Here is a 56,084-nt window from a genome sequence, read left to right on the forward strand (position 1 = left end):
TCGGGTCGGCGCGCCGCATGCTGCTCGACCATGCCGACGAGCGTCGTGCTGACGTCGGCTGGTGGCATTACTTCTCCGCTCATCGAAAAATCCCTGGCTCCCCGGATTCGGTCAAGCCAAGGTTAGTCGCCCTGTCCACGACGAGTTTCGGGAGAGTGGTACCAGCGAATGATCACCCCGGTGTTTCGGTGGCTACGCCGTCAATGCTGGTCGATGCGCACGGAGCGGGAAGCTGCGCGGAATCCGGCCATGCGGCGCATCCGAACGCATCGGCTCCGCTGGATGAGCCGCATATCACACGGTTGCCAGGGTGATTCGCGACCGGTAAGGATCGGTGAAGGGCAGCCAGGCCTCGTCCAGATCGGGTACTTCCGCTTCGGCTGTCAGCGCGTCGATCACCCCGCGCACCGTCTCGCGGTTCTCGATGCGTCGCCACACCAGCGACCACGTCCAATAGGGTGCGGCCGCGGCGATCGGGCGGTGCACGAGATCTGACGGCAGCGGCGCGGTTTGCGCCTTGGGCGAGGCGAGCACCGGTCGGCCCAGCCGCCGGACATGCTCGAAAAACATTGGGGCAGCGAGCCCCCCGTCGCTGATCCGCACCGTGCGAGCGCCGGTCTCCCTGGCGAACTGCTCCCCGTACCGGTTCCAGGAAAACCAGCTGCCGGAGTCGGCATCGAGCAGCACCACCGCGTCGGGTGCCTGGACCGGTGAGGCGTCCGAGCCGACGCTGACGGCGTAAAGCTGTTCGGCACCAATGAGATGCGCGTTCAGGCCGTGCCGGTCCAGGTCGGCGGAGCGCACCCCGCAGATCGCCAAATCGACGCCGCCCTCGGCCACTCGGGCGACCTGCGCGTGCGAGGGCAGCACCCACGTGTCGATGTGCACCTTCGCGACCGCGGAAGTCCGATCGGCCAGGTCCGGGGGAAGCCACTGCGCGTAGCCGATCCGCACGGGTTCGGCCAGCGACAGCCCGATTGCCGACCGGCGCAACTGATCTGCCTGATCCAGCAGCGTGCGGGCCGACGGAAGCAAGGCCGCTCCCGTTGCGGTGAGGGTGACCGAGCGCCGGTCGCGATCGAACAGTCGCACCCGCAGATCCCGCTCGAGGACCTTGATTTGCTGCGAAAGTGACGGTCCGGCAATGCATAAGCGCTTCGCGGCCCGACCGAAATTTAGCTCTTCAGCGACCGCTACGAAATAACGAAGATGACGCAACTCCACACGGAAAATGTTAGTGCGACACTGGGAGTCATGGCCTAGCAGAATCGCGATGACAACATATGTAACCATTGCTGGGCAAACCCTCGGATGAAGGATTCAGCACATGGTCAATGTTGATCGCGCTCGTCATCGCACTGTGGTCGTGACGGGTGCGGCGTCGGGCATCGGCCTGGCTACCGCACGGCGCCTGCTAGCCGAAGGCGGCACCGTGATCGGAGCCGACCTGGAATCCCCGCCCGACTTGGGACCCGACTTCCACTTCGTCACGGCCGACGTGACCGACGAAACAGCCATCCAGGCCGTGTTCGCCGCGGTGCCCGGACGCCTCGACGGCGTCTTCCACGCGGCGGGTGTTGCCGGCGGCGGCCCGGTCCACCTGCTCGACCGCGCGGAGTGGGATCGGGTCATCGGTATCAACCTCACCGGCACCTTCCTGGTCGCCAAGGCGGCCCTGGCCAAGATGATCGAGCAGGACCGGGTCGACGGCGAACGCGGCTCGATCGTGACCGTCGCCAGCATCGAGGGACTGGAGGGCACCGCGGGCGGCAGCTCCTACAACGCGGCCAAGGGTGGGGTGGTGCTGCTCACCAAGAACATTGCGCTCGATTACGGCCCTAGCGGCATCCGGGCAAACGTGATCTGCCCCGGCTTCATCGATACACCGATGGCCCAAAGCGTTTTCGGGCTGCCGGGGATGGAGGGCCCGCTGGCCTCGATCACCGACGAGCACGCGCTGCAACGGCTCGGCCGGCCCGACGAGGTCGCGGCCGTGGCAGCGTTCCTGCTATCGCTCGACGGGTCATTCGTCAGCGGACAGGCCATCGCCGTCGACGGCGGCTACACCGCGGGTCGCGATCACGGTGTCGTCAAACTCTTCGGCTTTCCCCAGTAGGGCCTTAAGATTCGCGCATGGTCACTCCTGACGATGCGATCGAGGCGATTCGAGGTACCGGCGGAGCCCAACCCGGCGCCCGGGCGCTGCACGCGAAAGGCACGCTATACCGCGGCACCTTCACCGCTACCCGGGATGGGGCGACCCTGTCCCGGGCAAAGCATCTCGACGGCAGCGAAGTTCCGGCGCTGATCCGGTTCTCGAACGGATCGGGCAACCCAAAGCAGCCCGACGGCTTGCCGGGGGTGCGCGGGATGGCGGTGAAGTTCACCCTGCCCGACGGATCCACCACCGACGTGTCGACCCAGACGGCCCGGTTGTTCGTCTCCAGCAAGCCGGAGGGTTTCGTCGATCTGCTCAGGGCGATGCGGCCCAGCCTGACGACACCGCTGCGGATGGCCAAGTATTTCATCACGCATCCGCGACTGCTCGGCGCGTTGCCGGTGGTGCGCGACGCCAACAAGGTACCGGCCAGCTACGCCACCATCGAGTACCACGGCCTGCACGCATTCCGGTGGATCAGCGCCGACGGCAACGCCAGATTTGTTCGCTACCACCTGATTCCGGCCGCGGGCGAGAGCTACCTCTCCGGCGCTGATGCCCGCGGTGCGGCCCCGGACTTCCTAACCGACGAGCTGAATACGCGTCTGGCACAAGGCCCGATCCGATTTGACTATCGCGTGCAGATCGCCGGACCGCGGGACTCGACGATCGACCCGTCGGCGCCGTGGCGAAGCGCCGAGACGGTCACCGTCGGCACCCTGGAAATCACCGGACTCGATACCGAGCGCGAACACGACGGCGACATCGTCGTTTTCGACCCGGTGCGAGTCACCGACGGCATCGAACCGTCCGATGACCCGGTGCTGCATTTCCGAAGCCTCGCGTACTCGGCGTCGGTCAAGCTGCGCACCGGTGTGGGGCGCGGCTCCGAAGCGCCGCCGGCCTGACGGAAACGCGCCGGGCGGCCCGATTGCCGGCGCATTGCGTTGTGCGGCTAGTGTTTTTGGAAGTGTTGGCTTCGCATGTCCTGTTGATCGGTCTGGCCGGGTTCGCCGCCGGCGCGATCAATGCGCTCGTCGGATCGGGGACCTTGATCACGTTCCCGACGCTCGTCGCCCTCGGCTATCCGCCGGTCACCTCCACGATGTCGAACGCCGTCGGTCTGGTCGCCGGCGGTGTCTCGGCCACCTGGGGTTACCGCGCCGAGCTGGATGGTCAGTGGGATCGATTGCGTTGGCAGATCCCGGCGTCGCTGGCCGGTGCGGCGCTGGGCGCATACTTGCTACTGCACCTGCCCGAGCAGGTATTCATCGCAGTGGTGCCGGCGCTGCTGGTGCTGGCCCTGCTGCTGGTGGTATCCGGGCCGCGGATTCAATCCTGGGCGCGCCGTAAGGCCGAGGCCCAGGGCCGGTCCGCCGAACACGTCTCGCCGGTGCGGATGGCGCTGCTGGTGCTCGGCACGTTTGCCGTCGGGGTCTACGGCGGCTACTTCACCGCCGCGCAAGGCATCTTGCTGGTCGGCGTAATGGGCGCACTCTTGCCGGAGTCGATGCAGCGCATGAACGCGGCGAAGAACCTGTTGGCTCTCGTCGTGAATGTCGTTGCGGCCTTGGGTTATACGTTGGTGGCATCGGAGCGCATCAGTTGGTCGGTGGCCGCAATCATCGCGGCGAGTTCGCTGGTCGGTGGATTGATCGGCGCGAGATACGGCCGCCGCTTGTCGCCGAACGCATTGCGCTCCACGATCGTGGTGGTGGGCCTGATCGGGCTGTATCGCCTGTTAGCGGCGTAGGCCGTCAGCCCGCAGTGGCAGCGGCGGCATGGTCGATGACGTCCATCATGTCGCCGCGCTGTTGCCAGACCATGCGTTGCCGCATCGCCCCGTTGCCCTGCGCCATGATGCGGTCGAGTTCGGCGGTGGCACGGTCGAATTCGCCGAGTTCGTCGAGCGCCGGACGCACCCATTGCACCAGCGCATCGAGCTGCTGACGAGCCGGCACCGCGCGGTGCTGGTTGGCCGAGTCGAGCAAGTCTCCCGATAGTCCGTCGTGGGCGGCCTTCCAATACGCCGCCCGCAGTACTGCCGGGGGCAATCGGCCACCATCGTCGCCGCGGCCGTCGACGTCCAACGCCGTCATCACGGCGGCCCGGATCAGGGTGGCCAGCAGCACCGTCTCCTCGACCGTCGCCGGTACATCGGCCACTCGCACCTCGACCGTCGGGAACTTTGCCGACGGGCGCACGTCCCAATAGATCATCTTGGAATCCAGGATCACCCCGCTGTCGAGCAGCATCCGCACAGTGCGGTCGTACTGCTCCGGTGAGGCGAAGAACGGTGGCGGACCGGCGGCCGGCCAGCGTCGCCATAGGATGCTGCGCCAGCTGGCATAGCCGGTGTCGGTATTGCGGTACAGCGCCGAATTCGCCGACAGCGCAAGCAAAGACGGCAGCCACGGCCGCAGCCAGTTGCTGACCTTGATGGCGGCGGCCCGGCTGGGCACCTCGACGTGCACGTGGCAGCCGCAGATGCCTTGCTCGTGCGCGATCATCCCGAACTTTTCCCCGATCCGCTGATAACGCTCGGTATCGGTGATCGGGAACTCGTGGGGCGTGACCGGAGGAAGCCCCAGCGCCAGCAGCCGCACGCCACTGGCCTCGGCCGCCTGCGCCGCGGTGCGCCGCAGCAGTGCGAGTTCGGCACGCAGTTCCGCGCTGCTGGCGGCCACACTGGACGCGGTTTCGACTTGGCAACTGCTCAATTCCCGCTGCAGCGCGATCCCCCGGCGCTGGGCCTGAGCGGCCACCTCGCTATTGGCTGGGGCCGGTTCGCCCGTTTCAGGATCAACGAGGAGAAATTCCTCCTCCACACCAAAGCTGGGTAGGTGACGCATCCAGCCCCGGACGCTAACGAGCCAGCGCTGAGTCCACGGTCGGGTAAACGGGCAACATGCCGCTAAGCCCGCACGCCTCGACGATTCGGGAAACGATTCGCTGGGGGCTGACCAGCCGCAGTTCGATTGCTCGCCGACGCAGGGCTGCTGCCGCATCGGCCAGCACCTCAACCGCGCAGCAGGCCATGAAATCCAGTCCGGTGACATCGACGATCAGGGGACCGGGGGACGTGACGACGCCGGCTGCTTCGTTGACCAGATGGCGCCAAGTTTGCTCGTTACAGGCGTCGATCTCGCCGCCCGCATAGATGAGCACGGCCGAGCCCCGGCGATCCGTGGTCGCCCGCAGCGTGCTGTGCGGGTCGCCGAGCTCGTAGACCAGTCGCGTGCTGAGCATCAGCCGCGGGCCCGACGTGGGGGGAGCATGATCTGCAGTTGTCTTCATTGGGGACTCCTAATCGACGGGCGCCGCCGGCGCCGCGATGGATGTCCGTCCTAGTGTCTGAAGACAGACTTTCCGCGAAGTGCGCGGATCTCCTTTGTATAACGAGACAGAGCGGTCTGTCTACATGTGGCGGTTAAGAGTATCGTAAGCCTAAATATGGAAAATTCCGACATCGTGCCGGCCGCTCCGTCTGCCCGTGAACGGATCTTGCATGCGGCATATGAGCTGTTCAGCCGGCGTGGAATTCGTGCGGTCGGCACCGACGAGGTGATCGAGCGCGCCGGTGTCGCCAAGGCGACGTTGTACCGGCATTTCGCGACGAAGAACGACCTCGTGCTGGCCGTCCTGGAGCGCCGCGAAGAGATCTGGACGCACGGGTTGATCGAGGCCCAGTCGGAGCAGCGCGGCACGACGCCCGAGGAACAGCTGCTTGCCATCTTCGACGTGATGCACGAGTGGTTTCAGCTTCGGGACGGCTTTGAAGGCTGCTCGTTCATCAACGTGCTACTCGAGCTGGGTGCCGATCACCCCGCCGGGCAGGCCAGCATCGCGCACATCGACCACGTCCGCGACATCGTGCGCCGCCGTGCGCAGGCCGCCGGTCTCACCGATGTCGAGGACTTCGCTTCGTCATGGCACATCCTGATGAAGGGGGCCATCGTTCTCGCGGCCGTGGGCGATCTGGAGGCTGCTCGGCGCGCGCAGAAGATGGCCGTCGCCCTGATTCGGCAACACCGGCCGGCGGCCGTGATCGGGATGGGGGAGGCGACCGGCTAGCTCGCCCGCACTGTCAGGCAGCGTCGGCGGCCGTGCTTCCGGTCTTTTGCGCGTGTTCGGCTTCGAGTTCGGCGATCGCGCGAGATGTGCGTTCGCGCAGCAGTATTGCGGCGATCAGGCCGACAACGATCGCGATGACGAGGGCGATCCAGGAGAACCGCTCCAGCCATCGTTCGGCGGCCATTCCCGCGAAATAGACCAGCGCGGTCGTGCCGCCCGCCCAGCAGATGGCGCCCGACACGTTGGCGGCCAGAAAGCGCTTGTAGTGCATTTTCAGCGCGCCGGCCAGCGGCCCGGCAAAGATCCGGAGCAGGGCGATGAAGCGCCCGAAGAACACCGCGCGGATTCCCCAGCGATCGAACAACCGCTCGGCCAGCATGACGTGCCCCGGGCCGAAGTGCTTCGGGAAGCGCTGGCCCAGCCTGTCGAAGAGCCCCATGCCGAATCGGCGCCCGATCGAGTAGCCGATCGAGTCGCCGATCACCGCCCCGATCACGGCGGCGACGCCCACACCGATCGGGTTGACGGCAAGGTTGTGATGGGACGACATCAGCGCCGCGCTGACCAGAACGATCTCGCCCGGAAGCGGGATACCCAGGCTTTCCACCCCGACCACACCCCCGACCACGAGGTAGACCGCGAGCGGCGGGATGGACTGCAGCAAAGCCTCGACGTTCATGGATCAAGGATGCCTGACGGACGTCCGCCCCGTGCCGCAATGTCGCCCCTGGGCGCGCCGTCGTGCGGGACGCTGACCGGTTCCAGCTCGGGCCGTTTAGGGAATCGGCCGTCGGCCGCGGACAGGCCGCGCATCCGTCGCCACAACCAGGGGAAGAAATTGTCTTGCGTCCAGCGCAGTTTGCCGTAGGCGCCGTCAGCGATGGACAGCTGCGTGGGATTGGGGTGCGCTGCGGCCCAATCATGGCTGCTGTCAGGCAAATTGAGGGCCTCGGCGGCTGCGGCGGCGAACAGGATATGGCCCTTGGGGGACGCGTGCACGCGGTCGTAGCTCCAGGTGTCCCAATCGCGCATCGAGGCCGCGTTGTACAGGTCGATGAGCTTGAATCCGTAGCGGGCGGAGGCGACGGTGATCGCGTTGTTCATTCGGGTCAGCCGTTTGGACACGATGCGGCCGAACGGCAGGAATTGAGCGACGTTCGGGAAGGTCGTGGTTACCACCGTCGCGCCCGATCTGGCCAGCGCCGCATAGACGTAGTCGAGCTCGGCCAGCGCTCGCGGGAATTGTCGCCCGGGCTGGATGACGTCGTTCATCCCGGCGCAGATGGTGATCAAATCCGGCTTCATCGCCAGCGCGGGTGGAATTTGCTCCGTGAGTACGTCGCCAAGCTTCTTGCCGCGGACCGCGAGGTTGGCGTATTGCAACCCGGGGTAGAGCGTATCGAGCATCACGGCGAGTCGATCGGCAAAGCCTAAGAGGCCGGTGGTTTCGTCGCCGTCCCAAAGGCCTTCGGTTTGGCTGTCGCCGAGGGCGACGAACCTGGAGTATCCGGCCCGCATAGCTCCGTACACGATGCCGAGACTAAACCCGTTGCTATTTCCAGTGCGTGACATCCGCCGCGAAACGCTGTTGTAGCGTGGCTCTCGCCGGACCGCACGGCGTGAGGAGAGTTAGTGGAATTCAATCTCGCCCAAGTGTTCTCGGCTGTGGCTGCCGCCAATCCCGATCGCGACTGCATTGTATTTGGTCACCGACGATTCACCTTCTCGCAAACTAACGAACGTGCCCGTCGCCTGGCTCGGGCGCTGAACTCGTGGGGCCTGGGCGTGCGGCGGGAACGCCACGAGCTGGCGCCGCACGAATCCGGTCAGAGCCATCTCGGCCTGTACCTGGCCAACGGCAACGAGTACCTCGAGGGCATGCTCGGCGCCTACCAGGCGCGGGTCGCGCCGTTCAACGTCAACTATCGCTACGTCGCCGAGGAATTGGTCTATCTGCTGGGCAATGCCTCCGCGGAGGCGGTCATGTACCAGGCGCGGTTCGCCCCGACCCTGGCCTTGGCGTTGGATCAGGCGCGGGATCGGCTGCCGTCGATGCGGCTGATCCACGTCGACGACGAGTCCGGGAACGATCCGTTGCCCTCGGCGGTCCGATACGAGGACCTGCTGGCCGCCCATGCCGGTGGGGTGACCGACGAGCCGCTGGACCTGGCGTTGTCGCCCGACGACCTCTACGTCCTCTACACCGGCGGCACCACCGGGATGCCCAAGGCGGTGCTGTGGCGGCAGCACGACATCTACATGAACGCCATGGGCGGGCGACCGCCGTTCGGCGGCGACCCGGTGACCAGCCTCGACGACATCGTCGAACGCTCGCGCCTCGGCGGACCCGGGTCGATGACGTGCGCGCCACTGATGCACGGCGCGGCCCAGTGGGCGGCGTTCATCAACCTCTGTGGGGGGCGGCCATTTGTGATGGCCCCGACGACCACCCACTTCGATCCGGCCGAAGCGTGGGCGCTGGCCAGCCGGGAGCGCGTGATGTCGCTGTCCTTCGTCGGCGACGCCTTCGGGCGGCCCCTGATCGACGCGCTCGAGTCCGGGGACTACGACCTGTCCGGGTTGCTGATTCTGGTCACCGGCGGAGCGGCGCTGAGCGCTCCGCTCAAGCAGCGATTCCTCGATCTGCTGCCGCAGTTGACGATCCTGGACGCGGGAGGGTCGTCGGAGTCCGGGAACCAGATGGGGCAGGTGTCCAGCCGGCAGCAGGGTGGCAGCGGCCGGTTCGCCCCGAACCCGGGCGCGGTGGTGGTCAGCGAGGACATGACCCGGATCCTGTCGCCCGGCGACGACGAAATCGGCTGGCTGGCCCAGCAGGGCCTGATACCGCTGGGCTACCTCGGGGACCCGGAGAAGACCGCGCGGACCTTCCCGGTGATCGACGGGATCCGGCATTCGGTTCCCGGGGATCGGGCCCGCTGGTTCGCCGACGGCGAGATCGAGCTGCTGGGCCGCGATTCGGTGACGATCAACTCCGGCGGCGAGAAGATCTTCGCCGAAGAGGTCGAAGCCGCGATCGCCGAGCACCCGTCGGTGTACGACGTGGTCGTGACGGGCCGGCCCAGCACCCGGTGGGGAAACGAAGTCGTCGCGATCGTCGCGCTGGCCGGCGGTGAACAGGCCTCGCGACAAGAAATGGCCGACAGCATCATCGCCGAGGCGGCCCGCCATATCGCGCGCTACAAGCTGCCGAAGGCGATTGTCTTCCGCGACCGTCTGCAACGGTCGCCGTCCGGCAAGGCCGACTACCGGTGGGCGAAAGCTCAAGCAGCACAAGATGTCTGACCGGACCGGGGCGCCCCGGCTAATCCAGGGCCGCGCGGGCATCACGATTGGTGTCTTCGTCACGGTGGCTGTGTTCGTCGTAGGGCTGCTCTGGGCGAAGTGGACGCCATACCTCGCCAAAGCGTTGCGGGCGCAGCGGACTCATCACTGGTCGGGGTCGAACATCCTCGCGGTCGGCGGCGTGCGTGCCGGGGATGCCCCGACCTGGCATGCCGGCACGACCTTCTTTCATGCGTACTTTGCCTCGATTTGGCCGGCGTTAGTGGTGGCAATGCTGATCAGCGCGTCGGTTCAGGCGTTGGTGCCGCGAGCGTGGTTGCCGCGTGTGTTGAACCGGCGCGGGCTGATCTCGAGTGCGCTGGCCGGGGGAGTCGCGAGCATGCCATCGATGATGTGTACGTGCTGTGCTGCGCCGGTCGCTGTCACGTTGCGGCGCACCGGCGTCACGCGCGCCGCCGCCATCGCCTACTGGCTGGGAAACCCATTACTGAATCCCGCGGTACTCGTCTTCTTGTTCTTCGTCGCGCCCTGGCAATGGACGTTGACCAGGGCGCTCGTCGGTATCGCGACGGTAATCTGCGTGGCTGTGTCGGTGGGTTTGGTCACCGGCGCGCGGGGCGCTGGACCGCCCGCGGCCGAGGCGGTCACGTTTCCTGACGACGAGTCTGGCAGCCCTGCAAGCAGATTCGTGCGCTCCCTGCTCTGCCTGTGCCTGGTCCTGTTGCCGGAGTACGCGATCATGGTGCTGGTCGTCGGGGCGTGTCGGGGCTGGCTGGTGACGTTGACTCAACCGTCGCACCACGGTCTGCTGATCGTTGTGCTCGCGGCGATTGTCGGCACACTGCTCGTCATTCCGACGGCGGGCGAGATACCGATCCTGCAGAGCCTGGCGCTGCTGGGGGTTTCGTCGGGTCCGCTTGGTGCGCTCCTGATCACACTTCCCGCGGTCAGTGTCCCCGGCGTCGCGATGGTCGCCCGCAGCTTCGGATGGCGGGCCATCGCGACGGCCACGGGTGTGGTCGTCGCGATGGGGTTACTGGGCGCGGGTGTGCTGAGCGTGTTGTGAGGCATGACCTCAGTGGGCCTCCCTGGCCGCCGGGGGTGGCGGTACCCAATGTGCCTGTCGGGTCCAGGCGAGAGGGCGTCGCCTCGGTCGCGGTGCCCATTCCGACTCGTATGCCCGGCCTGCTCGCCCTCGATGCAGCCGCAGCAACGGCTCGACGGTGCGCAGCACGGGTCGGTGGCGGCCGCACTTGTCAAAGCGGCCAAGGAGATTGGCGACCTGCTCGGCTGAGACGGCCGCTTAGCTAGCGAAACTTGGTGTCCGGTATGGGATTTCCGGTCGCAGGAAAACGTCGTTGAGGGTGACGGTGCGCAACCGGCGGGCCCGGATGATCTCCACCAGGTGCCCGTACACACGGGTGACGGGTGCGTGGTTGAGATGGCCGATCACGATGCTCTCTCGCGTGAAGTACTGGTCGGCCATCTTGACGATCTGGTCCTCGGAAAGCACGGCGGAATCCCGCAAGTCGCCATTCCAGAGCGTGGGTACCTGGTAACCGAGGTCGGCGGCCACCGCGTCGACCACGGCGCTGTGATGGCCGTACGGCGGCCGGAAGTACGGTGCGGCGTCCACGCCGTAGGTATTGCGCAAGAACACGTCCGTGCTGTTGAGCTCGTCGGCGATCTGCTTGGGCGACAGCTTCGTCAGGTCCGGATGCGTCCAGGTGTGGTTGGCCAGCTGAATCTGCCCGGATTCGACGAGCGGTCGAAGCAGCCGCGCGTTCTCCGTCCAGGACCTGAAGACGCCGGTGACGAAATAGGTGAGGCGCACGCCGGTGTCCTTGGCGAACTGTGTGTAGAGCCTTACCACATCGGTGTCGACCCCGTCATCGACCGTCCAGGCCAACAGATCTCCGTTGTTACCGGGTAGCTTGCTAAGAGCCGCGCCACCGGGCAGCGTCACCCGCGACGCCGGGTCGGGCGGGGGCAACAACTTGGGCGGCGGCGGGGCGACCGGGCTCGGTGCGGATCCGAGAACATCGGCGCGCGCGACCGTGTCCTTGGGGCCGTTGGCCGACGACCACGAAATCCCCGTCACCGCAACGGTTGCCGCCACCGCGACCAAGAACCGCCGCCGGTCCAATTCGGTCACGTGTGCACTCCTTGATCCAGTTCAGACCTTTGCAAGGCTAAGCTGGCCGGCCCGGCAATCCCGCTCTTAATTGTCGAGTGTCGCCGGCAGATATGAACTTGTGACCTTCGGGGTTAGTCGGCTCGCAGCCGGGCGACCTCATGGCGCCAGGTGGCGTGGTGGTGAAGGCCGGCCCTAAATCGGGCAGGCCGTCCCCGGTCGGCGTCGTCGATGTCGTGCGGCGTGCCTCCGGCTGAGAGCCGCGATCGCGGGCTCCCAGTGCGGCGAGTTGCCGGCCGGGAAGCCGCCGTCGCCAAGCTATTTCGGCGCCGTCGACCGATTGATCGACGAGCGCCTAGGACGAGAGCCTAGGTCGCGCCGAGCGGGTAGTCGGCAAACGGAGTGGTGGCCCGTAGTGCCAGGGCGGCGTGCCCGGCAGTGGCGATGCCGTCTTCGTAAATGCTGGCCAGCCAGATGTGCACCAGCGTGTCGATCACCCGGTCTTCGGGGATCGCCGGTTCTTCGGAGGTGAACGTCGCGGCCATCACCCGCTCGCTCAACATGTTGAGCGCGATGGACAGATCCTCGGCCGAGACGGTGTCCGGCGCGGCGCCGCGCTCACGTTCGGCCTTGATCGCGTTGGTGGTGAACGAGATCCACGTCTGCATCAGTGTCGACCACAACGCCCGGACCTCGGGGTTGGTGGACTTCGCCGAAGCGCCGGCCACGGCGACCGCCCGGTGCGATCCCGACACCTCGAAGAACGCCTCGATTCGGTCGCGCCACCGCGTCGCCGGGTCGCCGGTCAGTTTGGCGCGCAGCGCCTTGAGGGCCGCATGCGCCTTGGTGTTCATCTGGTCCAGCAACGACAACAGCACCGCATTTTTGGACGGGAAATAAAAGTAGAAGGTGGGCCGGGAGATGCCCGCGCCTTTCGCCAGATCGTCGACGGAGAAGTCGGCTAATGGCCGCTCTTCCAAAAGCCGCTCTGCGGTGGCCAGAATCGCCTTCTCGCGGTCGTCTCCCGAGTGATGCGACGCACGACGGCCACGTGAGGCATGCGCATACCCGCTGTAGGCCGAGGGGTCGGACACGGCACATACCCTAGGGCTACATCGATATATGCCAGGGAAATTGTTGATTAAAACCAACAATAATGTCGATTAAGTTCAACACTTCTGCTCTATCGATTCATTCGTCGTCCGGCGAAAGGCGCAACAGCAAGGCGACGCAAACTACAAACTACCTCGCGACTCGGGACTTCCGCCCCTACTTCACACCTGACCGGCGATGGTCGCATCTATACATCGATCAACGGGACAGGACGACTGATGATGACGCAAAGCAGCGACGACACCAAGAAGAGTTGCCGCATCGATGTGCTGATCGAAGAACACGAAGAGCGGACCCGGGCGAAGGCGCGATTGTCCTGGGCGGGCCGGAATTTCGTCGGGATTGGACTGGCGCGACTCGATCCCGCCGACGAGCCGGTGGCCCGGATCGGTGACGAACTCGCGATTGCGCGCGCCGTGTCCGACTTGGCGAATCAGCTGCTCGCCGTGACCTCAAGCGATATTCAAGCCAGCACCCACGAGCCGGTCACGGGCTTGCACCACTGAACGAGGCCTGTCGCCGCGTTGAAGCCGCGGCGGTCCCGGACTCCTCCTACCCCTACCGGGACCGCCGCTTTCAAAAACTCTGGGGCGCCGCCGGATCGAGGTGACCCAGAAACCAGTCGCGGGCCAGGGCCGCGACCTGTTCGAGCGTGCCCGGTTCCTCGAACAGATGGGTGGCGCCGGGAACCACGGCGACGTCACACTCGACTGGGATCGCGGCCTGCGCCTGTCGATTCAGCTCGAGGACCTTTTCGTCGTGTCCGCCGACGATCAACAGGGTCGGAGCCTCCACTTTGCGAAGCAACCCGTTCGCCAGGTCGGGCCGACCGCCCCGCGACACCACCGCGGCGACCTTTATACCGGGATGCGCTGCGGCAGCCAGGGCCGCGCCCGCTCCGGTGCTGGCACCGAAGTACCCCACCGGCAATGACGCGGTATCGGGTTGGGCGGCCAGCCAGGCCGTGACGAGGATCAACCGGTGCGCGAGCAACCCGATGTCGAAGACGTTGGACCGGTTGAGTTCTTCTTCGGGTGTCAGCAGGTCGAAAAGCACCGTGGCGAACCCGGCCATGTTGAGTACTTCGGCGACATAGCGATTGCGAGGGCTGTGCCTGCTACTACCGCTGCCATGTGCGAACACGATGACACCCTTGGGGTGCGCGGGGATGGTGAGCTGGCCGGCCACGGATGCCGGCCCAACGGCCACCCGAATTTCCTTGTCTATCACGGTGATCGACCGATCCTAGGGTTGTGGGGTGGCAAGGCGGTCGGTCGCGGCATAGCGCAACAACGCGGCAACTCCGTCGGCCGGTGCGATCCGGTTGTCGGCCCGGACCACCGAGGCGCCAACGGCGAGCGCGCTGAACGGCAACGCCTCGTCCGCCCGAGCGATGCGCTCGACCGGTTCGCCCAGGTCCGACAGCGCGTCGGCATCGGGCGCGACGGTGGTGAGCGCTTGGCCGGTGACCACGACGGCATCGGCCAGTTCGCCGACGATCAGTGTGTCGATGTCGCCGTCTCGCAGCGCCGTGCAGACGGCGGCGAGTCCCTGCGCCGCTAAGCCGGACCCGCGTCCGAGTTCTGCTTCGAATCGGCCTGCGATGGCTGTCATTTCGAGACCGTGACGCCGAGCGAACTCCGCCGAGATCGCCTCGTCGATCTCGGCTACGTCGGCGCGGCCTTGCTGAGCGCCGCCGTGCAGCTGCGCGACGCGTTCGGCAACTCGTTCCGGCAATTCGGCAAGCAGATCTGCGCGTGCCGGAACCGGGCCGCTGACGAACACCACCTCGGCGTTGGCTTCGTCCACCAGCCGGGTCAACTGCTCAGCGATTGCGCGGCAGTTCATCCGAACAGCTTCATCGGTCCTGTGTTGGAAATCGCCGTAGCCATTCCAGCCGGCCGTGGCCGGCTTGTGCACGGGGTATCCGGCGCCGTCGACACGAGTCGAGGTGACGGTAGTGCCGTCGTAGAGGCTGATGTCGGCGCCGGTGTGGTGGACGGTGGCGAACACGTACACCGGTCGCCGCATCTCGCCCTCGATCAGCGGCAGGAGGTACGGGTAGTCGGAGAAGCGAACCACCGTGCTCGGGGGTGGGCTGCTGAGTGGTTCGTCGATCAGCACGTGGTCGCTGGTCGCGATCAACGCCCTGCCGCGCCGACCCACCGCGGGGCGATGGTTGCGCACCGCGTCCCCGAGCGTGGCGATGAGTTCCGTTCCCGCACCCGTGTTTTCGAGGTGCTTGCGAATTTCGTGCCACTTCGCGTCGAGTTGCTCGACCGCGCCTGCCGTGTCGTGCGAGTCGTCGAAATAGACCGACGCGAACGGACCTTCCGCCTTGACCAGCCCCCTGAGACGTTCGGATCGCATGTCGCACCTTTGCTGTTGTGGTTCGTTTACTGTTGGTCAACGTATGAAGGGCAACTGCGAGCCCGCCAGAGCCATTAGCCCTCTGATGTGGGCCTTAAGTCCCGTGATCGACTACGGTGACCTGGGCTACCGCAAGCCGATGCGGAAAATGCTCGAAGCAAAGGGTTTTGACGTGAGCGGTTCATTTTCCGGCCGCGGGTGGGACACCGCCGGACCATTCGGACTCATCGGCGGAATCAACCGGGGCCGGCACGATGACCACGACCTGGGTCGTGCCGCGGCATTTGCGACCCGCTTCGCAGGCAGGTCGAGAGTTCGCGCGCGGCTGGCCGAGACAGGCGTTGGCCGGGCAGTTGGATCGCAACCGCCCGGCCAACGCCTCATCCGGCGCTACTTACTCGTCTTACTCGTCGCCTCCGCGGCGCTGTGCACCACATTGCGGAAGAATTCGATCCGCGCAGTGGTCAATTCCTCTGCCAGGTCCAGTGCGGCGTCGACAACCGTTTTGCGTCGCGACTGCTCCGGCAGCACCGGGCTGATCTGATCGACGAACTTGCGTACCGCCTCGATAGCCTGCTTGCGGCCGGATTCGACCGACTCGAGCACGTCGTCGGAAAGTTCGGCCCAGCGCGGCTCGGATTTGGCCGGTGCTTCTGTCATGATCCCACTCCCACTCGAAACAAAGTCTTACGGACGCCTACGACGTTACGACTTCCCGCCGACCGGTACGAGTGACTAAAGTCCTTTGCCCCGGCTGGACTTTCGAGATCTGTATCGGGCACTAGGTCCCTAACGGACGGAGCCGAGACGGTGTTAGCGTGCCGACATGGCTACGCCCACCGGCGACGACCTACCACAGCGGGCCGCTTCTCATCGAAGCGCGCCCGGTGGGGCCCTGGCGGAGGCCATCGCCCCCTTCGTGCATACCGGCCAGTACGTCACCAGGTCATGGCGCGACTACCTCGCCCGTGCATCGGACGAACTCCCGATCGCGCGGCCCACCTTGGCGCTGACGGCGCAAGCCTTTCGCGACGAGGTCGTCTTGGTGGGCCTGAAGGCGCGCCGCCCGGTCAGCCGGCCCGATGTGTTCGAGCGGATCACCCGCGAGGTGATTGACGGGGTTCAGTTCTACGGAGACAAGGGATGGCTGGAAAAGCCAAGGCGGTTCTTCGGTGGGCCACCGGTGCTTTCCGACGTCGAGATACGAAAGGTGAAAGGGCGCAGGCGCTCATTCCAGCGTATGTTCTTCGACAGTGGGTACGCACCGCACCCCGGTGAACCGGGGGCGCAACGATGGATGAGCTACACCGCGAACAATCGCGAGTACGCGCTACTGCTACGCCATCCGGAGCCACGCCCTTGGCTCGTGTGTATCCATGGAACCGAAATGGGGCGTGCTGCATTGGATCTCGCTCTCTTTCGGGCGTGGAAACTGCACGATGAACTCGGACTCAACGTTGTGATGCCGGTGCTGCCGATGCATGGGCCCCGATCACACGGTTTGCCCAAGGGGGCGGTGTTTCCGGGGGAGGATGTACTCGACGACGTGCACGCGACGGCTCAGGCGGTGTGGGATATCCGGCGGCTGTTGTCCTGGATTCGCTTGCAGGAGCCCGAATCGCTGATCGGGTTGAACAGCCTTTCGCTCGGTGGCTACATCGCGTCGCTGGTTGCCAGCCTCGACAAGGGCCTCACCTGCGCGATCCTCGGTGTGCCCGTCGCAGACCTGGTCGAATTGTTAGGGCGCCATTCGGGTCTTGGCCACGACGACCCGCGCCGGCACACGATGGAGTTGGCCGAACCCATCGGTCGTATGGTCTCGCCGTTGTCGCTGACTCCGCTGGTGCCCATGAGGGGCCGCTTCATCTACGCCGGCATCGCCGATCGCGTGGTGCATCCCCGCACGCAGGTGACCCGCCTTTGGCGGCACTGGGGTAAACCGGAGATCGTCTGGTACCGCGGTGGTCACACCGGATTCTTCCGCTCACAGCCCGTGCAGCGGTTTGTGTGGGAGGCATTGCTGCAGTCCGGTCTGCTGGACGGAACCGCGACGCAGCGCGACCGCCCTGCCTAGTTGCGGAGGTTGACGTGCATCCGCTGGATCCCCTGGACGCGGCGATGATGGCCGCGGAGTTGGTGTCGAGCCCTATGCATGCCGGCGCCGTGCTGATCCTGTCACCGCCCGCGGATGCCGGACCCGCCTATGTCGACGAACTGTATCGGGAGGCGCTCGCCGCAAACGGATCGATAGATCCCAGGCTTCGCAGATATCCGCATCGTGGTATCGACACCGCCGGCATCTGGGTGTGGCGCGACAGCGAGCGACTTGACCTGAGTCGACATTGCCTGCACCGCAACGTATCTGGTGACTACGACGGCTTCTGGCGGCTGATCGGCGAGCTGGACGCGCAACGCCTCGACCGGTCCCGTCCAATGTGGATGTCCTATCTGATCGACGGTCTCGCGGATCGTCGATTCGCGTTCTACATCAAGGTGCATCACACCCTGATCGACGGCGTGGCCGGTCTACGGATGATCGCCGACGCATTGAGCAATGACCCGAAGCGTCGGTCGATGCCGCCCTTCTACGCCGATAACCGCGACGCCGATAACCGCGACGGATCCGGGTCGCCACCGGCTGCACCGGGGTTGGTGTCTCGTCTGACCGGGCCGGTACGGGCGCTGCTCGACACCACGGCGTCGGGCGTCGGTCTGATCGAGCGAGTCGTCACAGGAGAGCTCTCGACGCTGATGGACGGTCTCGTCGGTTACACGACCAAGTGGCCCTTCGCAGCGCCCTACACCCGGTTCAACGGCCGGCTGGGGACCGAGCGGGCGGTCTGCGCGGGCAGCTGGGCCAAGGATCGTATCCAAACGGTGCAAGAGAAGGCCGGTGTCAGCGCTAACGACGTGGTAACCGCAATAGTGGCCGCAGTGGTGCGGCTCTGGCTGGGTGGCCGCGGTGAATTACCCGAACGGTCGTTGGTTGGCGTCTGCCCGATCACCGTGCGCGATCGCGGCGTTGACCCGTCAATTGACCAGCACGGCAACATGTTTGGTCTGTGGCTGTGCCCATTGGGAACAAATCTGGATGACCCGATCGCGCGATTGCGACTGATTCACGGGTCGATGTCGGAAGGCAAACACTGGGTCGCGAAACGGGGATCGGCGGCATCGCTACTGACGAATGCGGCGAGCATCGCCGCCACCGTCGTTGCTCCGCTGCTGCCGTTCACGCCGAAGATACGGACGGGGTTCAACATCCCGATATCGCACGTGCCGGGTCCTCGGGTCGAAATGTATTGGAACGGCGCGCATATCGAGGAGATCTATCCGGTGTCGACCGTTTACGACGGAATGGCACTCAATGTCACGACGTGCTCGTACGCCGACCGCATCGGATTCGGCTACGCGGCTAGTCGTGACGTCGTGCCGGATATCGAGACGCTGATACCGTTGACGGAGCAGTGCCTGGCCGAACTCGAATCGGCCGTCGGCATCCGCTGATGCCGAGCAAAGGGGACTTCGGTCCCTACCGGCGCGCAATCACACGTGGTCAGATCGACTAGTACGGCGAACCATTCGCGCAAGATCGGCGGGAACGGCATGACGCACCTGATCGGACCGATCACCAGGACAGCGGCGCTACTTACGTTGTTGTACGGCGCCCGACGTTATTACCGCAATTGGGGCACCACCAAATCGGAATGCCGGATGGTGCTGCCCGGCGATAAATTGGTGGCCGATCCCGCCGTCCAGTCAACCGAAGCGATCGACATCGACGCCCCAACGGCAGCGGTCTGGCCATGGCTGCTGCAGATGGGCCAGGACCGCGCCGGCTTCTACGGCTGCGAGGGCGCGATGAACGCAATCGGTCTCGGTTACCACCACACCGATCGAGTGCACTCGGAATGGCAACGACTCGCGGTGGGGGATACCGTTCGCCTGGCTCCCGAAGGCTGGCTGGGCCAACCCGGCGGGTTGACGTTCAGCGTCACTGAGATCGTGCCCGAAAAGTACCTGGTGCTCCATGCCACGACATCGAAGCCGGCCTCGGATGTGGTCTGGTCGTTCCACGTTCAGCCGCACTGGGAGGACCGGGTGCGACTCCTTACCCGCGTCAGGATCGCGCTACGCCGACCGGGTGCGGTGTTCGCCATGGAGCTGGCCAGGCCCCTAATAGCCTTTGGTACGCGGAGTTTGTTGCTCGGCATCAAACACCGCGTCGAGGCGTCGTCGGGCATCCCGCACACCCACGCGCGCTACTGATCGCCCCGGTGGCCGTCGATCGTCTCGACGCGTTCGTCGAACCCGATCTGTGTGTCGCACACCTCGAGTTGCAGGAGGCCTGAGAGTGGGCACCGAAATGGCGGTCGCCGTCGCGGTCACCTTCGTCTGGCTGGGCATGGTGCTCGCCATCTCGTTCCTGGAAGCACCGCTGAAATTCCGGGCGCCCAACGTCACGCTGCAGATCGGGCTCGGCATCGGGCGCCTGGTCTTCCGCGCGCTCAACACCGTCGAGGTCGCGTTCGCGATCATCATCCTGGCGGTCGTGGTGGACGGCCCGATGCCGTTGCGGATCGGCATCGCGTTCGGTGTCGCGATCGCGACGCTGGCGATCCAGTTGATCGCGGTTCGCCCCCGACTGACCCGCCGCTCCGACCAGGTGCTGGCCGGGCTGGACGCACCCCGCTCCCGGGCTCACTACGCCTACGTCGGTTTGGAGGTGGTCAAGGCCGTGGCGTTGATCGTGACGGGGATACTGCTATTGACCGCGTGATACCTGAAGGTCGATCGTCAGCCCACCGTCGCACGAGGGGACGTACCAATGGAATCAATCTCGCTGACCAGCCTGGCCACCGAAAAGCTGGCCGAAGCCCGACAGTCGCACAGCGGACGAGCCGCCCACACCATCCACGGCGGCCATGACCACGAACTCCGGCAGACCGTGCTGGCCCTGCTCGCCGACCACGACCTGTCCGAACACGACAGCCCCGGCGAGGCGACGCTGCAGGTACTGCAGGGTCACGTGCGCCTGACGACCGGCGGCGACTCCTGGGACGGTAAGACCGGCGACCATGTCGCGATTCCGCCCCAGCGCCACGCCCTGCACGCGGTGGAGGATTCGGTGATCATGCTGACCGTGCTGAAGAGCATCCCCTCGCAGTCGCACTAATGGCGATGCTAGCCACGCCCTGGTCATCCGAGCTCGGCCTGCGGGTGCCCATCGTCAACGCCCCGATGGGCGGCGTCGCGGGTGGCCGGCTGGCCGCCGCGGTCAGCGCCGCCGGTGGTCTGGGCATGGTCGGCATGGGCAGTGTCGCGAACCGGGAGCTGCTGGCTGCCCAGCTGCAACACGTCAACGGCATATTCGGAATCGGCCTGGTCGACTGGGTGATGCGCACCGAGGCGGGGCTGCTCGACGATGCCCTCGCCGCGCGGCCCATGCTGCTGTCGGTCAGTTTCGGTACCGACTGGTCGTGGGTCGACAAGGCGCATGCTGCCGGAATCCGCACTGTCACACAGGTTTACGACGCTCTGGGAGCGCGTCAGGCGGTCGACGCGGGCGTCGACATTCTGGTCGCGCGCGGTGCCGAGGGCGGCGGGCACGGCGACACCAAGCTCGGCACGCTGCCGCTGCTCGACGACGTGCTGGACGCGGTGTCGGTGCCGGTGCTTGCGGGCGGCGGTATCGCCTCGGCGCGCAGCCTGGCCGCGGTGCTGGCCGCCGGGGCCAGCGGCGCCTGGGTGGGCACTCGCCTGGCGGCCTGTCCGGAGGCGCTGACCGGCGATGGCAGCCGCCAGGCGCTGATCGCGGCCCGGTCGACCGACACCGCGGTCACCCGGGCCTTCGACGTCGCCAAGGGTCTGCCGTGGCCGGCGCGGTTCCCGTCGCGGGTGCTGCGCAATGAGTTCGTCGCGCGCTACACGGGCAAGGAAGACACGCTCGATGCGCCGGCCTGCGACGAGCTGGCCGCCGCGATCGATGCCGACGACCGCCGGATCGCCCCGGTCGACGCCGGTCAGGGCGTCGGCATGATCCGCGACGACGCGTCGGTGGCCGAGGTCATCGACGCGATGTGTTCGGGCGCCCAACGGCTGCTGGCCGGCTGGGGCGGGTAGCGGTCACACCCCGCGCAGGTAGCGCCTGGCGATGATGCGCTGGCCCAGCGAGACCACCGGGCCACCGAGCTTGCTATACCACTTCGCGGGCCGGGAGAACGCCGACACCTCGGCGAAGACCGCGTCGGTGGCCGGGTCCCGGTGCACGACGAAGCGTTCCTCGCCGGATTCGGGATGGCCTTCCAGCGTGCCGTAGGCGAAACCCCGGAAGTCGGGCTCGTCGATCACGTAGATGACCCGGCACGGGGCGGGCAGAAAACCCATTCGCACCAGCACCACCGTGTCGACGGCGGCGACCTCGGAGCTGGCCTGGACCCGCAGCCCGGCGCCGCGTTGCATGCCCCAGCGCATCACTGCCTCGGCCGCCCGGTCGAAACGCTGTTGGCCCGTCCCGATCTGCTTCTTGACGAACAGGTGGCCGTATCCGGCGGGCAGCTTGCCCGCGGCGGTCGCACCCACCTCGGCGTAACTCAGCGGAAGTCCCTCGAGCGCTGCTAGGTCCACCCGCCCGAGCGTACGGTCGTATTCGTGACCACACAAAACTCGAAAACTGTTGCCGCCGCCTCCGGAACGTTCACGCTCGGTGGTGATCTGACCGTCAACCGTCTCGGGTTCGGGGCGATGCGCATCGTCGGTAAGGGCGTCTGGGGCCCACCGGCTGATCGCGACGAATGTGTCCGGGTGTTGCGCCGCGCCGTCGAACTCGGCGTGGACCTTTTCGACACCGCGGACTCCTACGGCCCCTACATCTCCGAGGAGATCATCCGCGAGGCGCTCTATCCCTACGACGGCATCGTGATCGCCACCAAGGCCGGGTTCTTGCGGACCGGACCGGATGTCTGGATCGAGATGGGCTACCCGGCGTATCTGCGGCAAGAAGTCGAGATGAGCCTGCGCCGCCTGGGTGTGGAGACGATAGACCTTTTGCAGCTGCACCGTGTCGATCCCAAGTGGCCGCTGGCCGACCAGGTGGGCGAGCTGGCCAAGCTGAAGGACGAGGGCAAGATCCGCCACATCGGGCTGTCCGAGATCAACGTCGACCAGCTCAACGAGGCGCAGACGATCACCCCGATTGTGTCGGTGCAGAACATGTACAACCTGACGGTCCGCAGGGCCGAGCCGCTGCTCGACGCCGCGACCGAACAGGGTGTCGGCTTCATCCCGTACTTCCCGCTGGCGGCCGGGCCGCTGGCCGCCGCCGACGGCCCGCTGCAGCGCATCGCCGCCGACCACCACGCGTCGCCGTCGCAGCTGGCCCTGGCCTGGTTGCTGAAGCGCTCGCCGGTGATGCTGCCGATCCCGGGCACGTCGAAGGTGGCGCACCTGGAGGAAAACGTGGCCGCCGCCGAGATCACGCTGTCCGACGAGGAGTTCGAGGCCATGGCGGCTGCCGGAGCGCAGTAACCGGCCACCCAATACGGTGTTCTGGTGGCCGGCGAGCATCAGAAACACCCCGGCGGGGGATTCAACCCACCCGAACCGACGACCAAGGGCGGGCCCGACTACGGCCGGTTCATCGACGCGGTGCGCAGGCTACAAGATCACGCCCGTGCCGTCGACGCGCCCGACGAGGTCATCACCGAGGCCGCCGACACGCTGGAGAAGCTGTCCGCGCTGCTGAGCCCGTACGACGCCGACGAGTGGGCGTCGCCGTCGGGCCGCCGGATGGACCTGCCGCTGCGCGGCAACATCCTGACCATGCCGATCGGGGCGCACAAGACCGAGGACGGCCGGATGGCGGGCTGGGCGCGCTTCGCGCGATTCCACCTGGGCCGCAACGGCGCAGTGCATGGCGGATCGCTGGGCATGCTGTTCGACACGGTGCTCGGCCTGACGACGTCGGTGCTCACCGGCAGCCCGCGTCAGCGCACCGCTTACTTGAAGATCGACTACCGCCACATCGTGCCAATCGAAAAGGAGCTGCAGTTCGACGCCGGCATCGACAAGGTGGACGGCCGCAAAATCTTTGTGTCGGGCAAGTTGACCGACGGTGACACGTTGCTGGCCGAGGCCGAGGCGTTGTTCGTGAAACTCAAGCCGGGCCAGCCCTGACGGTGTCAGTGGCGTGGGCCCGTTGGAGCGCACCCCGATAGCATGGCTCTGAATTAAGCACCGAGCAATTCCTGCAGAAACCTTGGAGACCACCGCCGATGAGCGCCCCCGCACAGTCCGTCCCAGCAGCCCCGATCCGGGTTCCTGCCGGGACCACGGCGGCCGCTGCGGTCGGGGAGGCGGGGTTGCCCCGCCGGGGCGTGCCCGACGCCATCGTGGTGGTGCGCGACGCCGACGGCAAGCTGCGCGACCTGAGTTGGGTGCCCGAGGCCGACGCCGAGGTGGTCCCCGTCGCGGCCAACACCGACGAGGGCCGCAGTGTCATCCGGCACTCGGCCGCGCACGTGCTGGCCCAGGCCGTCCAGAACCTGTTCCCACAGGCCAAACTGGGGATCGGGCCGCCCATCGCGGACGGCTTCTACTACGACTTCGACGTGGCGGAGCCGTTCACTCCCGAAGACCTGGAAAAACTGGAAAAGCGAATGCGCCAGATCGTCAAGGACGGGCAGCTGTTCGACCGGCGGGTCTATGAATCCAAGGACGCGGCGCGCGAGGAGTTGGCCAACGAGCCGTACAAGCTCGAGCTCGTCGACGACAAGTCGGGCGACCCGGACGTCATGGAGGTCGGGGGAGACGAGCTCACCGCCTACGACAATCTCAATCCCCGTACCCGCGAACGGGTCTGGGGTGACCTGTGCCGCGGTCCGCACATCCCGACCACCAAGCACATCCCGGCGTTCAAGCTCACCCGCAGCTCGGCCGCCTACTGGCGCGGCGACCAGAGCAACGCCAGCCTGCAACGCATCTACGGCACCGCCTGGGAGTCACAGGAAGCGCTCGACAAGCACCTGGAGCTGCTCGAGGAGGCGCAGCGGCGCGACCATCGTAAGTTGGGCGTCGAGCTGGACCTGTTCAGCTTCCCCGACGAAATCGGTTCCGGCCTGGCGGTTTTCCACCCCAAAGGCGGCATCATCCGCCGCGAGCTCGAGGAGTACTCGAGACGCAAGCACATCGAGGCCGGCTACGAGTTCGTCAATACCCCGCATATCACCAAGGAGCAGCTGTACATCACCTCGGGCCACCTCGAGTGGTACGCCGAGGGCATGTACCCGCCGATGCACCTGGACGCGGAGTTCAACGCGGACGGGACGGTACGCAAACCCGGGCAGGACTACTACCTCAAGCCGATGAACTGCCCGATGCACCACCTGATCTATCGGTCCCGCGGCCGCTCGTACCGCGAGCTTCCGTTGCGGCTCTTCGAGTTCGGCAGCGTGTACCGCTACGAGAAGTCCGGCGTGGTGCACGGGCTGACCCGGGTGCGCGGCATGACCCAGGACGACGCGCACATCTACTGCACGCGAGAGCAGATGCGCGACGAGCTGAGCTCGCTGTTGCGCTTCGTGCTCGACTTGCTGGCCGACTACGGGCTCGACGACTTCTACCTGGAGCTGTCCACCAAGGACCCGGAGAAGTACTCCGGCTCTGACGAGATGTGGGACGAGGCCACCGAAGTCCTGCGGGAAGTGGCCGTGGCCTCCGGGTTGCATTTCGTTCCCGACCCCGGTGGCGCGGCGTTCTACGGTCCGAAGATCTCCGTGCAGGTCAAGGACGCGTTGGGCCGCAGCTGGCAGATGTCCACGATCCAGCTCGACTTCAACATGCCGGACCGATTCGAGCTGGAATACACCGCATCCGACGGCTCGCGGCAGCGCCCGGTGCTGATCCACCGGGCGCTGTTCGGGTCCATCGAGCGGTTCTTCGGCATTCTCACCGAGCACTATGCCGGGGCTTTCCCGGCGTGGCTGGCACCGGTTCAGGTAGTCGGCATTCCGGTCGCCGACGAACACGCGGGTTACCTGGAAGATGTTGCCGCGCAACTGAGGTCGCGAGGTGTCCGGGTCGAGGTGGACACCAGCGACGACCGGATGGCCAAGAAGATCGTCAACCACACCAATCAGCGCGTCCCGTTCATGTTGCTGGCCGGTGACCGTGACGTCGAGGGCGGTGCGGTCAGCTTCCGCTTCGGCGACCGCACCCAGATCAACGGCGTGCCTGTCGACGCTGCGATCGATACCATCGTGAAGTGGATCGCCGACCGCGAGAATGCCGCTCCCACACAAGAACTGGTGAAGGTAGCCGGCGGTGAGTGAGCAGGACGGCGCCGATCGCGGCGAGGACACCATTCTCGACAGAGGCGTCGGCGAGCGTGACCACCTGCAGCGATTGTGGACGCCGTACCGGATGACGTACCTGGCCGAGGCGCCGGCCAAGCGCGATCCCAACTCTTTGGGCAAACGCGAGGAGCCGTTCACCGACATTCCGCAACTGCCCGACGAAGAGGGTCTGGTGGTCGCGCGCGGCGAACTCGTCTACGCCGTGCTCAACCTCTACCCGTACAACCCCGGGCACCTGATGGTGGTGCCCTACCGGAAGCTGTCCGAAATCGAGGACCTCACCGACGCCGAGAGCGCGGAGCTGATGGCCTTCATCCAGAAGGCGATTCGAGTGATCAAGAACGTGTCGCGGCCGCACGGCTTCAACGTCGGCCTGAACCTGGGAACGTCGGCGGGTGGGTCGCTGTCCGAACATCTGCACGTGCACGTGGTGCCGCGCTGGGGTGGCGACGCGAACTTCATCACGATCGTCGGCGGCGCGAAGGTGATCCCGCAGTTGCTGCGCGAGACGCGACAGCTGCTCGCGACGGAGTGGGCCAAACAGCGATGACGGCCAATGAGTAAGGCGCCCTTCCTGTCCAGGGCCGCGTTTGCCCGGCTCACCACCCCGACGGCCAGGGCGCTGCTGCGGGTGGGCCTGACGCCGGACGCCGTCACGATCTTGGGCACCGTGGTGGCCGTGGCGGGGGCGCTGACGTTGTTCCCGATGGGCAGGCTGTTCGCCGGCGCCTGTGTGGTTTGGTTCGCCGTGCTCTTCGACATGGCCGACGGTGCGATGGCCCGCGAGCGTGGCGGCGGCACCCGGTTCGGCGCGGTACTGGACGCGTCGTGCGACCGCGTCAGCGACGGCGCGGTGTTCAGCGGGCTGCTGTGGTGGATTGTGTTCGGGCTGCACGACAAACCGCTGGCGGCGGCGACGTTGATCTGCCTGGTCACGTCGCAGGTGATCTCCTACATCAAGGCCCGGGCCGAGGCCAGCGGACTGCGCGGCGACGGCGGGATCATCGAACGACCGGAACGGCTGATCATCGTGCTGGTCGGCGCGGGTGTGTCGGACTTTCCGTTCGTCGCCTGGCCTCCGGCGCTACCCGTGGCGATGTGGGTGCTGGCAGCGGCCAGCGTGGTCACCTGCGTGCAGCGCCTGCACGCGGTGCGGACCTCGCCCGGCGCCGCGGAACCCCTGCCGCCCACGCCGGGCAGCGGCGAAACGAGCGCACCGTGATCTCCACTCCGTCCGGCTTGAAAGCACTCACCGCACCCCGCGACCTGTTCACCAGGACGGCGAGCGACTGGGCATACGCCACCGGCTGGATGGCGGTGCGTGCGGTCCCAGAGTCCGCCGCGCGCAACATATTCGACACCGGAGCGCGCTACGCCGCCCGCAACGGCGGCCCCGACCAGCTGCGCAAGAACCTGGCCCGGGTCATCGGCGTGCCGCCGGCCCAGGTACCGGACGGCCTGATGCGGGCCTCGCTCGAGTCCTACGGGCGCTACTGGCGCGAGGCTTTCCGGCTGCCGTCGATGGACCATCGTGCACTGGCCCGCCGGGTCGATGAGACGTTCATCGGCGCCGACAATATCGACGCGGTGCTGGTGGCCGGGAGGGGTGTGGTGCTCGCGCTGCCGCACAGCGGCAACTGGGACATGGCCGGGCTGTGGCTGGCGCAGACACGCGGCACCTTCACCACGGTCGCCGAGCGACTCAAACCCGAGTCGCTGTACCGGCGTTTCATCGCCTACCGGGAAAGTCTTGGCTTCGAAGTGCTTCCGTTGTCCGGTGGCGACCGTCCGGCCTTCGAGGTGTTGTGCGACCGGCTGCGGGCCAACCGGGTGGTGTGCCTGATGGCCGAGCGCGATCTCACCCGCACCGGGGTCGAGGTCGACTTCTTCGGCGAGCCCACCCGGATGCCGGCCGGGCCGGCGAAGCTCGCGATCGAAACCGGGGCGGCACTGTGCCCGGCGCACTGCTGGAATGAGCCCGACGCCTGGCCCGTCGAGATATTTCCGCCGCTGGACTGTTCCAGCGGGGACGTCCGAGCCATCACCCAGGCGCTGGCCGACCGATTCACCATAAACATCGCCGCCCACCCCGAGGATTGGCACATGCTGCAGCCGCAGTGGCTGGCCGATCTCTCCGACGACAGACGTGCCCGGCTGAAGGAAGCCTGATGCGAATCGGGATGGTCTGTCCCTACTCGTTCGACGTGCCGGGCGGGGTGCAATCGCATGTCCTGCAGCTGGCCAAGGTGCTGCGCGACCGGGGCCACGACGTCAGCGTGCTGGCGCCCGCGTCGCCGCACGTGAACCTGCCCGAATACGTCGTCTCGGCCGGTAAGGCCATCCCGATTCCCTACAACGGTTCGGTGGCGCGGTTGCAATTCAGCCCGGCCGTCCACGGCCGGGTCCGACGCTGGCTGACCGAGGGTGACTTCGACGTGCTGCATCTGCACGAACCGAACGCGCCCAGCCTGTCGATGTGGGCGCTGCGCATCGCCGAGGGCCCGATCGTGGCCACGTTTCACACCTCGACCACCAAATCGCTGACACTGTCCGTCTTTCAGGGCCTGCTGCGGCCCTTGCACGAGAAGATCATCGGCCGCATCGCGGTGTCCGACCTGGCCCGGCGCTGGCAGATGGAGGCACTCGGGTCGGACGCTGTGGAGATCCCCAACGGGGTCGATGTCGCCTCGCTCGCCTCGGCGCCGCGGCTGGACGGGTATCCGCGGCCGGGCAAGACGGTGTTGTTCTTGGGCCGATTCGACGAGTCGCGCAAGGGCATGGAGGTACTGCTCGAGGCGTTGCCGCGGGTGGTGGAGCGCTTCGGCGATCTGCAGGTGTTGGTCGTCGGCCATGGCGACGAGGACGAATTGCGTTCGGAGTCAGGCAGTTTGGCCAAGCACATGCGCTTCCTCGGTCAGGTCGACGACGCGGGCAAGGCGTCCGCGATGCGCAGTGCGGACGTCTATTGCGCGCCCAACATCGGCGGCGAGAGTTTCGGCATCGTCCTGGTGGAGGCGATGGCCGCGGGCACACCGGTGGTGGCCAGCGACCTGGATGCCTTCCGGCGCGTGCTGCACGACGGTGACGCCGGACGGCTGGTGCCGGTCGGCGACGCCGCGGGACTGGCCGACGGGCTGATCGAGATGCTCGAAAACGACGCGCTGCGTGAGCGTTACGTGGCCGCGGCGTGCGAAGTGGTCGCCCAGTACGACTGGTCGGTGGTGGCCAGCCAGATCATGCGGGTGTACGAGACGGTCGCGGGCTCGGGCGCCAAGGTTCGGGTGGCGAGCTGATGGCCTGGCCGCTCGTCGTCATCGCCCTGCTGGTCGTGCTGATCGCCGTACTGGCGGTGATCGGTGTCTGGGCGATCCAGACAGCACAGCGACTCAACCGGCTGCACATCCGCTACGACCTGTCCTGGCAAGCCCTCGACAGCGCGCTGGCGCGGCGCGCGGTGGTCGCGCGGGCCGTCGCGATCGACGCCTACGGCGGCTCCACGAACACCCCCGAGGGCCGGCGGCTGGCCGCGTTGGCCGACGCCGCCGAGAGAGCTCCCCGGCAATCGCGGGAGAATGCCGAAAACGAATTGTCGGCGGCGCTGGCGATGGTCGATCCCGCGGCCCTGCCGGCCGGCCTGATCGCCGAGTTGGCCGACGCCGAAGCCCGGCTGTTGCTGGCCCGCCGCTTCCACAACGACGCGGTGCGCGACACCCTGGCGCTGGGGGCGCGGGGCCTGGTTCGTGCCCTTCGGCTCGGTGGAACGGCAGCGCTGCCAAGCTATTTCGAGATCGTCGAGCGACCACACGCGCTGGCACAGACTCCGCACGGTGTGCCCAAACACCGGACGTCGGCGCGGGTGGTGTTACTCGATGAGACCGGTGCGGTGCTGCTGCTGTGCGGTTCGGACCCGGCGATCGAGGAATCGGCGCCGCGGTGGTGGTTCACGGTGGGCGGCGAGGTGCGCCCCGGCGAACGGCTGGCCGAGGCCGCCGCGCGAGAGTTGGCCGAAGAGACCGGTTTACAAGTCGAAGCGGCCGAGATGCTCGGGCCGATCTGGCGGCGCGACGAGGTCTTCGAGTTCAACGGTGCGCTGATCGACAGCGAGGAGTTCTTCTTCGTGCGCCGCGCTCGACGCTTCGAGCCGGTTTGCACGGGCCGGACCGAGCTGGAACGGCGCTACATCCATTGCCACCGCTGGTGCGATGCCAACGACATCGCCGAACTGGTGGCGGCGGGTCAGACCGTGTACCCGCGCCAGTTGGCCGAACTGCTTGCCGAGGCAATTGCGGTGGCCGACAACGATTCACCGGCCGGATTGCCCCAGCTGCAGTCGATCCGCTGAGCTAGAACCCGCTCGCGACAGCGTTGGAGGCCAGCGGCGGCAAGGCGGAGACCAACGGGTTCGTGATGCCGGCCGTTGCGCCCTGGCCGACGTAACCGGCGACACTGAGCGGGTTGACAGCCGGGAGGAGCCCGGGCGCGTAGCCCAGGTCGACGATCGGCTTGAGGAACGGTTGGAGCAAGTCCGCCAAGGGATTTCCGAGGATGGGAATGAACGTTCGCAACGGGTCGAGCAGCGGCAACTGCGTGGTCGGCATGAAGTAGAAACTCAGATTGCCGATCTGGCTTTGAATGGCGTTGGCGACCTGTGCCGCGGGCAGGTAGGGCATCGTGGCGTGCAAATTCAGGTAGCCGAACAGCGCGTTGATGTCCGACGGCAGCCACAACGGGTGCACCGGGAAGTCGGCGATCGCGTCGTATTGCAGTGTGAAAATCGAAGTCGCATAGGACGTTGTCAGCGGCGTGGGCCAGTTGAACGTACCGAAGCCCGGAATCCAGTGTGTCAGAACGCCGCCCATCGGGTTGTTCGGGTCGGCCAGCAGCACGAAGTTCAGCAGGTTTGAATCGGGCCGCAACGCGGCCGGAAGTGCCTGCAAATAGCGCATTTCCAGGCTGGCTATCGTGGCACTCTGCGAATAGCCGACAACGACAACCTTGTTGCCCTGGCTGGTTTGCGACAGGATCGCACTGTTCAGGGTCGCAAAACCGGTGTAGACAGACCTGCCGAAGGTGGTGTCATTGATGCCGGTTACCGGCCAGAACTCTTCCGGGGTATGCAGACTCACCAGGGTGTACCCGGAGTAATTCTGGGCGAGATACGTCTGTTCGATGGAAGTCATGTACTGCAGGTCCGGTGACGGGTTCCCGGTGCCCCCCATGATCAGCGCGATTTTCTGCTGCGACGCCGGCTGCATGGCGGCCGCGTTGGCCACCTCGGTTTCGGCGTAGGCGTTCTTTGCGGTGATCAGGGTCTGTACGAACTGGGTGTGGAACAGCTCCGCCTGCGCGCTGAGCGCCTGGTATTGCGCAGCCTGCGCGTCCAGGAATGCGGCGGTGCGCACCGATACCGAATCCGTGCCCGGCGCAAGCACTCCCGTCATCGGTGCCGCCACGGACGCGTTCGTCGCTTCTAGTTCCGCGCCGATTCCCTGCAACTCGTCGGCCGCCGTCGCCATCGCGTCGGGGTCGGTAATCACGAATGACATCGGGCGCGCCCCTGGCTAGTCCAGCACCGGGCGGGGCACCTTGCGCGACGCGGCGACCGCGGGAGTGACGGCACTCATCAGTCGCCCGGGCACGTTCATCGAGGGCAGCGACGGCGTGGTGCCGGCGCTCGCCGAAATGGGGGTTACCGGGGCGCTCGCCACCCCGGCCGGCCCGGTCGCCGCGGGAAGGTTCGGCGCCGCCGGCGTGGCATTGGCCCAGGTCGCCGGGACCGACAACGGCCCGATCGTGGCGGCTCGGCCCGCGCTCGCGGAGACCGTGCTGGTGAGCTGCGCCGCAGCCGTTCCGCCCACCGCCGGACTGGCCGCCGATGCCAGCACCGGATCGAGCGCGGGGACGCTGGCTGCCGCGCTCATCAGCGGATTGGCACCGGACATCAGCTGACCCATGGCCATTTGCATGGGCTGCATCGCGAACTGGGCCGGCGTCGAGAGCATCTGCAGCTGCGACATCGGGTTCATCAACTGTTGTGCGAACGAGTTGACCACCGAGTTGATCAGCTGCTCGGCGAATGACGTGAAGGTCGGGGTAGGCAGGCTGGTCAGGGTCAGCGGCGGCTCGGCGAACGGTGTCCACCCTGCCGCGGCCGCGGTCGTGCTGGCGTCGTAACCGGTCATGGCCGCCACGTCCTGGGCCCAGAATTCGGTGTACTCGGCCTCGGTCGCGGCGATCGCCGCGGTGTTCTGACCCAGGATGTTGGTCGCGATCAGCGTCATCAGCAGGGCGCGGTTGGCCGCGACGACCTCGGGGGGCACGGTGGCGGTGAACGCGGTTTCGAACGCGCCCGCAAACAGCCGGGCCTTGATGGCCAGCAGCTCGGCTTTCGCCGACGTGCCGGTCAGCCACTGCACGTAGGGGGCGGCGGCCGCGGCCATGGTCATCGATGCCGGCCCCTGCCACGCCCCACCGGTCAGCGTCGACACTGTCGTCTGGAACGAACCGGCCGCCGACGCCAGCTGAGCGGCCAGCGCGTCCCAGGCCGCCGCCGCTGCCCAGATCGTCCCCGAGCGCGGTCCGGCATAGATGCGCGCAGAATTGATCTCCGGTGGCAACAGCACGAAATCCGGCAACATCCGGGACCTCTTCTCGGCCAACCGCCACGGCCGGTGTGACCAGGGATCCCGTCCCGTTACTTCGCACCAGCTGCTACGGCCTGCGCAAATAGCTGTCGCAATATTTAGCACAATGTGACGGTCACCGCACCACCTGTTGGACAGACGTCGAACTTGTCGCGCAAACGGTGGGAAAACTTGGTTGTCACTCACCACTAGAGTGGAAGCGCGATGGTTCGAGGAGAGAAGGGGCTAGTGGACAGCGGCGCACAGTCGAGCCAGGCCAACCAGACCGGAACGGCCCGCGTCAAGCGCGGTATGGCCGAGATGCTCAAGGGCGGCGTCATCATGGACGTCGTCACCCCGGAGCAGGCCCGAATCGCGGAGGGCGCCGGCGCCGTCGCGGTCATGGCGCTGGAGCGAGTACCCGCCGACATCCGCGCCCAGGGCGGCGTGTCCCGGATGAGCGACCCCGACATGATCGAGGGCATCATCTCCGCGGTCACGATCCCGGTGATGGCCAAGGCGCGCATCGGGCATTTCGTCGAGGCGCAGATTCTGCAGAGCCTGGGCGTGGACTACGTCGACGAATCCGAGGTGCTCACACCCGCCGACTACACCCACCACATCGACAAGTGGAAGTTCACCGTGCCGTTCGTGTGCGGGGCGACCAATCTCGGTGAGGCGCTGCGGCGCATCAGCGAGGGCGCGGCCATGATCCGGTCCAAGGGTGAGGCCGGCACCGGTGACGTGTCCAACGCGACCACGCACATGCGCGCCATCGGCGGTGAGATCCGTCGGCTGACGTCCTTGGCGCAAGACGAATTGTTCGTTGCGGCAAAGGAATTGCAAGCGCCCTACGAGCTCGTCGTGGAAGTGGCCCGGGCAGGCAAGCTACCGGTCACCCTGTTCACGGCCGGCGGGATCGCGACCCCGGCCGACGCGGCGATGATGATGCAGCTCGGCGCCGAGGGTGTGTTCGTCGGCTCGGGCATCTTCAAGTCGGGCGACCCCGCGCAGCGCGCCGCCGCGATCGTCAAGGCCACCACGTTCTACGACGACCCGGACGTACTGGCCAAGGTCTCTCGCGGCCTGGGTGAGGCGATGGTCGGAATCAACGTCGAGCAGGTCCCGGAGCCGCATCGCCTGGCCCAGCGCGGCTGGTAAAACAGGCCGTGGCTATTGAAGAGATCCTTGATCTCGAGCAACTCGAGGTCAACATCTACCGGGGCAGCGTGTTCAGCCCGGAATCGGGATTTCTGCAGCGCACCTTCGGCGGCCATGTCGCCGGCCAGTCGCTGGTTTCGGCGGTGCGCACCGTCGACCCGCGCTATCAGGTGCACTCGCTGCACGGTTATTTCCTGCGGCCCGGGGACGCCACGGCGGCGACCGTTTTCATCGTCGAACGAATACGCGACGGCGGCTCGTTCTGCACCCGCCGGGTCAACGCCATCCAGCACGGCGAGACCATCTTCTCCATGTCGGCGTCCTTCCAGACCGACCAGGAGGGCATCCACCACCAGGACCCGATGCCGCCGGCGCCGCCGCCCGACGGCCTGCCCGGGCTGGACTCGATCAAGGTCTTCGACGATGCCGGGTTCAAGCAGTTCGAGGAGTGGGACGTCTGCATCGTGCCCCGCGACCTGCTGCAGCTCTCGCCGGGCAAGGCCTCCCAGCAGCAGGTGTGGTTTCGTCACCGTGATCCGCTGCCCGACGACCCGGTGCTGCACATCTGCGCACTGGCCTACATGAGCGACCTCACGCTGCTGGGTTCGGCGCAGGTCACCCACCTCGACGTGCGCGAGCATCTGCAGGTGGCCTCGCTGGACCACGCGATGTGGTTCATGCGGGCATTCCGCGCCGACGAGTGGCTGCTCTACGACCAGTCCTCGCCCTCGGCCAGCGGCGGTCGCTCGCTGTGCCAGGGCAAGATCTTCACCCAGTCCGGCCATATGGTCGCGGCGGTCATGCAGGAGGGGCTGACCCGCTTCAAGCGGGGATACCAGTCGTGAGCCGCCCGAGGATCGGCGTTTTGGCGCTGCAGGGCGACACTCGGGAGCATCTGGCGGCGCTGCGCGATGCCGGGGCCGAGTCGATGCCGGTGCGCCGGCGCGGCGAGATCGAGTCGATCGACGGGCTGGTCATCCCGGGCGGTGAATCCACCACGATGAGCCACCTGCTGGGAGACCTCGACCTGCTCGAGCCGTTGCGTGAGCGGCTGGCCGACGGGCTTCCGGCCTACGGCGCATGCGCCGGCATGATCATGCTGGCCAGCGAGATCCTCGATGCCGGCGCCAACGGGCGCCAGGCGCTGCCGCTACGCGCGATCGATATGACGGTGCGGCGCAACGCTTTCGGACGTCAGGTCGATTCGTTCGAAGGCGATGTCGAGTTCGCCGGCCTGGACGGCCCGGTGCGGGGGGTGTTCATCCGGGCGCCGTGGGTCGAGCGAGTCGGGGACGGCGTACAGGTGCTGGCCACGGCCGCGGGACACGTCGTAGCGGTCCGGCAGGGGCAGAAGCTGGCGACGGCGTTTCATCCGGAGATGACGGGAGACCGGCGCATCCACCAGCTTTTCGTCGACATCGTGCGGGGCCGCGCCTAGCGCGTGCTCTCGTCCGCGACGTTGCGGCGGGACTGCTGCAAACCCGGCGCGTCCGGGTCGTCGTGCTGATGCTCGAGGTGGTCTTGCTGCTGACGCTGCTCCTCGGTGGACTGGGTGGCATCCTCGGGTTCTTTGGGCTGATTCACCCGGTTAGGTTCGCCCGAATCGCGCGCGGTCAAACGCGGGGGTTGAGTGTGCATCCTGGGCGGCAATTTCCCGGAATTCTCACCCTCACCGCACACTCGAAGCCGTCACCGCACACTCGACGCCCAGCCACCCACACCAGTCACATCTGTACCAGCCGGGGTCCTACGAGGTGTTCTACGAAAGCGATATCGCATGCGACACCACTTGCGCGAACCGTCGTCGCCCCCCTTTCCTGTGACGTCTGGGGATCCCGATTCGGAAGGGGAGTCGCCCGGCGACCCGCCCCGGTCGTCCACGTAGACTCGGCGGCGAACTTTACGTAACAGAAGAGGTAGAACACACAGATGAGCGGCCATTCCAAGTGGGCCACCACCAAGCACCAGAAGGCCGTCAAGGACGCACGCCGTGGCAAGGAGTTCGCGCGGCTGATCAAAAATATCGAGGTCGCCGCCCGTACCGGCGGTGGTGACCCGGCGGGCAACCCGACGCTCTACGACGCCATCCAGAAGGCGAAGAAGACCTCGGTGCCCAACGACAACATCGAGCGAGCCCGCAAGCGGGGTGCCGGGGAGGAAGCCGGTGGCGCCGACTACCAGACGATCATGTACGAGGGCTACGGCCCCAACGGCGTGGCCGTGCTGATCGAATGCCTCACCGACAACCGCAACCGCGCGGCCGGCGAGGTCCGGGTGGCGGTGACCCGCAACGGCGGCAACATGGCCGACCCGGGGTCGGTGTCGTACCTGTTCACCCGTAAGGGCGTCGTCACGCTGGAGAAGAACGGCCTGTCGGAGGACGACGTGCTGACGGCGGTGCTGGAGGCGGGCGCCGAAGACGTCAACGACCTCGGCGAGAGCTTCGAGATCATTTCCGAGCCGACCGACCTGGTCGCGGTGCGCACCGCACTGCAGGAAGCCGGCATCGACTACGACTCCGCCGAGGCCAGCTTCCAGCCGTCGGTCAGTGTGCCGGTCGACGTCGACGGCGCCCGCAAGGTGTTCAAGTTGGTCGACGCCCTGGAGGAGAGCGACGACGTGCAGAACGTCTGGACCAACGTCGATCTGTCCGACGAGGTGCTGGCGGCTCTCGACGAAGATTAGTCGTAGCCGTGCCGCATGTCGTCGACAATGCGCGGGTTGTCCAGCGTTGACGGTTCGAGCGGACGCGGTGCGATGTCGTCGGAGAACACCGTCGCGGCTTGCAGCACTTGGGGATTGAGGTAGCGCAGCGGCGGCGCGTCGGCGGGCATGGCGGGTACCGGTGCGGCGTCACCCGCGGGGCCCGCCAATGCGAAACCCCAGTCACCGAACGTCGGCACATGCACGTGGTAGGGCGTGACCCCATACCCCGCCGAACGCATCGTCGATATCGTGCGCCAGAACGCGGTCGGTGTGGAGAACGGGCTGCCGGCCTGGACGACAACCAGCCCACTGGGCGAAAGCGCATGCGCGACAAGGGCATAGAATTCGCTTGAATAGAGTCGGCCCAGAACGGGGGTGTCCGGGTCGGGCAGGTCGACGATGACGGCGTCGAAACCCCCGGGCGGACTTAGTTCGGGATGGGGAGCCCGAAGCCAACGCATCGCGTCGTCGATCACGACGGAAACCCGCGGGTTGTCCAACGCGCCGGCATTGGCGTCGTGCAGGGTGGTGCGGGCGATCTCGATCACCGCAGGGTCGAGCTCTACCTGCACGATCTTGTCGATTCCTTTCTGGCGCAGTAGCTCTCGTGCTGCCAGGCCGTCGCCACCGCCCAGGATCAGCACCGAGCGGGCGCCCTTGCCGAGCGCCGGATAGACGAGGCTTTCGGTGTAGCGGTATTCGTCGCGGGTGGAGAACTGCAATCCACCGTCCAGATACAGCCGGGTGTCGTTGTCGCGACGGGTGACCACGATCTCCTGGTAAGCGGTGTGCCGGTAGGCGATGATCGGGTCGGCGTAAAGCCTTTGGCGGCTGGTCGTTTCGATGTCGTGTGCGTGCACCAGCAGCGCGACCAGCAGCCCGAGGGCCGCGGCGAGTGCACTCAGCGCGGTCACCAACTGCGCAGTGGAGATCACCCGCCGCAGCAGGAACATCGCCACAATGGCCGCCGCGACCAGGTTGATGACGCCGGTGGCCGCAGCGCCGCGGATCATTCCGAGATGCGGCAGCAAGGCGAACGGCCAGACCAATCCGCCGACCAATGCGCCCAGGTAGTCGGCCGCGTTGAGGTTGGCCAGCGTGCGGCCGGTATCCGTCGCCGTGTTCTCGGCGGGGCCATCCCGCCCCTGCTGCAGCAGGGTCATCAGCAACGGCACCTCGGCGCCGACCAGGCCGCCGATCAGTGCGGTGCCGAGCGCCAGCACCCACGCCGACCCAATTGTGCCGTCCAGGAAAGCGAACACCGCGTACAGCGCCGCGGCGGACAGCCCGCCGATGATGCCCAGCAGCGCCTCGACCGTGACGAAGACGATGCCGGCGTACCGCAGCAGTGGCTTGACCAGCAGCGCACCCACGCCCAGCGCGGCGATGTAGCCCGCGACGATCAAGGAGGTGGCGACGACACCGCCGCCGTTGAGGCTGGCGGACAGCGTCAGCAGGGCCAGTTCGTAGATGATGCCGCAGGCCGCACAGGCCGCGACCGCGGCGAGCAGCAGCGCGCGCCAGCGCATCGACGGCTCCGCGGACCGTGCGGCTTGCTGCGTGGTGGTCATGACACCGCGGCGGCCGTCACTGCTCCGACAGCCAGCAACATCAGCGCGACCGCGAACGAGCCGGGATGCAGGTCGGGGTCGTCGATGTGCTCGTGGAAACTGCCCGGAATCACCAAATGCAGTGTCAGCAACGCGATTCCCAACAGGATCACACCCATGATCCCGTACACCGCCACGCCGACGAGCCCCTGACCCAATTGGCTGTAGCTGTTGACGATGGAGCTGACGATCACGGTGGTCAGCGAGATATACATCGCGCAGGCGACCACGACCGCGTTGGGGCGGCGATCGACGAACACCAGCTGACGCAGCTTGCCCGGGGTCAACGCGTCGACCATGTAGAAGCCGACCAGCAGGACGGCCATGCCGACGACGAAGTACAACAGCGTCGCGACGACGCCCTTCAGGACGGGGTCGAGATCCACGTTTCCGATATCGAAGGCGAGGTACACGGTTGTCTCCTTTGCTATTTGGTTCCGCCCGGCCCGCCGGGGCTACCGCCGGAACCGCTCGACGGGGACCCGGGACTGAAGCCGGGGCCGAGGAAGATGTAGGAGCCGTGGCTGTAGCCGGCGCCGAGGCTTTCGACGCGAATGCTGCACGGGTGGTTGCCATCTGGGCCGACGGTCACGATATTGTCGCTATAGCGCAGGTACTCGTTGTCGTCGTTGTCCGCGCGCGCCTCGGGTTCTTGATAGTCGGCAAGCGCGTCGGCGACCTGATCGGGCGATCCGCTGCACAGGTAGCGCGTGGCGTTGGCGTCGCGCGAGTACTCGCGGTAGTTGCTTGCGACGTATCCGGCAATATCCTTCTGCAGCAAGATGATTCCAATCACCAATGACACCACCGACGCTGCGGCCAGCCCGCCGGCGAGCCAGAACAGGTGTTTGCGGCTCACGGATGCCACCGGCTCGCCGTGTGGACCACCACGCCGCCGGACACCTGGGATCGCTGCGGGTACAGGTGCCACGTCTGCCAGCGCCAGCCGGTGCCGTCGGGTTCGGCGGCCAACACGGTCAGGGCGGCGTCATCGCCGGGGAAAGTGCCGCCGAGCCAAGCGTTTTCGGCTCGGCATCGGTCCCGCAACTCGCGCGCCAATTGGCGAAACGTCGCTTCGTCGTGCGTGGTGGTGCGCGATTGCAGCGCATAACCCGAGGCTTCGGCGTGCTCGGGCAGCATGCCGGTGTCGCTCTCGGCGGTGCAGGTCACCTGCTCGGAGAAGGTGGCCACGGCGTGCTCGATCGTGACCAGATGTGAGGCGCCGAGCACCGCGAGCCGCAGCGCGCCGCCGTCGGGATGTCGCAGCGCATGGCTGGCCAGCAGCGGGGGTTCGGGCGCGTTGAGGGCAAGCCGCAGCCTGCTCCCGGACACGTCGGCCGGAGCTACCGCGAGCCGATAGAGCGGCACCGCGCGGACCTACGGGCTGCCCGGCGTGGGCGCCGGGTAGACGGTGAGCTCACCCGGCGAGACCGGCTTGCCCGTCGAGACCTCCCAGGGCGTACCGGGTGCCCAGCGCTCGAAAGACAGCAGCGCGGTCTCGTCGGCGTTGGCACAGTCGACGAACTCCATCTCGCCACCGGCGGGCAGGCCCGTCGTGCCCTCGGTCGTGTACGACGCGCGACCCCGTTCCGTTTCGTGAAACGCGATCCCGTCGACCAGGTACTGATCGCCGGGCTGCAAGGTGACGTCCTTGCGGGTGACCCACATGACGAGCTCGAGGCGTCCGTCGTCTTCTTCGACGGCGAACCAGGTGGGCAGGTCGCCGCCCTCCAGCAGGTGCTCCCACCACACGAACGGTCCCTCGCGGAACGTCACCGACCCGCGGACCACGTAGTCGACACCGGCATAGCTGACGATGGCGCCGGGGCCCAGCTGCCGGGGCCCGAACTGCGGCATCGCGTCGGAGGCCAGGGGATCGCGGCGCCCGCGAGGCTGCGCCGCCGCCTTGGGACGTTTCAAGGCGATGACAAGTACGACGATGGACGCGACGAACAGCACCGCGGCCAGCACCACCAGCACTGTTCCCACGTAAACCCTCCCGTCGCCGCGGCGGTGGAGCGAACGTTGGCTTAAGTTAACAGCTTTTGCCGGGTCCGGAGGCGTGTCCTGCTCCGTGCCGTCCGACTCGACCGCTACGCTATCGAACAGCTGTTCGGGCCACAGTATTTTCAAAAGTGGAGGTTGGAGCATGCGGGTGATGGGCGTCGACCCCGGACTGACCCGATGCGGGCTGTCCGTGGTGGAAAGCGGGCGCGGCCGAACTATCGTCGCGCTGGATGTCGACGTGGTCCGTACCCCGTCGGCTGACGCGCTGCCCCAACGACTGCTGGCCATCAGCGACGCCGTCGAGTACTGGCTGGACACGCACCGTCCCGACGTCATCGCGATCGAGCGGGTGTTCGCGCAGCACAACGTATCGACCGTGATGGGCACCGCGCAGGCCGGCGGGGTGATCGCGCTAGCGGCGGCCAAACGCGAAATCGGCGTGCACTTCCACACGCCCAGCGAGGTGAAGGCCGCGGTCACCGGCAACGGCACCGCCGACAAAGCTCAGGTCACCGCGATGGTCACCAGAATCCTTGAGCTGCAAGCCAAACCGACGCCGGCCGACGCGGCCGACGCGCTGGCACTGGCCATCTGCCATTGCTGGCGGGCTCCGATGCTGGCCCGGATGGCGGCGGCCGAGGCGATGGCCGCCGAGGCGCGTCAGGCCTACCGCGCCAAGTTGGCCGCCAAGGCCAAGGCCGCCAAGGCGGGGGCGGGCCGATGATCGCCTCAGTGCGCGGTGAGGTAATCGAGGTGGCACTCGACCATGTGGTAATCGAAGCCGCCGGTATCGGCTACCGGGTGAACGCGACACCGTCGACGCTGGCCACGCTGCGGCACGGCAGCGAAGCCCGCCTGATCACCGCGATGATCGTTCGCGAGGATTCGCAGACGCTGTACGGGTTCGTCGACAACGAGACCCGCGACCTGTTCCTGACGCTGCTGTCGGTGTCCGGCGTCGGGCCGCGGCTGGCGATGGCGACCCTGGCCGTGCACGACGCCGCGGCATTGCGCCAGGCGTTGTCCGACGGCGACGTCGCCGCGCTGACCCGGGTGCCCGGCATCGGCAAGCGCGGCGCCGAGCGCATGGTTCTCGAGTTGCGCGACAAGATCCATTTGGCCGGTACGCCCGCGGCGACACCGGCGGGCGCGGGTCTCAATGGCCACGCGGTGCGGGGCCCGGTGGTCGAGGCGCTGATCGGCCTGGGCTTCGCGGTCAAGCAGGCCGAGGACGCCACCGACAGCGTGCTGGCGGCCAGTCGCGAAAAAGGCGAGCAGGCAACGACTTCCGACGCGTTGCGGGCCGCGCTGTCGTTGCTGGGTAAGACCAAATGAGCGACGAGGATTCCGCGGATTACGCGGATCGCGACCTGTCTGCGGCGCTGACCGTCGGAGAGGGCGACATCGACGTCAGCCTGCGGCCCCGCTCGCTACGCGAGTTCATCGGCCAGTCCCGAGTCCGCGAACAGCTGCAGCTGGTCCTCGAGGGCGCCAAGAACCGTGGCGGCACACCGGATCACATTCTGCTGTCCGGCCCGCCGGGGCTGGGCAAGACGTCGCTGGCGATGATCATCGCCGCCGAGCTCGGGTCCTCGCTGCGGGTGACTTCGGGCCCGGCCCTGGAGCGCGCCGGCGACCTGGCCGCGATGCTGTCGAATCTGGTCGAGCACGACGTGTTGTTCATCGACGAAATCCACCGCATCGCGCGGCCGGCCGAGGAGATGCTCTACCTCGCGATGGAAGACTTCCGGGTCGACGTCGTGGTGGGCAAAGGCCCTGGGGCAACATCGATTCCGCTGGAGGTGGCGCCGTTCACGCTGGTCGGGGCTACCACCCGGTCCGGCGCGCTGACCGGTCCGCTGCGGGACCGCTTCGGTTTCACCGCGCACATGGATTTCTACGAGCCGGGCGATCTGGAGCGGGTGCTGGCCCGTTCGGCCGGGATCCTCGGCATCGAGCTGGGCGCCGACGCCGGTGCTGAGATCGCCCGACGATCGCGCGGCACGCCACGGATCGCCAACCGCCTGCTGCGCCGGGTCCGGGACTTCGCCGAGGTGCGCGCCGACGGGGTGATCACCCGCGACGTCGCTAAGTCCGCGCTGGAGGTCTACGACGTCGACGAGCTCGGGCTCGACCGGCTGGACCGGGCGGTGCTGTCGGCGCTGACCCGCAGCTTCGGCGGCGGCCCGGTCGGGGTGTCGACGCTCGCGGTGGCGGTCGGGGAGGAGGCGACCACCGTCGAGGAGGTGTGCGAGCCGTTCCTGGTGCGTGCCGGGATGATCGCGCGGACGCCGCGCGGGCGGGTGGCCACCGCGCAGGCCTGGACCCATCTGGGTATGTCACCACCGGCCGGGGTCTTGCAACCCGGGCTGTTCGAGTAGGAGCGAGCGCGAGCGCGGCGTGCCGGTTGAAAGGGGCGCACCGCCCGCTTGCGGGGGAGGGTCGCGACCGTCAACGTAGGAGGCGTCATGATCACCGCCGGACTGGCATTCGCCGCGCTCGCGGCGTTGTTGCACGTGTACATCTTCACGATGGAGTCGTTGACCTGGACCTCGCCCCGTACCCGAGCGACCTTCGGTACGACGCCCGAGGAGGCCGAGACCACCAAGCTGCTGGCCTTCAATCAGGGCTTTTACAACCTTTTCCTGGCGATCGTCGCCGGCATCGGGACCGCTGAGATCGCGATGGGACATCGGGCGGTGGGTGCCGCGCTCGTCTTCGCCGGGATCGGATCCATGGCCGCGGCCGCGGTCGTCCTGGTGGTGTCGGCGCCCGACAAGGCCAGGGCCGCCGTGACGCAGGGCATCTTCCCGTTGATCTCGATTGTGCTACTGGTCCTCGGCCTGGCTTCGTAACACAAGGAACACCGGTCACACTGGTCACGGCAGAACCCCTGGGCGGGGCGGCCAGGGGTTACAACCGCGAATTGCAGGGGTATCCACGCGGTGCTGAAGTAGTCCGGCGTCAATAGGGGGATGCAATGAAGTACGCACAAGACGGCCATCCGGGCAGGCTGTGGATGCCACGCTCCCGCGGGGCGGTTTGTGGGTTGATCCTGATCGTTCTTGGTGCTTGGGGTGCGTTGATACCGTTCGTCGGTCCGCACTTCAATTTCGCCTACACACCAGACAAAGAGTGGGCGTGGAGCACGGCTCGGGGCTGGCTCGAGGTATTGCCCGGCGGCGTCACCGTGCTCGGCGGCGTGCTGCTCGTCTTTTCCGGGAATCGGGTCACCGGGATCGTCGGCGGTTGGCTGGCCGTGCTGGCCGGCGCTTGGTTCGTGATCGGTAGCGAGGTCGCTCCGATGCTCGGAATCGGGTCTGCCGGAGATCCGATCGCGGCAACGGATCGCAAGCGCGCCGTGCTGGAGATTTCATACTTCTCCGGTCTGGGTGCCTTGATCGTCTTCGTGGGCGGCATCGCGCTGGCGCGCCTGGCGGTTCGACTGGCCAGTGACATCGAAGCCCTCGCCCGGGTGCGTTCGGCGGCGCCGGTGGCCGGCGAGCCCGTCTACATGTCGGGGTTGGAAGAGCCGCACCGTGAGGTGGAGCCGGACGCCCTGACTGCTCCGCGGGTGGGGTCGCCGGACGGCTCGAAGACCGGCGGATGGCGCAAGCAACGCGCGGGCGCCGCGCCCGCGGCCGGCGCGAATTACCTGCGCTGGCCGCATCCTCAGAGCTAGGGGACCAACACAACAGTTCGCCGGCCCTGACGGGCCGGCGAACTGTTGTGCCTAGAGCAGGCCGAGCAGGCGTAGGTCGCTGACGTACTTGGCGATGATCGGCGCGCCGATGTGCGGAATGTCCTTGTCGGGGCCAATTTTGGCGTCCTGGACGGCCGCCCGGAACCGGTCGGTCGGTGCCATCGACCCACGAATCGGGTGCTCCGGCTTCTGGTAGTTGTGCAGCAGCGGCAACAGCGAAGCGTTGCGCTGCTTTTCGGGCAGGCCGCGCAGGGCGGTCTCGAACCGCAGCAGCCAGTCGCCGTAATCGTCGATGCGCTGGATCGCGGTGCCGGCACCCTCGGTTGGGGAGATCAGCCAGTCGACGAACTCGTCCATCCCGATGCCGTCGTCGTACGGGTTCATCACGTGGTAGGTCTGGAAGCTCGTCTTGCCGTCCAGGTTCTGCGCGCCCAGCGTCGAGATGGCTTCGGCGATGAACTCCACGGGCAGGCCGTCGTAGTGCGCCCGCTGCCTATTGCCGTCGGTGTCGCGCTCGTAGAACGAGCCCGGCGCGATGCCGGTGGCCACCAGGCTCAGCATCATGCGGGTGAACATGTCCGGCACGTTGAGCTGCCCGGCGTAGGTGGTGTCGGCCAGGATCATGTCGCAGCGGAACACCGCCACCGGCAGGCCACACAGGTCGTTGGCCTCGCGCAGCAACACCTCGCCGGCCCACTTGCTGTTGCCGTAGCCGTTGGCGTAGCTGTCGTTGATCTGCCGGGTCGCACTGATCTGCCGGATGTCGGCGTCCTCGGTGAACTGCCCGGGCTTGATCTGGTCGCCCACCCCGATCGTGGACACGTAGGTGTAGGGCTTTTGCTTGCCGGTCAGCGCGATGCGGATCAGCTCCGCGGTGCCCAGCGCGTTGGGGCCGAACAGCTCGCTGTACGGCAGCACGTGGTTGACCAGCGCCGCCGGGTCGACGATCAGGTCGACGGTGTCGGCCAGCCGCTGCCAGGTCGCCGCGTCCAGGCCGAGGTCGGCCTCGCCCTTGTCGCCGGCGATGACTTCGAGGTGATCGGCCGCCAGCTCCTGGTAGTGCGCCAGCAGCTTGGGGTCGCCGCTATCGAACGTCTTGTCCAGCCGGTCCCGTGCCTCCGCGTCGGACTTGGCCCGTACCAGGGCGATCACCTTGCCGTCGACCAGGTCCATCCGTTCTAGCCAGTTCAGCGCGAGGTAGCGGCCCAGGAAGCCGGTCGCGCCGGTCAGCAGCACGGTGCGGACCTCGGTTGCCGGCGCCGGCAGGTTCGGTGCGGCGGCCAGCGTCGCCGCGTCGATGAACTTGTCCAGCGTGAGGTCACTGGCGCGCACCTCGCCTGCGCTGTCCTTAGTCGAAAGACCGTGCACCGACGCGAAGCTGGGCCGCTTGGTGCCCTGACGCTCGGACTCGATGTAGGCGGCGATGGCCGCCAGGTCGTTGGCCGGGCTGACGATCACGCCTACCGGCACGTCGACCTCGAAGATCTCGTGCAGCAGATTGCCAAAGGTCAACGCCGACAACGAGTCTCCACCCAGATCGGTGAAGTGGGCATCGGGGGTCAGCTCGGTGCTGGCCGCGCTCAGCATGGCCGCCGCGGCCCGGCTCACCGTCTGCAGCACCGGCGCGGTGCCGCCGCTGCGGCGTAGCTCGCTGAGCTCATTGGCCTGGCCCGCGGCCAGGTCGGCGTAGAGCTGTTCGAGGCGCTCGCCGTACTGCTGCTTGAGCTTGGGCCACGCCAGCTTGCGGATCCCGGTCAGCAGGCCGTTCTCCAGGGTGAACGGCATGGTCTCGATTAGGAAGTCGCGCGGCACCTCGTAGGACTGCAGGCCGGCCTCTTTCGCGACGCTCTGTAGCGAGTCGGCGATGCGTCCCTTGAGCTCGTCGCCACCGAACCGCGACAGCGCCTCCTCGCTGGGCACGATCACCGCCAGCAGGTAGGGGTGCGCGCTGTTGCCGTAGACGTAGATCTGGCGCACCAGCGGGCTGTTGCCGAACACCGCTTCCAGCTTGGCGACGGTGACGAACTCGCCCTGCGCCAGCTTGAGCACGTTGTTGCGGCGGTCGACATACACCACCTTGTTGGGCGCGATTTCGGCGACGACGTCGCCGGTGCGGTAGTAGCCGTCCGGGTCGAACACCCCCGCGGTGGTCTCCGGGCGCTTGTAGTAGCCGGGGAACATGTTCTCCGTCTTGAGCAACAGCTCACCGCGCGGGTACGGCCGGTCGGTCGCGAAGTAGCCCAGATCAGGCACGTCGACCAGCTTGTAGTCGATCACCGGCGGACGCTGTACCTCGCCGTCGAACAGCACCATCCCGGCCTCGGTCGAGCCGTAGCCATCCAGCAGGTGCATGTCGAGCAGCTCTTCCACCCACGCCTTCAGGTCCGGGGAGGTGGGCGCCGAGCCCGTCATCGCGAAGATGAACCGACCGCCCAGCAGACCCTGCGCGAGTTCGCTCATCACGTCGGCCGCACTGCCGCCGCGGTCGACACGGCGCAGGTATTCGCTGTAGAGCGTCTCCCAGATGCGCGGCACGAAGTTCAGCTCGGTGGGCCGCACCAGCTCGAGATCTTCCAGCAGCGTCGACAGGTCGCTGCGGGCGGCGAAGTAGGCCGTGCCGCCGTTGCCGAGCGTGCCGTACAGGATGCCGCGGCCCATCACGTGGCTCATCGGCATGAAATTCAGCGTGATCGACGCGACGGTCGCGCCGAACCAGTTGCGGCCCGACCGGCACCACATCTTGCCGACGTTTCGTCGGGGGTACATCGCGCCCTTGGGTGCGCCGGTGCTGCCGGAGGTGTAGATCAGCAAAGCCAGCTCGTCGTTGTCGACGGCGGCCGCCGGGGTGGCGGGCAGTGTCTTGCCGCGCTGCAGCAGCTCGGCGAGTGGTTCGACGGTCACCGCGGTGTCGGCCAACCGCGCGCGGGCGCTTTCGGCCGCTTCGCGCTCGTCGTCGACCTCGGGGTGGTAGTCGAACACGATGAGCTTGCCGGGCCGGTGGTCGGTGCTCAGGATCAGCTCGACAGCGTCGGACAACTGGTTCACGCTCGCCGCGAAGACGGCGGGCTCGGTCTCGGTCACGATGGGCGTGAGCTGGGTGACCGCCGCGCTGGTCTGCAGCGGAACGCCTACCGCGCCGACCATTGCCAGGGCGATGTCGATGGTGGTGAAGTCGACGCTGTTGAAGCCCAGTGCGGCCACCCGGTCGCCCGGCGCCAGCCCGTCGCTGGTCAGGGCGCGGGCCACTTCGTCGACGCGTTCGCGCAGCTCACCGTAGGTGATGGTGTCGTAGTGGGGGAGGAGCCCCAGCACCGTGCGTCCGGTCTTGGGGTCTTCGACGAATTCGACGGCGCGCTGTCCCAGGGCCGGGCGGTCACCGTAACCCTCGAGCACGGTCTGGATGATCTGCGGAAGTTGCAGTCCAGGCTGCTCGAGGGCCTCGACGACCGCCGGGTCCGGCTTGGCGGCGGCGAACTGTGGGTCGGTCGCCGTCAGAATCTCAATGCGGCGCTCCAGCCGCTGTTCACGAGTCGACATGACACTTCCTTGCATTTCTGAGAAGTTCAGGCTGCCTGCGCGACGTTGCGCCGATAATTAGAACGTTAGCGAAGCTAAAGGTATTCCTCAATGACATTTACCTGTGGCTTTGGTGTGAGATCGCCCACCAGGGCGCGCACCGCGGAGCGGGTGCCGAACGGTCGAAGCAGCGCGCTCGCGGGTCGGGTCCGCACGTTCAGTGGCCACCAGAACCAGCGTCCCAGCAGCGCCGCGATGGCCGGTGTCATCAACGCGCGAACGAGCAGTGTGTCGAACAGCAGGCCGATACCGATCGTGGTGCCGATCTGACCGATGGCGCGCAGGTCGCTGACGATCATCGACGCCATCGTGAACGCGAACACCAGGCCGGCATTCGTCACGACCTTGCCGGTACCGCCCATCGACCGGATGATGCCGGTATTCAGTCCGGCGCCGATCTCTTCTTTGAAGCGGGAGACCAGCAGCAGGTTGTAATCCGACCCCACGGCCAGCAGAACGATGACGGACGTCACCACCACGAGCCAGTACAACGGGAAACTCATCAGGTATTGCCAAAACAGCACCGACAGTCCGAAGGAAGCGCCCAGCGAAAGCGCAACCGTACCGACGATGACGGAAGCCGCGATAAAGGCTCGGGTGAGGACCAACATGATGATGAAGATGAGGCAGAGCGACGAAGTCCCGGCAATCAGCAGATCCCACTTTGCTCCCGCCGACGTATCTTTCAGGGTTGCCGCGGTTCCGGCCAGGTAGATCCCGGCGCCTGCCTCGGGCGTTGTCTTGAGCGCCTCCTCGGCGGCGGTCCGGATCGGCTCGATCCTCGCGATGCCCGCGGCCGTGGCCGGATCTTCTTTGTGCTCGATGATAAATCGAGCCGCATGCCCGTCCGGTGAGAGGAAGCCATTCATCGCCCGCTGAAAATCCTTGTTTTCAAAGACCGCGGGCGGCAGGTAGAAGGTGTCGTCGTTGCGGGCGGCGTCGAACGCGTGCCCCATGGCCGTCGGGTTCTCGCCCAGCTGGTTCATCTGGGCGAGCACTCCGGACATGGTGCTGTGCATGGTCAGCATCGTGGTTCGCAACGTCTGCATCGTCGAAATCATCACGGGCAACTCGGCATTCAGCTGCGGCATGATCATGTCGACGCGATCGAGGTCCGCCGCCAGGTCGGCGAGTTTGTCGCTGATCTCGTCGACGCCGTCGAACGAATCGAAGAGCGACCGCACCGACCAGCAGATGGGGATGTCGAAGCAGTGCTTCTCCCAGTAGAAGAAGCTGCGGATCGGCCGGAAGAAGTCCTCGAACCCGGAAATGTTGTCGCGCAGTTCCTCTGTGATCGCCACCGTGTCGTGGGTGGCGACGGTGAGCCGATGCGTCGTGTGGGCGAGCTGTTGCAACAGGTCATATAGGCGCTGGGTGATGGCGACCGTTTTCGCGATGTCGTCGGCTTGGGCCAGCAGGTCTTTCATGCGGTCCTGCTGCTGCTTCATGGTTTGCAGCATCGCGGCATTTCGAAGGCTGATCTGGAACGGCACGGTGGCGTGTTCCAGTGGCAGCCCACTGGGCCGGGTTATCGCTTTGACCCGCCAAATGCCCGGCACCGCAAGGATCGCCTTTGCCAGCTTGTTCAAGACCAGGAAATCGGCCGGATTTCGCATGTCGTGATCCGACTCGATCATCAGCACCTCGGGCTTCATCTGTCCCTGCGAAAAGTGGCGCGCGACGGCTTCAAATCCCTGGTTGGCCGGGATGGCCCCGGGCAGATACGCGCGGTCGTCGTAGCTGGCTCGGTATCCGGGCAGGGCGAGGAGTCCGACGAGCGCCACCGCCAGGGTCGCGGCCAGAATCGGCGCGGGCCACCGGACCGTCGCCGTGCCGATTCGCCGCCACCGACCCACCTGGATCGGTCGTTTGGGCTCGAACAGGCCGAAACGATTGCCGACGTCGAGCACCGCGGGTCCCAGCGTGAGCGCTACTACCGTGGTGACCACTATCCCCATCCCGCAGGGCACGCCCAGGGTTTGGAACGACGGCATCCGGGCGAAGGCGAGGCAGAAGATCGCCCCGGCGATCGTCAATCCGGAACCGGTGATCACGTGCGCGGTTCCGCGATACATCGTGTAGAAGGCGGCTTCGGAGTCCTCGCCGGCCTGCCGGGCTTCCTGGTATCGCCCGACGATGAATATCCCGTAGTCGGTGCCCGCCGCGATGGCCAGCGAGGTGAGCAGACTGACCGCAAACGGGGTCAACCCCATGGTGCTGTTGTGCACGACGAGAGCGACGACGCCGCGCGCCGTCGCCAGTTCGACGCCGACCGTGACCAGCAGCAGGACCACCGTGACGATGGAGCGGTAGACGAGGAGCAGAATCAGCAAAACCACGGCCACCGTGGTCAACGTCAGCTTGAGCATCGATGCGTCGCCGCTGTGTTTCAAATCCGCTGCGAACGCCGAGACCCCGGTAACTCCAACCGTTATCCCCGGCGGTGCCGGCGAATCGGCGACGGCCTTGCGGACCGCTTCGATCGACTCGGTGGCGCGTAACTCGCCCTGGTTGCCGGAAAGATTCACCTGAACCAAAGCCGCTCTGCCGTCAGCGCTTTGCGCGCCCGCGGCAGTCAGCGAATCGCCCCAGAAGTCCTGGATGCTCTGCACGTGTTCGGGATCGGCGCGCAGGTTGCGGATCAGGCCGTCGTAGTACTTGTGTGCCGCGTCGTCGAGTGGACGATCGCCCTCCAGGACGATCACCGCGGAACTGTCGGAGTTGCCCTGCCCGAACACCGTGCCGATGTGCATGGTCGCCTGGTACGAGGGCGCGTCCCTGGGGACCAGCGAGATCGAATGCTGCTCGGCAACCGCCTCGAGCGGCGGGACCGCGACATTGAGGACGACGACGACCGCCAGCCAGCCCAAGATGATGGGCACCGCGAACCGGTGAATCGCGCGGGCCACGACGAGCCGCGAGTTACAGGTCGGCCAGCAACAGGCGCAGGACCTCGAGTCCCTCGGTGAGCAGCTCGTCGCTGATGGTCAGCGGGGGCAGCAGCCGAATGACGTTGCCGAACATGCCGCAGGTCAGCACGATGACTCCGGCCGCACCGGCCGCGGTCGCCAGCTTGTTCGTCAGCTCGGCGTCGGGGTCGCTGGTACCGGACTTGACCAGCTCGACGGCGATCATGGCGCCGCGGCCACGCACATCGCCGATCCGGTCGTCGCCGGCCTGCATCCGCAGCAGCACGTCGAAGATCAGCCGCTCGATCTGCTGGGCCCGCTCGATCAGGCCGTCGTTCTCGATGGTCTCGATGCTGGCCAGCGCCGCCGCGCAGGCCACGGGGTTGCCGCCGAAGGTGCCACCCAGGCCGCTGACGTGCGGGGCGTCCATGATCTCGGCGCGGCCCGTCACTCCCGACAGCGGCAATCCGCCGGCGATGCCCTTGGCCGTACAGATCAGGTCGGGCTGCAGGCCGTTTGGTCCCTCGTGCTCGCAGGCGAACATCGCCCCGGTGCGCGCGAAGCCGCTCTGCACCTCGTCGGCGATGAACACCACATTGTTCTGGTGGCACCAGTCGACCAGCGCGGGCAGGAAGCCCTCGGCCGGGACGATGAATCCGCCCTCGCCCTGGATCGGCTCGATGATGACGGCGGCCAGGTTGGCGGCGCCGATCTGCTTGTCCAAGACGCTGATCGCCCGCGCGGCGGCCAGCTCGCCGTCGGTCGCCAGGTCCTTGTCGAGCAGGCCATCGCGGTAGGGGTAAGACATCGGTGCCCGGTAGATCTCCGGCGCGAACGGGCCGAAGCCGCTCTTGTACGGCATCGACTTGGCCGTCAGCGCCATCGTCATGTTGGTGCGGCCGTGATAGGCGTGGTCGAAGGCCGCGACGGCGGGTTTGCGGGTGTAGGAGCGCGCGATCTTGATGGAGTTCTCGACGGCTTCCGCGCCGGAGTTGAACAGCACCGAACGCTTTTCACCCGAGCCCGGGGTGATCCGGTTCAGCTCCTCGGCGACCGCGACGTAGGACTCGTACGGCGTGACCATGAAGCAGGTGTGGGTGAACTCGGCGACCTGTTCGCGCACCGCGTCGACCACCCGCGGCGCGGAGTTGCCGATCGTGGTGACGGCGATCCCGGAGCCCAGGTCGATGAGCCGGTTCCCGTCGACGTCCTCGACGATGCCGCCGCCGGCGCGCGCGACGAACACGGGCAGGCTGATGCCGACGCCGTGGGACACCGCCGAGGCGCGGCGCTTGTTGAGTTCCAGCGATCGGGGACCAGGGATTTCGGTAACCAGCTGGCGGGTCTGTTCGAGGCTGGCCACGACGTCCTCCTCCCGGCGACGCGCGTGTCGCGTCGCGCTGAAAGCCTATCTGCAGGCTGGGTCTTGGCGCCTGCCGAGGATGCGGCCCCACCGCGCGCCCCCGGGCCTGCCAGACTGGACGGGCACACTGGACCCTCGAAAGCCCAGCAATACCGATACGAAAGACAGGCACGTTTCGATGGAAAGTTTGGTTTTGTTCCTGCCGTTCCTGCTCATCATGGGCGGGTTCATGTACCTGGCGTCGCGTCGCCAGAAGAAGGCGATGCAGGCCACCATCGACCTGCACGAGTCATTGCAGCCAGGGGACCGCGTGCACACCACGTCCGGTATGGAGGCCACCGTCGTCGCGCTCACCGACGACACCGTCGACCTTGAAATCGCGCCCGGCGTGGTGACCACCTGGATGAAGCTGGCCGTCCGCGACAAGATCCTGCCGGAGGACGACTTCGACGAAGACGACGACTTCGAAGAGTCCGACGGCGCGCAGGGTACGGCCGGCGAGAGCCACGTGACCAAAGATCAGTGACCACAGCGGTCCGATGAGCGGCTTCCGCCGAGCGGGCACGTAGGCTCTCTCGGGAGCCAGCAAACCGATTATCAAGGAGATATAAGGAAAGTGGCATCGTCTTCGGCGCCGGTGCACCCAGCTCGGTACCTGTCGGTTTTCTTCGTCTTGCTGATCGGCGTCTACTTGCTGGTGTTTCTCACCGGGGACAAGCGCGCCGCCCCGAAGCTCGGCATCGATCTGCAGGGCGGTACCCGCGTCACCTTGACCGCGCGCACTCCGGACGGCTCCCGCCCGAGCCGGGAAGCACTCTCGCAGGCGCAGCAGATCATCAGCTCGCGCGTCAACGGCCTGGGCGTCTCCGGTTCCGAGGTCGTGGTCGACGGTGACAACCTGGTCATCACGGTGCCCGGCAACGACGGCAACGAGGCCCGCAACCTGGGGCAGACCGCGCGCCTCTACATCCGCCCCGTGCTGAACTCGGCGCCGGCCCAGGCGGCCGAACCCAAACCCCCGGCCGGCGCCGCGCCCCCTGGCGCCCAGCCCGCGCCGCCACCCGCGGGACAACCCGCACCACCCGCCGGCCAGCCCGCACCACCCGCCGGGCGGCCCGCGCCGCAGCCGCGCCCCTACCCGCAGGACCCGCCGCCCAGCCCCAGCCCCGCGCCGGCACCCGGCGGTCCGGCCGCCGACGCCCCGCCGCCTGAGGTGCCCGGGCCGCCCGATCCGCGCAAGGATCTCGCCGACCGCATCAAGGTGATGAAGGATTTCCGGCAGAGCAACAACCCCTACATCCAGATGGTTGCTCAGCAGTGGGTGGCCGCCCACTGCGACAAAGAGGACATCCTGGCCGGCAACGACGATCCGGCCCTGCCGCTGATCACCTGCTCGACCGACCACAAATACGTCTATCTGCTGGGACCGTCGATCATCAGTGGTGACCAGATCCAGGACGCCAGCTCGACGATGAACCAGCGCGGCATCGGCTACGTCGTCGACGTGCAGTTCAAGCCCGCCGCGGCCAACACCTGGGCGGACTTCACCGCCGCCCACATCGGCACCCAGACGGCGTTCACCCTGGACTCCCAGGTCGTCAGCGCACCGATGATCCAGGAAGCGATCCCCGGCGGCCGGACCCAGATCTCGGGCGGCGACCCGCCGTTCACCGCCGCCACCGCCAAGCAGCTGGCCAACGTCCTGAAGTACGGCTCGCTGCCGCTGTCCTTCGAATCGTCGGAGGCCCAAACCGTCTCGGCGACACTGGGATTGACCTCGCTGCGAGCCGGGCTGATCGCCGGCGGGATCGGCTTGGTCCTGGTGCTGCTGTACTCGCTGCTGTACTACCGGGTGCTGGGATTGCTGACGGCGATATCGCTGACTGCTTCCGGTGCAATGATTTTCGCGATCCTGGTGCTCCTGGGCCGGCAGATCAACTACACCCTGGACCTGGCGGGTATCGCCGGTCTGATCATCGGTATCGGCACGACCGCGGACTCGTTCGTGGTGTTCTTCGAGCGCATCAAAGACGAGATCCGCGAAGGCCGTTCGTTCCGCTCGGCCGTGCCACGAGGCTGGGTACGTGCGCGTAAGACGATCGTGTCGGGTAACGCCGTCACCTTCCTGGCCGCCGCGGTGCTCTACGGCCTGGCGATCGGGCAGGTGCGAGGGTTCGCCTTCACGTTGGGCCTGACCACGATCCTCGACATCGTGGTGGTGTTCCTGGTGACCTGGCCGCTGGTGTACCTGGCCTCCAAGTCTCCGACGTTGGCCAAGCCCGCGTACAACGGCCTGGGCGCTGTCCAGCAGGTCGCCCGTGAACGCCGTGCGTCAGACGTGAAGACCGGACGGGGAACGCGATGACCTCCAAAGAGACCGACGCGACCGAACTCACCGAATCCACCGATGTCGTGGAGCTCAAGACCGACTCCGCCGCGCCGCCACCGCAGCACAGCTTCCTGGCCCGGCTCTACACCGGAACCGGCGCGTTCGAGGTGGTCGGCCGACGCCGGTTGTGGTACGGCATCAGCGGGGCGATCGTCGCGGTCGCCATCCTGTCCATCGTCCTGCGTGGCTTCACCTTCGGGATCGACTTCAAGGGCGGCACCACGGTGTCGTTCCCGCGCGGCAACGTCGCGACCTCGCAGGTGCAGGACGTGTTCCGCAAAACCCTGGGCCGCGACGCCGCATCGGTGGTCATCGTCGGCAACGGCGGTTCGGCGACGGTGCAGATCAGCTCCGAGACGCTGACCAACGACCAGACGACGAAGTTGCGCAACGCGCTGTTCGACGCATTCCAGCCCAAGGGCACCGACGGCAAGCCGAACAAGGCGGCGATCAGCGACTCCGCGGTCTCGGAGACTTGGGGCGACCAGATCACCAAGAAGGCGCTGATCGCGCTGGCCGTGTTCCTGGTGCTGGTCAGCGTCTACATCATGGTGCGCTACGAGCGCTACATGTCGATATCGGCGCTGACGACCATGGTTTTCGACCTGACCGTCACCGCGGGCGTGTATTCGCTGGTGGGCTTCGAGGTCAGCCCGGCGACGGTGATCGGCCTGCTGACCATCCTCGGGTTCTCGCTGTATGACACCGTCATCGTCTTCGACAAGGTCGAAGAGAACACCAAAGACTTCCAGCACAGAAACCGGCGCACCTTCGCCGAGGAAGCCAACCTAGCGATCAACCAGACCTTCATGCGCTCGATCAACACCAGCCTGATCTCCGTCCTGCCGGTGCTGGCGCTGATGGTGGTGGCGGTGTGGCTGCTGGGCGTCGGCACGCTGAAGGACCTGGCGCTGGTGCAGCTGGTCGGCATCCTGGTCGGCACCTACTCCTCGATCTTCTTCGCCACCCCGCTGCTGGTCACGCTGCGTGAGCGCACCGAACTGGTGAAAACCCACACCCGCCGCGTCCTCAAACGACGCAAGCCCGGCGCGTCGGAGCCGGCGCAACGCTCGGCCGACGAGGAATCTGACACCGAGACCAGCACCGAGACCAAAAAGGCCGCGGTGCCGTCCGGCGAGCAAGCACCGAACAAGCCGGCCCCCGGTGCGCGGCCCGTGCGACCCACCGGTACCCGGCGCCCGAGCGGCAAGCGAAACGCCGGCCGGCGGTAGCCGCGATGCTCAGGCGGGCCGCGGCTGTTTCGCTGACCGTTGCGCTCGCCGTCACGTTCGTGGTGACGGGATGCTCGGGTAGCGCCGCCTCGCAGATCGACTATGTCGTCGACGGCCGGCTGAGCACCTATAACGCCAACACCACTGTCGGGTTCGCCTCGGCCGGGGCGCAGGCGTTCGCCCGCACGCTGACCGGGTTCGGCTATCACGGCCCCGACGGACAGGTCGTCGCCGACCACGACTTCGGCTCCGTCACGGTGGTGAGCGGTTCACCGCTGGTGCTCGATTACCAGATCGCCGACAACGCGGTGTACTCCGACGGCAAGCCGCTGACCTGCGACGACATGGTGCTCGCCTGGGCCGCTCAGTCGGGCCGGTTTCCCGGTTTCGACGCCGCCACCCAGGCCGGCTACGCCGACATCGCCAACATCGAATGCATACCGGGACAGAAGAAGGCGCGGGTGTCGTTCGTCCCCGACCGCGGCGTCGTCGACTACAACCAGCTGTTCGCCGCGACCACGATGATGCCCTCGCACGTGATCGCCGACCAGCTGAATATCGACGTGACCGCGACGCTACTGGGCAACAACGCGCAGTCGGTCGCACCGATCGCGCAACTGTGGAACACGACGTGGGACCTCAAGCCCGGCCTCAAACACGACGAGATCGCCAAGCGCTTCCCGTCGTCGGGACCGTACAAAATCGAATCCGTCCTCGACGACGGCGCCGTGGTGCTGGTCGCCAACGACCGGTGGTGGGGTCCCAAGGCGATCACCAAGCGGATCACCGTGTCGGCGCAGGGCCCCGACATCCAGGACCGGGTCAACAACCGCAGCGTCGACGTGGTGGATGTCGCGGCCGGGTCATCGGGAGCGTTGAACACCCCGGACAACTACGAGCGCACCGATTCGGCGGCGGCGGGCATTGAGCAACTGATCTTCGCGCCGCAGGGACCGCTGGCTCAGAACAACGATCGCCGCACGTTCGCTTTGTGCGTTCCCCGTGACGTGATCGCGCGCGACGCCGGGGTCCCGATCGCCAACTCGCGCCTGTCTCCGGTCGCGGAGGACGCCGTCGCGCAGGCGGACGGTGCCGCCGAGGCGAGCCCGTACAACAAGCCGGACCCGGTCGCCGCCCGCGCCGCGCTGGGTGGCGCGCCGCTCGCGGTGCGAATCGGCTATCAGGGGCCCAACGCTCGGCTCGCGGTCACCGTCGGAACCATCACCAAGTCGTGCGCCGCCGCGGGCATCAATGTTTCCAACGTCACACTCGACACCTCCGGACCCCAGGCGTTGCGGGAC

Annotated in this window: 55 protein-coding genes and 4 pseudogenes (2 of these 59 running past the window's edge); 36 read left to right on the forward strand and 23 right to left on the reverse strand. The window is 66.8% G+C overall.

Going from position 1 to position 56,084, the window contains the following annotated elements:
- Both MJO58_RS10370 and MJO58_RS10375 read right to left on the reverse strand, forming a co-directional pair.
- Positions 1-68: the 5' end (the start) of a long-chain-fatty-acid--CoA ligase gene (locus MJO58_RS10370; protein WP_239723216.1), read on the reverse strand. 1,486 nt of this gene lie to the left of the window's left edge; 68 of the gene's 1,554 nt are visible here — the first part of the coding sequence; the start codon lies at positions 66-68; its stop codon lies beyond the left edge, outside the window.
- Positions 69-294: 226 nt separating this feature from the next.
- Positions 295-1,224 (reverse strand): LysR family transcriptional regulator, encoded by a 930-nt coding sequence (locus MJO58_RS10375; protein ID WP_239722769.1) that lies wholly within the window; start codon positions 1,222-1,224, stop codon positions 295-297.
- A 103-nt stretch (positions 1,225-1,327) separates the two neighbouring features.
- On the opposite strand from MJO58_RS10375, the gene MJO58_RS10380 reads away from it, so the two are divergent.
- The 3 genes from MJO58_RS10380 (at position 1,328) to MJO58_RS10390 (ending at position 3,911) form a co-directional block, all read left to right on the forward strand.
- Positions 1,328-2,116, forward strand: coding sequence for an SDR family NAD(P)-dependent oxidoreductase (locus tag MJO58_RS10380; RefSeq protein ID WP_239722770.1), 789 nt, complete (start codon positions 1,328-1,330; stop codon positions 2,114-2,116).
- A 17-nt stretch (positions 2,117-2,133) separates the two neighbouring features.
- On the forward strand, positions 2,134-3,066 hold the full coding sequence (locus MJO58_RS10385; protein ID WP_239722771.1) for a catalase family peroxidase: 933 nt from the start codon (positions 2,134-2,136) through the stop codon (positions 3,064-3,066).
- A gap of 62 nt (positions 3,067-3,128) precedes the next feature.
- The gene (locus MJO58_RS10390) at positions 3,129-3,911 is read left to right on the forward strand and encodes a sulfite exporter TauE/SafE family protein (protein WP_239722772.1); all 783 of its coding nucleotides are present in this window, start codon (positions 3,129-3,131) and stop codon (positions 3,909-3,911) included.
- Positions 3,912-3,915: 4 nt separating this feature from the next.
- Here the strand turns inward: MJO58_RS10390 and MJO58_RS10395 are convergent, their stop codons facing one another.
- Both MJO58_RS10395 and MJO58_RS10400 read right to left on the reverse strand, forming a co-directional pair.
- On the reverse strand, positions 3,916-5,010 hold the full coding sequence (locus tag MJO58_RS10395) for a glutamate--cysteine ligase 2 (RefSeq protein WP_239722773.1): 1,095 nt from the start codon (positions 5,008-5,010) through the stop codon (positions 3,916-3,918).
- Between the two features lie 13 nt (positions 5,011-5,023).
- Complete coding sequence (locus MJO58_RS10400; protein WP_434086324.1) at positions 5,024-5,455, reverse strand: anti-sigma factor antagonist; 432 nt, start codon at positions 5,453-5,455, stop codon at positions 5,024-5,026.
- A 156-nt stretch (positions 5,456-5,611) separates the two neighbouring features.
- Between MJO58_RS10400 and MJO58_RS10405 the strand changes: the two genes are divergently transcribed.
- Positions 5,612-6,232, forward strand: coding sequence for a TetR/AcrR family transcriptional regulator (locus MJO58_RS10405; protein WP_090601443.1), 621 nt, complete (start codon positions 5,612-5,614; stop codon positions 6,230-6,232).
- Positions 6,233-6,245: 13 nt separating this feature from the next.
- Here the strand turns inward: MJO58_RS10405 and MJO58_RS10410 are convergent, their stop codons facing one another.
- Together MJO58_RS10410 and MJO58_RS10415 are read right to left on the reverse strand one after the other, a co-directional pair.
- Positions 6,246-6,911 carry a DedA family protein gene (locus MJO58_RS10410; protein ID WP_090601444.1) on the reverse strand — a complete coding sequence of 222 codons (666 nt, stop codon included), beginning with the start codon at positions 6,909-6,911 and terminating at the stop codon, positions 6,246-6,248.
- Complete coding sequence (locus tag MJO58_RS10415) at positions 6,908-7,762, reverse strand: SGNH/GDSL hydrolase family protein (RefSeq protein WP_175364406.1); 855 nt, start codon at positions 7,760-7,762, stop codon at positions 6,908-6,910. Before MJO58_RS10415 ends, MJO58_RS10410 begins: the two co-directional genes overlap by 4 nt.
- A gap of 102 nt (positions 7,763-7,864) precedes the next feature.
- Here MJO58_RS10415 and MJO58_RS10420 point away from each other — a divergent pair, with 102 nt between their 5' ends.
- The 3 genes and pseudogenes from MJO58_RS10420 to MJO58_RS10430 form a co-directional block, all read left to right on the forward strand.
- A complete protein-coding gene (locus MJO58_RS10420; protein WP_239722774.1) occupies positions 7,865-9,535 on the forward strand; it encodes an acyl-CoA synthetase in 1,671 nt (556 codons plus the stop codon).
- Positions 9,528-10,601, forward strand: coding sequence for a permease (locus tag MJO58_RS10425; RefSeq protein WP_239722775.1), 1,074 nt, complete (start codon positions 9,528-9,530; stop codon positions 10,599-10,601). The genes MJO58_RS10420 and MJO58_RS10425 overlap by 8 nt, the downstream gene beginning before the upstream one ends.
- Positions 10,602-10,672: 71 nt before the next feature.
- Positions 10,673-10,829: pseudogene (locus tag MJO58_RS10430) on the forward strand (IclR family transcriptional regulator); the annotation flags it as partial.
- 9 nt (positions 10,830-10,838) lie between these two features.
- Here the strand turns inward: MJO58_RS10430 and MJO58_RS10435 are convergent.
- Positions 10,839-11,681, reverse strand: coding sequence for a polysaccharide deacetylase family protein (locus MJO58_RS10435; RefSeq protein ID WP_239723218.1), 843 nt, complete (start codon positions 11,679-11,681; stop codon positions 10,839-10,841).
- Between the two features lie 443 nt (positions 11,682-12,124).
- Positions 12,125-12,763 (reverse strand): annotated as a pseudogene (locus tag MJO58_RS10440) (TetR/AcrR family transcriptional regulator); the annotation flags it as partial.
- Between the two features lie 240 nt (positions 12,764-13,003).
- Here MJO58_RS10440 and MJO58_RS10445 point away from each other — a divergent pair.
- Complete coding sequence (locus tag MJO58_RS10445; RefSeq protein ID WP_239723219.1) at positions 13,004-13,288, forward strand: DUF1876 domain-containing protein; 285 nt, start codon at positions 13,004-13,006, stop codon at positions 13,286-13,288.
- A 70-nt stretch (positions 13,289-13,358) separates the two neighbouring features.
- Here the strand turns inward: MJO58_RS10445 and MJO58_RS10450 are convergent.
- From MJO58_RS10450 to MJO58_RS10460, 3 genes and pseudogenes are all read right to left on the reverse strand, one after another.
- Positions 13,359-14,006 (reverse strand): annotated as a pseudogene (locus MJO58_RS10450) (dienelactone hydrolase family protein); the annotation flags it as partial.
- A 21-nt stretch (positions 14,007-14,027) separates the two neighbouring features.
- Positions 14,028-15,152, reverse strand: coding sequence for an Rv2629 family ribosome hibernation factor (locus MJO58_RS10455; protein ID WP_239722776.1), 1,125 nt, complete (start codon positions 15,150-15,152; stop codon positions 14,028-14,030).
- A gap of 390 nt (positions 15,153-15,542) precedes the next feature.
- Complete coding sequence (locus MJO58_RS10460) at positions 15,543-15,812, reverse strand: hypothetical protein (RefSeq protein WP_090601450.1); 270 nt, start codon at positions 15,810-15,812, stop codon at positions 15,543-15,545.
- A gap of 166 nt (positions 15,813-15,978) precedes the next feature.
- Here MJO58_RS10460 and MJO58_RS10465 point away from each other — a divergent pair, with 166 nt between their 5' ends.
- From MJO58_RS10465 to MJO58_RS10495, 7 genes and pseudogenes are all read left to right on the forward strand, one after another.
- Positions 15,979-17,226 (forward strand): alpha/beta hydrolase family protein, encoded by a 1,248-nt coding sequence (locus tag MJO58_RS10465; protein WP_090601451.1) that lies wholly within the window; start codon positions 15,979-15,981, stop codon positions 17,224-17,226.
- 14 nt (positions 17,227-17,240) lie between these two features.
- Positions 17,241-18,659: a wax ester/triacylglycerol synthase family O-acyltransferase gene (locus MJO58_RS10470; protein WP_239722777.1), complete on the forward strand. Its 1,419-nt coding sequence runs from the start codon at positions 17,241-17,243 to the stop codon at positions 18,657-18,659.
- A gap of 99 nt (positions 18,660-18,758) precedes the next feature.
- Positions 18,759-19,421: an SRPBCC family protein gene (locus tag MJO58_RS10475; protein ID WP_239722778.1), complete on the forward strand. Its 663-nt coding sequence runs from the start codon at positions 18,759-18,761 to the stop codon at positions 19,419-19,421.
- 2 nt (positions 19,422-19,423) lie between these two features.
- Positions 19,424-19,504 (forward strand): annotated as a pseudogene (locus MJO58_RS10480) (transcriptional regulator); the annotation flags it as partial.
- Positions 19,505-19,518: 14 nt separating this feature from the next.
- Entirely contained in the window at positions 19,519-19,932 is a 414-nt protein-coding gene (locus MJO58_RS10485) for a hypothetical protein (protein ID WP_090608758.1), read from the forward strand.
- A gap of 48 nt (positions 19,933-19,980) precedes the next feature.
- Positions 19,981-20,328, forward strand: coding sequence for a cupin domain-containing protein (locus MJO58_RS10490; RefSeq protein ID WP_090601453.1), 348 nt, complete (start codon positions 19,981-19,983; stop codon positions 20,326-20,328).
- A gap of 5 nt (positions 20,329-20,333) precedes the next feature.
- Positions 20,334-21,275: an NAD(P)H-dependent flavin oxidoreductase gene (locus tag MJO58_RS10495; RefSeq protein WP_239723220.1), complete on the forward strand. Its 942-nt coding sequence runs from the start codon at positions 20,334-20,336 to the stop codon at positions 21,273-21,275.
- Between the two features lie 3 nt (positions 21,276-21,278).
- Here MJO58_RS10495 and MJO58_RS10500 read toward each other — a convergent pair whose 3' ends face one another.
- On the reverse strand, positions 21,279-21,779 hold the full coding sequence (locus MJO58_RS10500; RefSeq protein WP_090601454.1) for a DUF1990 domain-containing protein: 501 nt from the start codon (positions 21,777-21,779) through the stop codon (positions 21,279-21,281).
- A 24-nt stretch (positions 21,780-21,803) separates the two neighbouring features.
- On the opposite strand from MJO58_RS10500, the gene MJO58_RS10505 reads away from it, so the two are divergent.
- The 8 genes from MJO58_RS10505 (at position 21,804) to MJO58_RS10540 (ending at position 29,846) form a co-directional block, all read left to right on the forward strand.
- Positions 21,804-22,679 (forward strand): aldo/keto reductase, encoded by an 876-nt coding sequence (locus MJO58_RS10505; RefSeq protein ID WP_239722779.1) that lies wholly within the window; start codon positions 21,804-21,806, stop codon positions 22,677-22,679.
- Between the two features lie 21 nt (positions 22,680-22,700).
- Positions 22,701-23,327 (forward strand): PaaI family thioesterase, encoded by a 627-nt coding sequence (locus MJO58_RS10510; protein WP_239723221.1) that lies wholly within the window; start codon positions 22,701-22,703, stop codon positions 23,325-23,327.
- Between the two features lie 98 nt (positions 23,328-23,425).
- Positions 23,426-25,480: a threonine--tRNA ligase gene (gene thrS / locus MJO58_RS10515; RefSeq protein ID WP_239722780.1), complete on the forward strand. Its 2,055-nt coding sequence runs from the start codon at positions 23,426-23,428 to the stop codon at positions 25,478-25,480.
- Entirely contained in the window at positions 25,473-26,054 is a 582-nt protein-coding gene (locus tag MJO58_RS10520) for an ATP adenylyltransferase (protein WP_239722781.1), read from the forward strand. Before thrS ends, MJO58_RS10520 begins: the two co-directional genes overlap by 8 nt.
- Before the next feature lie 6 nt (positions 26,055-26,060).
- The gene (pgsA, locus tag MJO58_RS10525) at positions 26,061-26,726 is read left to right on the forward strand and encodes a phosphatidylinositol phosphate synthase (protein WP_239722782.1); all 666 of its coding nucleotides are present in this window, start codon (positions 26,061-26,063) and stop codon (positions 26,724-26,726) included.
- Entirely contained in the window at positions 26,723-27,673 is a 951-nt protein-coding gene (locus tag MJO58_RS10530) for a phosphatidylinositol mannoside acyltransferase (RefSeq protein ID WP_239722783.1), read from the forward strand. Before pgsA ends, MJO58_RS10530 begins: the two co-directional genes overlap by 4 nt.
- Positions 27,673-28,797 (forward strand): glycosyltransferase family 4 protein, encoded by a 1,125-nt coding sequence (locus MJO58_RS10535; RefSeq protein WP_239722784.1) that lies wholly within the window; start codon positions 27,673-27,675, stop codon positions 28,795-28,797. Before MJO58_RS10530 ends, MJO58_RS10535 begins: the two co-directional genes overlap by 1 nt.
- A complete protein-coding gene (locus MJO58_RS10540; RefSeq protein WP_239722785.1) occupies positions 28,797-29,846 on the forward strand; it encodes an NUDIX hydrolase in 1,050 nt (349 codons plus the stop codon). Before MJO58_RS10535 ends, MJO58_RS10540 begins: the two co-directional genes overlap by 1 nt.
- A gap of 1 nt (position 29,847) precedes the next feature.
- Here the strand turns inward: MJO58_RS10540 and MJO58_RS10545 are convergent, their stop codons facing one another.
- Both MJO58_RS10545 and MJO58_RS10555 read right to left on the reverse strand, forming a co-directional pair.
- The gene (locus MJO58_RS10545) at positions 29,848-31,050 is read right to left on the reverse strand and encodes a PE-PPE domain-containing protein (RefSeq protein ID WP_276553193.1); all 1,203 of its coding nucleotides are present in this window, start codon (positions 31,048-31,050) and stop codon (positions 29,848-29,850) included.
- A 15-nt stretch (positions 31,051-31,065) separates the two neighbouring features.
- A complete protein-coding gene (locus MJO58_RS10555) occupies positions 31,066-32,142 on the reverse strand; it encodes a PPE family protein (protein WP_239722786.1) in 1,077 nt (358 codons plus the stop codon).
- 210 nt (positions 32,143-32,352) lie between these two features.
- Between MJO58_RS10555 and pdxS the strand changes: the two genes are divergently transcribed.
- From pdxS to pdxT, 3 genes are read left to right on the forward strand one after another with little or no spacing between them, the layout of a single operon-like run.
- Positions 32,353-33,288 (forward strand): pyridoxal 5'-phosphate synthase lyase subunit PdxS, encoded by a 936-nt coding sequence (gene pdxS / locus MJO58_RS10560; protein WP_175364408.1) that lies wholly within the window; start codon positions 32,353-32,355, stop codon positions 33,286-33,288.
- A gap of 8 nt (positions 33,289-33,296) precedes the next feature.
- On the forward strand, positions 33,297-34,133 hold the full coding sequence (gene tesB, locus MJO58_RS10565; protein ID WP_239722787.1) for an acyl-CoA thioesterase II: 837 nt from the start codon (positions 33,297-33,299) through the stop codon (positions 34,131-34,133).
- Positions 34,130-34,726 carry a pyridoxal 5'-phosphate synthase glutaminase subunit PdxT gene (gene pdxT, locus MJO58_RS10570; RefSeq protein ID WP_239722788.1) on the forward strand — a complete coding sequence of 199 codons (597 nt, stop codon included), beginning with the start codon at positions 34,130-34,132 and terminating at the stop codon, positions 34,724-34,726. The genes tesB and pdxT overlap by 4 nt, the downstream gene beginning before the upstream one ends.
- Here the strand turns inward: pdxT and MJO58_RS10575 are convergent.
- Positions 34,723-34,872: a hypothetical protein gene (locus MJO58_RS10575; protein WP_175364409.1), complete on the reverse strand. Its 150-nt coding sequence runs from the start codon at positions 34,870-34,872 to the stop codon at positions 34,723-34,725. The two genes, pdxT and MJO58_RS10575, sit on opposite strands and share 4 nt — an antisense overlap.
- A gap of 345 nt (positions 34,873-35,217) precedes the next feature.
- Between MJO58_RS10575 and MJO58_RS10580 the strand changes: the two genes are divergently transcribed.
- A complete protein-coding gene (locus MJO58_RS10580; RefSeq protein ID WP_090601467.1) occupies positions 35,218-35,973 on the forward strand; it encodes a YebC/PmpR family DNA-binding transcriptional regulator in 756 nt (251 codons plus the stop codon).
- Here the strand turns inward: MJO58_RS10580 and MJO58_RS10585 are convergent.
- Genes MJO58_RS10585 through MJO58_RS10605 form a run of 5 tightly spaced genes read right to left on the reverse strand, consistent with a single transcriptional unit; the run spans position 35,970 to position 39,593 of the window.
- Positions 35,970-37,565: a polyamine aminopropyltransferase gene (locus MJO58_RS10585; protein WP_090601468.1), complete on the reverse strand. Its 1,596-nt coding sequence runs from the start codon at positions 37,563-37,565 to the stop codon at positions 35,970-35,972. The two genes, MJO58_RS10580 and MJO58_RS10585, sit on opposite strands and share 4 nt — an antisense overlap.
- Complete coding sequence (locus MJO58_RS10590; protein WP_090601469.1) at positions 37,562-38,017, reverse strand: DUF350 domain-containing protein; 456 nt, start codon at positions 38,015-38,017, stop codon at positions 37,562-37,564. Before MJO58_RS10590 ends, MJO58_RS10585 begins: the two co-directional genes overlap by 4 nt.
- Positions 38,018-38,031: 14 nt before the next feature.
- Positions 38,032-38,463 (reverse strand): DUF4247 domain-containing protein, encoded by a 432-nt coding sequence (locus MJO58_RS10595; protein ID WP_090601470.1) that lies wholly within the window; start codon positions 38,461-38,463, stop codon positions 38,032-38,034.
- Positions 38,460-38,972, reverse strand: a complete 513-nt coding sequence (locus MJO58_RS10600) for a DUF2617 family protein (protein ID WP_239722789.1) — start codon at positions 38,970-38,972, stop codon at positions 38,460-38,462. Before MJO58_RS10600 ends, MJO58_RS10595 begins: the two co-directional genes overlap by 4 nt.
- 9 nt (positions 38,973-38,981) lie before the next feature.
- Positions 38,982-39,593: a DUF4178 domain-containing protein gene (locus MJO58_RS10605; RefSeq protein WP_090601472.1), complete on the reverse strand. Its 612-nt coding sequence runs from the start codon at positions 39,591-39,593 to the stop codon at positions 38,982-38,984.
- Between the two features lie 160 nt (positions 39,594-39,753).
- Here MJO58_RS10605 and ruvC point away from each other — a divergent pair, with 160 nt between their 5' ends.
- The 5 genes from ruvC to MJO58_RS10630 all read left to right on the forward strand — a co-directional run bounded on the left by ruvC (position 39,754) and on the right by MJO58_RS10630 (position 43,293).
- Positions 39,754-40,335, forward strand: coding sequence for a crossover junction endodeoxyribonuclease RuvC (ruvC, locus tag MJO58_RS10610; RefSeq protein WP_090601473.1), 582 nt, complete (start codon positions 39,754-39,756; stop codon positions 40,333-40,335).
- Positions 40,332-40,946 (forward strand): Holliday junction branch migration protein RuvA, encoded by a 615-nt coding sequence (gene ruvA / locus MJO58_RS10615; protein WP_239722790.1) that lies wholly within the window; start codon positions 40,332-40,334, stop codon positions 40,944-40,946. Before ruvC ends, ruvA begins: the two co-directional genes overlap by 4 nt.
- Complete coding sequence (gene ruvB / locus MJO58_RS10620) at positions 40,943-41,992, forward strand: Holliday junction branch migration DNA helicase RuvB (protein ID WP_239722791.1); 1,050 nt, start codon at positions 40,943-40,945, stop codon at positions 41,990-41,992. The genes ruvA and ruvB overlap by 4 nt, the downstream gene beginning before the upstream one ends.
- An 87-nt stretch (positions 41,993-42,079) precedes the next feature.
- Complete coding sequence (locus MJO58_RS10625) at positions 42,080-42,466, forward strand: DUF1304 domain-containing protein (RefSeq protein ID WP_090601476.1); 387 nt, start codon at positions 42,080-42,082, stop codon at positions 42,464-42,466.
- A 125-nt stretch (positions 42,467-42,591) separates the two neighbouring features.
- Positions 42,592-43,293: a hypothetical protein gene (locus tag MJO58_RS10630; RefSeq protein WP_239722792.1), complete on the forward strand. Its 702-nt coding sequence runs from the start codon at positions 42,592-42,594 to the stop codon at positions 43,291-43,293.
- A gap of 51 nt (positions 43,294-43,344) precedes the next feature.
- On the opposite strand, the gene car is transcribed toward MJO58_RS10630, so the two are convergent.
- The 3 genes from car to gabT form a co-directional block, all read right to left on the reverse strand.
- Complete coding sequence (gene car, locus MJO58_RS10635) at positions 43,345-46,851, reverse strand: carboxylic acid reductase (protein ID WP_239722793.1); 3,507 nt, start codon at positions 46,849-46,851, stop codon at positions 43,345-43,347.
- 74 nt (positions 46,852-46,925) lie between these two features.
- Positions 46,926-49,799 carry an MMPL/RND family transporter gene (locus MJO58_RS10640; RefSeq protein WP_239722794.1) on the reverse strand — a complete coding sequence of 958 codons (2,874 nt, stop codon included), beginning with the start codon at positions 49,797-49,799 and terminating at the stop codon, positions 46,926-46,928.
- 13 nt (positions 49,800-49,812) lie between these two features.
- Positions 49,813-51,162 carry a 4-aminobutyrate--2-oxoglutarate transaminase gene (gabT, locus tag MJO58_RS10645; protein WP_090601479.1) on the reverse strand — a complete coding sequence of 450 codons (1,350 nt, stop codon included), beginning with the start codon at positions 51,160-51,162 and terminating at the stop codon, positions 49,813-49,815.
- A gap of 178 nt (positions 51,163-51,340) precedes the next feature.
- Between gabT and yajC the strand changes: the two genes are divergently transcribed.
- The 4 genes from yajC to MJO58_RS10665 all read left to right on the forward strand — a co-directional run.
- Entirely contained in the window at positions 51,341-51,688 is a 348-nt protein-coding gene (gene yajC / locus MJO58_RS10650) for a preprotein translocase subunit YajC (protein ID WP_090601480.1), read from the forward strand.
- A 90-nt stretch (positions 51,689-51,778) separates the two neighbouring features.
- Positions 51,779-53,527, forward strand: a complete 1,749-nt coding sequence (gene secD / locus MJO58_RS10655; RefSeq protein ID WP_239722795.1) for a protein translocase subunit SecD — start codon at positions 51,779-51,781, stop codon at positions 53,525-53,527.
- Positions 53,524-54,783, forward strand: coding sequence for a protein translocase subunit SecF (secF, locus tag MJO58_RS10660; protein ID WP_239722796.1), 1,260 nt, complete (start codon positions 53,524-53,526; stop codon positions 54,781-54,783). Before secD ends, secF begins: the two co-directional genes overlap by 4 nt.
- Positions 54,784-54,788: 5 nt before the next feature.
- Positions 54,789-56,084, forward strand: the 5' portion of a protein-coding gene (locus tag MJO58_RS10665) for an ABC transporter substrate-binding protein (RefSeq protein ID WP_090601482.1). It continues 354 nt past the right edge of the window; the window shows 1,296 of its 1,650 coding nt (coding positions 1-1,296); its start codon is at positions 54,789-54,791; the stop codon falls past the right edge of the window.

This window comes from Mycobacterium lentiflavum, assembly GCF_022374895.2.
GTDB lineage: Bacteria > Actinomycetota > Actinomycetes > Mycobacteriales > Mycobacteriaceae > Mycobacterium > Mycobacterium lentiflavum.

Coding starts and splice junctions, on each gene's coding strand:
- MJO58_RS10630 (WP_239722792.1), top strand. CDS start 42,592: ATGAAGTACGCACAAGACGGCCATCCGGGCAGGCTGTGGATGCCACGC.
- MJO58_RS10475 (WP_239722778.1), top strand. CDS start 18,759: ATGACGCACCTGATCGGACCGATCACCAGGACAGCGGCGCTACTTACG.
- ruvC (WP_090601473.1), top strand. CDS start 39,754: ATGCGGGTGATGGGCGTCGACCCCGGACTGACCCGATGCGGGCTGTCC.
- ruvB (WP_239722791.1), top strand. CDS start 40,943: ATGAGCGACGAGGATTCCGCGGATTACGCGGATCGCGACCTGTCTGCG.
- MJO58_RS10625 (WP_090601476.1), top strand. CDS start 42,080: ATGATCACCGCCGGACTGGCATTCGCCGCGCTCGCGGCGTTGTTGCAC.
- MJO58_RS10490 (WP_090601453.1), top strand. CDS start 19,981: ATGGAATCAATCTCGCTGACCAGCCTGGCCACCGAAAAGCTGGCCGAA.
- MJO58_RS10540 (WP_239722785.1), top strand. CDS start 28,797: ATGGCCTGGCCGCTCGTCGTCATCGCCCTGCTGGTCGTGCTGATCGCC.
- MJO58_RS10580 (WP_090601467.1), top strand. CDS start 35,218: ATGAGCGGCCATTCCAAGTGGGCCACCACCAAGCACCAGAAGGCCGTC.
- MJO58_RS10385 (WP_239722771.1), top strand. CDS start 2,134: ATGGTCACTCCTGACGATGCGATCGAGGCGATTCGAGGTACCGGCGGA.
- MJO58_RS10485 (WP_090608758.1), top strand. CDS start 19,519: ATGGCGGTCGCCGTCGCGGTCACCTTCGTCTGGCTGGGCATGGTGCTC.
- ruvA (WP_239722790.1), top strand. CDS start 40,332: ATGATCGCCTCAGTGCGCGGTGAGGTAATCGAGGTGGCACTCGACCAT.
- MJO58_RS10400 (WP_434086324.1), bottom strand. CDS start 5,455: ATGAAGACAACTGCAGATCATGCTCCCCCCACGTCGGGCCCGCGGCTG.
- MJO58_RS10495 (WP_239723220.1), top strand. CDS start 20,334: ATGCTAGCCACGCCCTGGTCATCCGAGCTCGGCCTGCGGGTGCCCATC.
- thrS (WP_239722780.1), top strand. CDS start 23,426: ATGAGCGCCCCCGCACAGTCCGTCCCAGCAGCCCCGATCCGGGTTCCT.
- MJO58_RS10545 (WP_276553193.1), bottom strand. CDS start 31,050: ATGTCATTCGTGATTACCGACCCCGACGCGATGGCGACGGCGGCCGAC.
- yajC (WP_090601480.1), top strand. CDS start 51,341: ATGGAAAGTTTGGTTTTGTTCCTGCCGTTCCTGCTCATCATGGGCGGG.
- MJO58_RS10425 (WP_239722775.1), top strand. CDS start 9,528: ATGTCTGACCGGACCGGGGCGCCCCGGCTAATCCAGGGCCGCGCGGGC.
- MJO58_RS10460 (WP_090601450.1), bottom strand. CDS start 15,812: ATGACAGAAGCACCGGCCAAATCCGAGCCGCGCTGGGCCGAACTTTCC.
- secF (WP_239722796.1), top strand. CDS start 53,524: ATGACCTCCAAAGAGACCGACGCGACCGAACTCACCGAATCCACCGAT.
- MJO58_RS10395 (WP_239722773.1), bottom strand. CDS start 5,010: ATGCGTCACCTACCCAGCTTTGGTGTGGAGGAGGAATTTCTCCTCGTT.
- pgsA (WP_239722782.1), top strand. CDS start 26,061: ATGAGTAAGGCGCCCTTCCTGTCCAGGGCCGCGTTTGCCCGGCTCACC.
- MJO58_RS10555 (WP_239722786.1), bottom strand. CDS start 32,142: ATGTTGCCGGATTTCGTGCTGTTGCCACCGGAGATCAATTCTGCGCGC.
- MJO58_RS10405 (WP_090601443.1), top strand. CDS start 5,612: ATGGAAAATTCCGACATCGTGCCGGCCGCTCCGTCTGCCCGTGAACGG.
- MJO58_RS10585 (WP_090601468.1), bottom strand. CDS start 37,565: ATGACCACCACGCAGCAAGCCGCACGGTCCGCGGAGCCGTCGATGCGC.
- MJO58_RS10465 (WP_090601451.1), top strand. CDS start 15,979: ATGGCTACGCCCACCGGCGACGACCTACCACAGCGGGCCGCTTCTCAT.
- MJO58_RS10380 (WP_239722770.1), top strand. CDS start 1,328: ATGGTCAATGTTGATCGCGCTCGTCATCGCACTGTGGTCGTGACGGGT.
- MJO58_RS10535 (WP_239722784.1), top strand. CDS start 27,673: ATGCGAATCGGGATGGTCTGTCCCTACTCGTTCGACGTGCCGGGCGGG.
- MJO58_RS10410 (WP_090601444.1), bottom strand. CDS start 6,911: ATGAACGTCGAGGCTTTGCTGCAGTCCATCCCGCCGCTCGCGGTCTAC.
- car (WP_239722793.1), bottom strand. CDS start 46,851: ATGTCGACTCGTGAACAGCGGCTGGAGCGCCGCATTGAGATTCTGACG.
- MJO58_RS10455 (WP_239722776.1), bottom strand. CDS start 15,152: ATGCGATCCGAACGTCTCAGGGGGCTGGTCAAGGCGGAAGGTCCGTTC.
- pdxS (WP_175364408.1), top strand. CDS start 32,353: ATGGTTCGAGGAGAGAAGGGGCTAGTGGACAGCGGCGCACAGTCGAGC.
- MJO58_RS10445 (WP_239723219.1), top strand. CDS start 13,004: ATGACGCAAAGCAGCGACGACACCAAGAAGAGTTGCCGCATCGATGTG.